39 protein-coding genes (2 of these 39 cut by a window edge) are annotated in these 57671 nt (G+C 47.9%); 11 read left to right on the forward strand and 28 right to left on the reverse strand.

Going from position 1 to position 57671, the window contains the following annotated elements:
• Together Q4579_RS07585 and Q4579_RS07590 are read right to left on the reverse strand one after the other, a co-directional pair.
• Positions 1–166, reverse strand: the start of a protein-coding gene (locus Q4579_RS07585) for a type VI secretion system Vgr family protein (RefSeq protein ID WP_303562955.1). It extends 2117 nt beyond the left edge of the window; the window shows 166 of its 2283 coding nt (coding positions 1–166); the start codon lies at positions 164–166; the stop codon falls past the left edge of the window.
• A 68-nt stretch (positions 167–234) separates the two neighbouring features.
• Positions 235–753: an Hcp family type VI secretion system effector gene (locus Q4579_RS07590; RefSeq protein ID WP_211650716.1), complete on the reverse strand. Its 519-nt coding sequence runs from the start codon at positions 751–753 to the stop codon at positions 235–237.
• Positions 754–1286: 533 nt separating this feature from the next.
• Between Q4579_RS07590 and tssH the strand changes: the two genes are divergently transcribed.
• Together tssH and Q4579_RS07600 are read left to right on the forward strand one after the other, a co-directional pair.
• A complete protein-coding gene (gene tssH, locus Q4579_RS07595; protein WP_303562958.1) occupies positions 1287–3950 on the forward strand; it encodes a type VI secretion system ATPase TssH in 2664 nt (887 codons plus the stop codon).
• Positions 3937–5541, forward strand: a complete 1605-nt coding sequence (locus tag Q4579_RS07600; RefSeq protein WP_303562960.1) for a sigma 54-interacting transcriptional regulator — start codon at positions 3937–3939, stop codon at positions 5539–5541. The genes tssH and Q4579_RS07600 overlap by 14 nt, the downstream gene beginning before the upstream one ends.
• Positions 5542–5605: 64 nt before the next feature.
• Here the strand turns inward: Q4579_RS07600 and Q4579_RS07605 are convergent, their stop codons facing one another.
• The 11 genes from Q4579_RS07605 to phhA all read right to left on the reverse strand — a co-directional run bounded on the left by Q4579_RS07605 (position 5606) and on the right by phhA (position 26655).
• Positions 5606–5842, reverse strand: a complete 237-nt coding sequence (locus Q4579_RS07605; protein ID WP_303562962.1) for a hypothetical protein — start codon at positions 5840–5842, stop codon at positions 5606–5608.
• 353 nt (positions 5843–6195) lie between these two features.
• Positions 6196–8877 (reverse strand): hypothetical protein, encoded by a 2682-nt coding sequence (locus Q4579_RS07610; protein ID WP_303562965.1) that lies wholly within the window; start codon positions 8875–8877, stop codon positions 6196–6198.
• Entirely contained in the window at positions 8874–10988 is a 2115-nt protein-coding gene (locus tag Q4579_RS07615; protein WP_303562966.1) for an OmpA family protein, read from the reverse strand. Before Q4579_RS07615 ends, Q4579_RS07610 begins: the two co-directional genes overlap by 4 nt.
• 3 nt (positions 10989–10991) lie before the next feature.
• Positions 10992–12191 (reverse strand): hypothetical protein, encoded by a 1200-nt coding sequence (locus tag Q4579_RS07620; protein WP_303562968.1) that lies wholly within the window; start codon positions 12189–12191, stop codon positions 10992–10994.
• Between the two features lie 14 nt (positions 12192–12205).
• Positions 12206–13549: a hypothetical protein gene (locus tag Q4579_RS07625; RefSeq protein ID WP_303562969.1), complete on the reverse strand. Its 1344-nt coding sequence runs from the start codon at positions 13547–13549 to the stop codon at positions 12206–12208.
• A gap of 714 nt (positions 13550–14263) precedes the next feature.
• Positions 14264–22003, reverse strand: coding sequence for a carboxypeptidase-like regulatory domain-containing protein (locus Q4579_RS07630; protein ID WP_303562971.1), 7740 nt, complete (start codon positions 22001–22003; stop codon positions 14264–14266).
• A 324-nt stretch (positions 22004–22327) separates the two neighbouring features.
• Positions 22328–22729: a hypothetical protein gene (locus Q4579_RS07635; RefSeq protein WP_303562972.1), complete on the reverse strand. Its 402-nt coding sequence runs from the start codon at positions 22727–22729 to the stop codon at positions 22328–22330.
• Positions 22730–22886: 157 nt separating this feature from the next.
• Complete coding sequence (locus Q4579_RS07640; RefSeq protein ID WP_303562973.1) at positions 22887–24083, reverse strand: cystathionine beta-lyase; 1197 nt, start codon at positions 24081–24083, stop codon at positions 22887–22889.
• Between the two features lie 163 nt (positions 24084–24246).
• Positions 24247–24984, reverse strand: a complete 738-nt coding sequence (locus Q4579_RS07645) for a hypothetical protein (protein WP_303562974.1) — start codon at positions 24982–24984, stop codon at positions 24247–24249.
• A gap of 458 nt (positions 24985–25442) precedes the next feature.
• Positions 25443–25784: a 4a-hydroxytetrahydrobiopterin dehydratase gene (locus tag Q4579_RS07650; protein ID WP_211650731.1), complete on the reverse strand. Its 342-nt coding sequence runs from the start codon at positions 25782–25784 to the stop codon at positions 25443–25445.
• Positions 25777–26655: a phenylalanine 4-monooxygenase gene (gene phhA / locus Q4579_RS07655; protein WP_303562976.1), complete on the reverse strand. Its 879-nt coding sequence runs from the start codon at positions 26653–26655 to the stop codon at positions 25777–25779. The genes Q4579_RS07650 and phhA overlap by 8 nt, the downstream gene beginning before the upstream one ends.
• Positions 26656–27111: 456 nt before the next feature.
• On the opposite strand from phhA, the gene Q4579_RS07660 reads away from it, so the two are divergent.
• From Q4579_RS07660 to Q4579_RS07675, 4 genes are all read left to right on the forward strand, one after another.
• Positions 27112–28242, forward strand: coding sequence for a homogentisate 1,2-dioxygenase (locus Q4579_RS07660; RefSeq protein WP_303562978.1), 1131 nt, complete (start codon positions 27112–27114; stop codon positions 28240–28242).
• A 55-nt stretch (positions 28243–28297) separates the two neighbouring features.
• Entirely contained in the window at positions 28298–29320 is a 1023-nt protein-coding gene (locus Q4579_RS07665) for a fumarylacetoacetate hydrolase family protein (RefSeq protein ID WP_303562980.1), read from the forward strand.
• A gap of 12 nt (positions 29321–29332) precedes the next feature.
• Positions 29333–29971: a maleylacetoacetate isomerase gene (gene maiA, locus Q4579_RS07670; protein WP_303562982.1), complete on the forward strand. Its 639-nt coding sequence runs from the start codon at positions 29333–29335 to the stop codon at positions 29969–29971.
• A gap of 62 nt (positions 29972–30033) precedes the next feature.
• The gene (locus Q4579_RS07675) at positions 30034–32049 is read left to right on the forward strand and encodes an acetoacetate--CoA ligase (RefSeq protein WP_303562984.1); all 2016 of its coding nucleotides are present in this window, start codon (positions 30034–30036) and stop codon (positions 32047–32049) included.
• A gap of 218 nt (positions 32050–32267) precedes the next feature.
• Here the strand turns inward: Q4579_RS07675 and Q4579_RS07680 are convergent, their stop codons facing one another.
• Together Q4579_RS07680 and Q4579_RS07685 are read right to left on the reverse strand one after the other, a co-directional pair.
• Entirely contained in the window at positions 32268–32741 is a 474-nt protein-coding gene (locus Q4579_RS07680) for an NYN domain-containing protein (RefSeq protein ID WP_303562986.1), read from the reverse strand.
• Between the two features lie 137 nt (positions 32742–32878).
• Positions 32879–33655, reverse strand: a complete 777-nt coding sequence (locus Q4579_RS07685) for a helix-turn-helix domain-containing protein (RefSeq protein ID WP_303562988.1) — start codon at positions 33653–33655, stop codon at positions 32879–32881.
• Between the two features lie 100 nt (positions 33656–33755).
• On the opposite strand from Q4579_RS07685, the gene Q4579_RS07690 reads away from it, so the two are divergent.
• Positions 33756–34952: an MFS transporter gene (locus Q4579_RS07690; RefSeq protein ID WP_303562989.1), complete on the forward strand. Its 1197-nt coding sequence runs from the start codon at positions 33756–33758 to the stop codon at positions 34950–34952.
• Between the two features lie 51 nt (positions 34953–35003).
• On the opposite strand, the gene fghA is transcribed toward Q4579_RS07690, so the two are convergent.
• Positions 35004–35867 (reverse strand): S-formylglutathione hydrolase, encoded by an 864-nt coding sequence (gene fghA / locus Q4579_RS07695; RefSeq protein WP_303562990.1) that lies wholly within the window; start codon positions 35865–35867, stop codon positions 35004–35006.
• A 73-nt stretch (positions 35868–35940) separates the two neighbouring features.
• Positions 35941–37089: an S-(hydroxymethyl)glutathione dehydrogenase/class III alcohol dehydrogenase gene (locus Q4579_RS07700; RefSeq protein ID WP_303562991.1), complete on the reverse strand. Its 1149-nt coding sequence runs from the start codon at positions 37087–37089 to the stop codon at positions 35941–35943.
• A gap of 142 nt (positions 37090–37231) precedes the next feature.
• Between Q4579_RS07700 and Q4579_RS07705 the strand changes: the two genes are divergently transcribed.
• Complete coding sequence (locus tag Q4579_RS07705; RefSeq protein ID WP_303562993.1) at positions 37232–38134, forward strand: LysR family transcriptional regulator; 903 nt, start codon at positions 37232–37234, stop codon at positions 38132–38134.
• Between the two features lie 30 nt (positions 38135–38164).
• Here Q4579_RS07705 and Q4579_RS07710 read toward each other — a convergent pair whose 3' ends face one another.
• Positions 38165–38938 (reverse strand): helix-turn-helix transcriptional regulator, encoded by a 774-nt coding sequence (locus Q4579_RS07710; protein ID WP_303562995.1) that lies wholly within the window; start codon positions 38936–38938, stop codon positions 38165–38167.
• A gap of 126 nt (positions 38939–39064) precedes the next feature.
• On the opposite strand from Q4579_RS07710, the gene Q4579_RS07715 reads away from it, so the two are divergent.
• Both Q4579_RS07715 and Q4579_RS07720 read left to right on the forward strand, forming a co-directional pair.
• Positions 39065–40327, forward strand: a complete 1263-nt coding sequence (locus Q4579_RS07715; RefSeq protein ID WP_303562997.1) for an MFS transporter — start codon at positions 39065–39067, stop codon at positions 40325–40327.
• 79 nt (positions 40328–40406) lie between these two features.
• Positions 40407–40847, forward strand: a complete 441-nt coding sequence (locus Q4579_RS07720; RefSeq protein WP_303562998.1) for a MerR family transcriptional regulator — start codon at positions 40407–40409, stop codon at positions 40845–40847.
• A 2-nt stretch (positions 40848–40849) separates the two neighbouring features.
• Here the strand turns inward: Q4579_RS07720 and Q4579_RS07725 are convergent, their stop codons facing one another.
• Positions 40850–41548, reverse strand: coding sequence for a type 1 glutamine amidotransferase domain-containing protein (locus Q4579_RS07725; RefSeq protein ID WP_303563000.1), 699 nt, complete (start codon positions 41546–41548; stop codon positions 40850–40852).
• 194 nt (positions 41549–41742) lie between these two features.
• Between Q4579_RS07725 and Q4579_RS07730 the strand changes: the two genes are divergently transcribed.
• The gene (locus Q4579_RS07730; RefSeq protein WP_303563001.1) at positions 41743–42684 is read left to right on the forward strand and encodes an NAD-dependent epimerase/dehydratase family protein; all 942 of its coding nucleotides are present in this window, start codon (positions 41743–41745) and stop codon (positions 42682–42684) included.
• Between the two features lie 104 nt (positions 42685–42788).
• Here the strand turns inward: Q4579_RS07730 and Q4579_RS07735 are convergent, their stop codons facing one another.
• From Q4579_RS07735 to Q4579_RS07775, 9 genes are all read right to left on the reverse strand, one after another.
• Entirely contained in the window at positions 42789–43778 is a 990-nt protein-coding gene (locus Q4579_RS07735) for a hypothetical protein (RefSeq protein WP_303563002.1), read from the reverse strand.
• A 355-nt stretch (positions 43779–44133) separates the two neighbouring features.
• On the reverse strand, positions 44134–44904 hold the full coding sequence (locus tag Q4579_RS07740) for an enoyl-CoA hydratase/isomerase (RefSeq protein WP_303563004.1): 771 nt from the start codon (positions 44902–44904) through the stop codon (positions 44134–44136).
• The gene (gene fabD, locus Q4579_RS07745; RefSeq protein ID WP_303563005.1) at positions 44897–46027 is read right to left on the reverse strand and encodes an ACP S-malonyltransferase; all 1131 of its coding nucleotides are present in this window, start codon (positions 46025–46027) and stop codon (positions 44897–44899) included. The genes Q4579_RS07740 and fabD overlap by 8 nt, the downstream gene beginning before the upstream one ends.
• A 2-nt stretch (positions 46028–46029) precedes the next feature.
• The gene (locus Q4579_RS07750; protein ID WP_303563007.1) at positions 46030–47334 is read right to left on the reverse strand and encodes a beta-ketoacyl synthase N-terminal-like domain-containing protein; all 1305 of its coding nucleotides are present in this window, start codon (positions 47332–47334) and stop codon (positions 46030–46032) included.
• An 11-nt stretch (positions 47335–47345) separates the two neighbouring features.
• Positions 47346–47597, reverse strand: a complete 252-nt coding sequence (locus Q4579_RS07755) for an acyl carrier protein (protein ID WP_303563008.1) — start codon at positions 47595–47597, stop codon at positions 47346–47348.
• A gap of 25 nt (positions 47598–47622) precedes the next feature.
• The gene (locus tag Q4579_RS07760) at positions 47623–48033 is read right to left on the reverse strand and encodes a thioesterase family protein (RefSeq protein ID WP_303563010.1); all 411 of its coding nucleotides are present in this window, start codon (positions 48031–48033) and stop codon (positions 47623–47625) included.
• A 23-nt stretch (positions 48034–48056) separates the two neighbouring features.
• The gene (locus Q4579_RS07765) at positions 48057–49286 is read right to left on the reverse strand and encodes a hydroxymethylglutaryl-CoA synthase family protein (protein WP_303563012.1); all 1230 of its coding nucleotides are present in this window, start codon (positions 49284–49286) and stop codon (positions 48057–48059) included.
• A 64-nt stretch (positions 49287–49350) separates the two neighbouring features.
• Positions 49351–56943 carry an alpha/beta fold hydrolase gene (locus tag Q4579_RS07770; RefSeq protein WP_303563013.1) on the reverse strand — a complete coding sequence of 2531 codons (7593 nt, stop codon included), beginning with the start codon at positions 56941–56943 and terminating at the stop codon, positions 49351–49353.
• A gap of 20 nt (positions 56944–56963) precedes the next feature.
• Positions 56964–57671: the end of a beta-ketoacyl synthase N-terminal-like domain-containing protein gene (locus tag Q4579_RS07775; RefSeq protein WP_303563015.1), read on the reverse strand. 5319 nt of this gene lie beyond the right edge of the window; 708 of the gene's 6027 nt are visible here — the last part of the coding sequence; its start codon lies beyond the right edge, outside the window — the gene reads right to left on this strand; it ends in the stop codon at positions 56964–56966.

Raw genomic sequence — 57671 nt, forward strand, 5'->3', positions numbered from 1 at the left:
CGGCTTTACGGACCAGATCATCCAATGCAATATCTGCATCACGTGAAAGCAATGACACTTTCACTTCGAATGGCTGAAACAGACGTTCTTCCACTTCAAAGCTTTCAACGCGGAAATCATGATCGGTTTCTTCGATTGAAAAGGAAAATTGAACCTGATGACTCATTACTTTTACCTGATGCAAAGATGACGAAGGGGCCAACTTTGGCCCCTTTCTATTTTTGGTTTACCGAATTATGCTTCGCGTGGTGCGCGCCAGTCGTCGTTACCCGCAGTACCACAAACTTCGTGGGTCACTTCAATTGCGCGGTAAGTGAACTTCAGCACTTCTTCAACAACGCGGTCAGATGTTGCTGCGTCCTGGCAGTGCGCCATACGCGTCTGAACATCCACCAGCAGCGCATCAATCAGTTTGATGGTGTAGTAATGCTCTTGCTTGCCTTGCGTGGAAGTGCGGTAGAAGTTGATGTAAGCTTCTGGCAGTTTCTCGCCGCTCACCAGGGCATTGAACAGCAGCGGAGACGTACGGTCTTGCTGCTTGGTGACGATGACCGGACGGTGAACACGCTGACCGGTTGGCTGGCCACTTTGCGGGTCACGAGGGACAGTCAGCACGTGATCCAGTTCCTGAACCAGGAATTCGTCAACGTGTGCTTCCTGCCAGGTGTTCCCCACAGAATCGGCAGTGTATGCATCTTTCGTAATGTGGCCCTGAGTTTCACCGTGAATTGACATATAAGCTGGAGTTGGCATATCGCTTTTCCTTATTCGTAATAAATTCAGTTATTTTGATGCGTCAGCGCAAATCGCGCTTCATCGTTGTGATGGTGAATACATTGCAACGACCATGCCAACTTTTAATATCGTTAAAAATCAACAGCTTAAATCTATTGATGGAAATAAGATTAAACCTGCCTTTCTCATTTTTCAGAAAATAATCTCATTTTTTAGAAAATCTTTATCAAAATTCAGATCAGGAAATGCTTTACTCTTTCCCACTTTTATTTAGGATCCAGTTTCGAAAATCCTGTGTAGCGCACGCTTATTTAGTGAATTCTGAAACCTCTGCCACACTTTTCGCATTCCGTGAAATTCACAGCCTTCACTGTCATTTTTCCTATAAAAAAGCTCACATCGAAACCTTCAGATGCAGGATCACTGAACGGATTGTCATATCCACATGAAATAGTCACTAATTCAGCCGCTTATCCCCCGCTCTGCCGCCGTCAGCAAATTTTGAATCTGCTTATAATCAGGGCTTTCCACGACTCGAATTTGATGGACCTATGATTAACGTAAATTTAGCTTCTCTGATTCAACGTCTGCATCCCATCGCAAAAGTTGCGCTGGAAGATGCAGCGGCACTTGCTGTTTCTGAGCGATCCACGGAAGTGGCAATTGAGCATTACCTGCTAAGCCTGCTCGAACGCCCGAACAGTGATTTTGATAAGATTCTGTCGAGTTTTGACTGCTCGGAAAATTTAATCCGCCAGTCGCTCAATGCGTCATTACAACGCAGCGACAAAGCGGCGGGAGGGAAACCTGTTTTTTCTGCACTGCTGATTGAATGGCTGCAGGAAACCTGGCTCATGTCGTCGATTGATTTAGGCCAGCAGCAAATCCGGACGGGTGCGCTGTTACTGACGCTGGTGAAAAATCCGATCCGTTACGGACAACACGACATCCAGGAGCTGTTTGAGCCGATCAACAGCGAAACCCTGAAACGAAACTTTGATCAATTCACCGCAGATTCGATTGAAGCACAGGTGGCCAATACAGAAAGCAGCGAACCGCGTCAGGAAGGTTCTGCGCTGAACAAGTTCACCATCGATTTCACTGGCAAAGCGCGGGAAGGCAAGATCGACCCAGTCTTCTGCCGGGATCGTGAAATCCGTCAGATCATCGATATTCTGGCCCGCCGCCGGAAAAACAACCCGATTGCCGTGGGTGAACCGGGTGTGGGTAAAACCGCCGTGGTTGAAGGTCTGGCACTGAAGATTGTCGAAGGGGATGTACCGGATATTCTCAAAGGCGTTGAACTCTTTGGGCTGGATATGGGTCTGCTGCAAGCTGGCGCCAGCGTCAAAGGTGAATTCGAAAAGCGCCTGAATGCTGTGCTGGAAGAGGTGAAAAACTCTCCGACACCCATCATTCTCTTCATTGATGAAGCCCATACGCTGGTTGGCGGGGGGGGTCAGGCAGGCGGCAGCGATGCAGCAAACCTGCTGAAACCGGCTCTGGCCCGGGGTGAAGTGAAGACCATTGCCGCGACCACCTGGTCTGAATACAAGAAGTATTTCGAAAAAGATCCGGCCCTGGCCCGTCGTTTCCAACTGGTGAAACTGGATGAGCCTTCACCGAAAGAAGCCGCACTGATCATTCGTGGTCTGCGTCCGGCCTACGAAAAAGCACACAATATTTATGTCCGTGACGATGCGATTGCGTGCGCTGCCGAAATGTCCTCCCGCTATATATCCGGGCGTCAGTTGCCGGATAAAGCCATTGATGTGCTGGATACAGCATGTGCCCGCGTGAATATCAGCCTGCGTTCTACTCCGGCAGCCGTCGAAAGCCTGCAACAGCAGATTGCTTCCTCTCAGCGCGAGCTGGATGGCCTGAAGCGTGATGAACTGCAACAGACCGGCGATAAGAAAAACGCCACGCTGATCCCGCAGATTGAAAGCCAGATCGAGACGCTGACAGCAGAACTGGCAGAACTCACTGCGCAGTGGGAGCAGGAAAAAAATCTGATTGATGAAATGATCAGCCTGCGCCAGAAGCTGCACATTGCAACCGGCGAAGCAGAAGCTGCGGATGAAGCGTCTGAAGACGACCCACATGCGGATCTGGCGGATATGGATGAGGCGTCAATTCGTGAAGCGATTCTGCGTTGTCAGCAGGCGCTTGAAGCGTGCCGTGGCGAAGAGGCGCTGGTTCACTTTGAAGTCGGCCCGGCTGAGATCAGTCAGGTGATTGCAGACTGGACGGGTGTCCCTGTCGGGAAAGTGCTGAAAGATGAGTCGGCTTCTGTCCTGACGCTGGGCGAATCACTTGCCGAAGTGATCAAAGGTCAGCCATTTGCCATTGACTCACTGAGTGAAGGGATCCGCGCTGCGAAAGCTGGCCTGATGAACCCGGATGCCCCGATGGGCGTTTTCCTGCTGGTGGGCCCGAGTGGTGTCGGTAAAACAGAAACGGCACGCGTGATTGCTGATCAGCTGTTTGGTGGTGAGCGCTTCATGACCACCATCAACATGTCTGAATTTCAGGAAAAGCACACCGTTTCCCGTCTGATTGGCTCACCTCCGGGTTATGTCGGCTACGGTGAAGGCGGCATGCTGACCGAAGCCGTTCGTCAGCGTCCTTACTCGGTTGTGCTGCTGGATGAAGTTGAAAAAGCCGATCCGGAAGTCCTGAATCTCTTTTATCAGGTATTTGATAAAGGCGTTCTGAACGACGGTGAAGGCCGTGCCATTGACTTCAAAAACACCCTGATCCTGATGACCAGTAACCTGGCCACACAGGAAATTGAATCACTGGCGCAGCAAAGCGACGACATCACAGCTCCGCAAATCGGCGATGCGATTCGTCCGGCGCTGAATCGTTATTTCAAACCGGCGCTGCTGGCCCGGATGAATGTGATTCCTTACCTGCCGCTGGCAGATGATGCCATGACCGACATCATCGGACATAAGCTGCGTAAACTGGGCGAGCGCCTGAAAACGCACCATGATCTGACACTGGCGTTTGAGCAGGATCTGATCGACTTCGTGCTGGGCCATTGCCGCCTGAGCGAAACCGGTGCGCGGAACATCGATGCGGTCATCAACCGTCAGCTTCTGCCTCAGCTGTCCACGGAACTCTTGTCGCATCAGGGTGAGGACAGCCCGCACACCACGCTGACTATTTCTGTCGATGAACAAGGATTGATCGAGTATGCCTTCAGCTAATACTGGAGAACTCAATAACCTGTTACTCGCGATCAGTCAGACACTGGCCGATCGCACCCAGCTGGCGTCCACCATGGACGCCATCCTGGGGGCGGCGCGTCAGCTGACACAGGCCCGGCACGGCATTATGTACGTGCTGGACCAGACCGGACAGGCATTGGTTCCCCTGAGTGTTCACAAACATGAACAACCTTTGCATGAGCATCCGTGGATGCCGTTGCAACTGGATTTACTGACCGACAATGATCCGTTCAGTTATGCTATAACAACCGGAGAAATTGTGCTGATCAATGAGTTGTATGCCTACTCCGGCTACAACTGCGACACCATTTATCAGCATGAAGCCGCGATGGATTTACGCAGTGCCAATCTGCTGGCCTGGCCGTTAAAAGATCATCAGAACCTGACGGTTGGCTTGCTGGTGCTGTTTGATCTCTGTCTGATTGACGACGAGCAGTCCTTGTCGGTGTTCACCAAACTGGCCGGGACCAGTATTCGTCAGGCCATGCTGCTGGATACGTACCACACCAGTCTGCGCAGTCTGGAAGCAGACAATGCAGCACTGAACCGGGAAAATCAGCAGCTCAAAGCCCGCAAGAAAGCCAATTACACTGGCCCCATTGCGGAAAGTGAGCCGATGCGGGACGTTCTGGGACGATTGCAGCGGATTCTGACCTTACCGGTCGATGTTCTCCTGCGGGGGGAAACCGGTGCAGGTAAAGAAGTGATTGCCCGCTATATTCACGACAACTCCGACCGCGTCGATCAGCCGTTCATTGCACAGAACTGTGCCGCGATCCCTGAGCAGTTACTGGAATCAGAATTGTTCGGCCACAAAAAAGGCGCGTTTACCGGGGCAGATAAAGACAAAAAAGGGCTGTTCGAAGCCGCGAATGGCGGCACACTGTTTCTGGATGAAATCGGCGATATGCCACTGTTATTACAGGCAAAATTACTGCGTGTTTTACAGGAGCGGAAAATCCGTCCTATCGGAGGAAGTGAAGAGCGAAGCATCGACGTTCGGGTCGTGGCGGCAACTCACTGTCATCTGATGGAAAAAATCCAGAAGAATGAATTCAGGGCCGACCTGTTTTATCGCCTGAATGTGTTCCCGATTACGCTGCCACCGCTGCGGGATCGGCCTGCAGATATTCTGCCGCTGGCAGAACATTTTGTGACACTCACCAGCCAGAAACTGGGACTGGACAGCGAACCTGTGCTGAGCAAAAAAGCACGCAAGCGCCTGATGGATTATGCGTTTCCCGGCAATGTGCGTGAACTGCGCAATATTATTGAACGGGCCGTCTTACTGTCGGATTTCGAAACCGTCGATACCGTCGAACTGGGCGATGAAGAAGCCTATATGCTGAGTGAACTACCGGCAGAGATCCCGGAAGAAAGTGTGTTCGACAGTGAATTGCCGGAAGTGGATATGGGATCGCTCAAAGATTCTGTGATTCAGTATGAACGGACCGTGATTATGAAAACCCTGGAGCGCTTCAACTGGCAAACCAAAAAAGCTGCGGAGTCGCTGGCCGTTCCGCTGAGCACACTCAGCCATAAAATTAAAAAATATGAAATTCTGCCCTAACCCTGAGCGCTCAGGTTTGACTTCGCCAACCACCCCGAATGTTCGTCGGGGAGGCTGGCGTGATTCAACCGCTTGAGCCAGGCGCTGGAATCAATCCTCTGAATGAAGAACCTGAAGCCGACCGTTGCGCGCCATATCCCCATACCGTAGCATAGTCACCAGTTGCCTCGGCATTCGATCCCCAGACTTTACTGTCTGTCCCTGTTGCAATCGGGTCAATTGCCCATTCGGACCCGTCATCAGCCAATGCACTGCCACTCAATGCGATCAGCACTGAAACGATGCGCGTTTCTTGTTTCATTTTTCCATCCCTTTGATCTCTGTGAACCACATATGTACGCAAGTGTATTACGCCATAGGCACTCAGTTGCTATAGCGCATATCCATTCAGCCTATTTTCATTGACTGAGGATCACTGGTGAGCTCTGGCAATGGCGAGAAATGATTCGGTGAGATTATGGAGAAAACAGTAAATCTGAGCAGAGAAAATGAATGGCTGATTAAGTGTAAATTGGCCTATCTTCAACAAGCCTAGTTATAAAACATTTAAACTGACATTTTAATCACTAGATAATTTAAAAGTCATCACTTTAATATATGATGACTTTAATTATTAAAATATTTTTTATAAGTCAGCCATTAAAGTTAAATGGGCTATTCTCCAGACCAAGTATCTAACAACTCTTCTCTTTTATCATTCATAACCCTTAATTTTCTTCTATCTGCATTGATCCATTCGATCAGATTATTATTATCATGTGGTGCTAACTTCAGCTCCTCAAGTCTCACTTTATTAATTCTGATTTTTTCATCTGATGATATATCATCTCTTTCGCTTGTTTTGATCTCTGCAATTGCATTCTTAATTATTTTATCATCAACTTTGAACCAATTATTGACAATAGGACGCCGATTGTTCACAGTCCTTGTGTTTTCAATATACAGCTCAGATGAAGACGAATTATTTAAATTTGTATTATCGACACTAGAGACGTCGACATTCAAAAAGAATGCATTAACTTGACTGGTTTTATGACCTAATAAAGGCTTCAGCCCGTAAACAGAAGTCCCAAACATATTAATGTACTTCAAATCAAATTCAACACCCCAAATGTCAGCGCCTTCATCTTCCATACCATCCAACCATGGCTCCAATTGCTGGTCGGATAAATTATCAAAATCATTCTGTATTGACTTGACAAATTTATGTTCAGAATCTTCAGAATAAATTTCAGAAGTAAATGAGTATTTGCGGCCTATTTTTTTCACCTGACCAACGCGATAAATAGATTTTACTTCGGTCAAATGCATAGAGGCACTCCCTTTCCACTGTTCCCGTACCATATTTAATTTAATTCTTACAGGAATGATGTTCTCTTCAATTAAGTTGTAATCTTTAAATATCTTTTTGTCAACTGAAGGTGTCCGAATAATTATACGGACTTTAGTTTTTGAATCCCAGTTAAAGTCTCTTGCAGTGTCAGATAACGCTTTTGTACCAAGGTACGGCTGCGGAGGCAGGAGTGGATTGAAATTTGAAAACGTCTCCCTAGTCCTACGGCCGGTCTTTAATTCATCCTGGATAATACTGAAATAAACTTTTTCTGAATCAAAAAGCTTCGGATATTTAACCTTATTACCCTTTGTCGGATTTTCATCCTCTAAAAACCCTTCTTCAATTAATAAGTGGTCGCCAATCACTCTTTTTCCATTAAAGTTATATTCTCTATTTGGAGAAAGAGACAGCTCAAAAAAATGCTCACTTTCATCATCAATCGATGATAAATGCTTAACTTCAGGGAAACTAACTGATTTATTTACTTTTCGATTTCCTTTTACATGGAGACTATAATGGTATTCAATTGTCCAATCAGTCCCAGAGAACAGATAATTTAAAAAATCATAACCCTTTCCAAACATGCTTTGCAAAACTGGATTATTATAATATGCAATGGGACGAGTACCCATGATTTGTTGAGCACCAAAGAAAAAACTCGGTTCAATAATAACGCCATACAGCTTATTCGGAACTCTGAAGTTCATCGCGCTTTTTTCGTGTTTCAGCAGCTCGCTAATTTGCAGCTCTCTGACATACTCTGTATTTTCTGAAGCAATTGTTTCAGTAAAATCACCGCTACCAAAATCAGCACCCGTCAAAATTCCTGTTGCCTTTGCTCTTGCTGTAATTGGTAAATGAAAAATGTTTTCCTCACCAAGCTCTTTTTGGATAATTGGATGATCAATATTTAAAATAGCAACAATTCTTATGCTATCAAAGGGAGAGATTTTTTGCTCTCTATCATTTAGATAAAAATCTCTGAAATATGTCCAATCCTTTTCTCCTGGTTTCTTCGCCGACATAATAACATGTTTAAAAATGTCATTATCTAAGTCTATTGGTAGTTTCACTGTCAATAGCTTGACAAAATCATCAATATTTTCACTCCCAATATAGTGAATCGGGAAAAATTTCTGATAATTACCATACTCTTTTTTGTAATTTGATATCTTTTTATCGCTGCCAATCAAGTTTCTGAATAAATTTTGGCCATTCGTGATGATATATCTTCCTTGCGCAATATTTGCATCTGTTGAATCTAAAACCCATTCGCCATCAGCTTTCATAGCTTCAAGCCAAAAATCATCCAAATTAACAGGTGAGAAAAAATTGAGTTTTAGATTCCAATCATCACTTAAAATAAAGCTCTTTATATAACCTACAATGTTGAATTCTTTCTTAATTTTATCCGAATGATTAGGCGCTAGATGAACCTCAAGTTGATACCTCTTCAACAATCGAATCAACCCATTCAGTGCCATTGATCGTTTTATATAACTTTTTGTAATTGGTGCATCTAAGTCCCCAAACTGAAAAGACTCAATCATTTTTAACGATTGAATGGCATCAACTTCACCTAAGTTCTTAATTGAATTTTTTAATTTATTCTCACCTTCATAGAAATAGTCATAGGTGATATCTGCAATACTAACTAGTCCTTTGGCTGTCTCAATTATCAATCCTGCAAGCGCTGCACCAACCGGAAATGCTACGCCAGCCATCAACATAATTGAGTCAAGTATACTGTTTGCTGAATTATAATTTGAATCATTATAACCCAACTCAGATTTAATTAATGATTTCCTTGCATTTTCTACTAACGACAAGCCGACTCGACTTGGTGGATAATCATATAAAGTGCTAAAGTTCAGTACTATTTCCACACGTCTGTTTTTGCTTCGATTCTCTTCAGTATCATTAGGAAACTTATTATGACTTTCACCATACCCTGTAGAAACAATGCTATTATTCCAAGCGGATTTACTTTTTTCTGTCATTTTTCAAGCAAATAATCTCTCACTGCATTTGCTCTTCGAATAGACAAATCGAGATTATACGCTTCAGTTCCTGTATTACATGTATATCCGGCCACATTAATCATTATTGTATCAGGAAGCTTGGAAAGCAGATCTGACAATTCAAGTAATCCTCTAACTACTTCTTTATCAGATAAAATGATTGTATCACTGTCAAAGTTAAATCTTGTACTGATTAGCTTTACAGAAAGTTCACTCGAACCCTCATCCGTCTCAAAATAATTTGAATCAGTCCCCAAGCCTCTAACACTATTGTTTATCTTGTCAATATTTTCTAAATGCTTATCGATTTTTTCGCTATTTATATCATTAATATCAGTGAGCTGATTTGTAGATGCAGATAGAACCTTATATATATACTCTTCAACTTTTAATTCAAGCGAGGAATTATTTTTCTTAACTTCATCTTGCTTCTTCAATGTATCGTTAAAGTTATAGATTGCAGTACCAATCGTCATGGACTTATCAACAACGCCATGTATAGCATTTGCACCATCTGCAGATTTTTTTAAGAATCCATTCGCTTTTGATAAAAAGGAATGCTCCCCGATCAGATACGGCTTCAATTTTTCAGGTACTGTAATATACCCTTTGACTTTTTCTCCTAATGGTTGAAACACATCTTTAAATTTATCTTTTACCACTAATGGTACGATCTGAGGATCATCTAATAGATGATGTATTTTTCTAACATGTAAGTAACTTGTATTTTTTAAATTCTCATTTTTAGCTGCATCAATAATTGAATGAATAGAATTACCAACACCAGCTATAGCGACCATCGAACGATACAAAGTATCATCTTCTGATTTCAACATTGATAAACTTGAAAAGACCAATTTAGACTTGATATTCCAGGCCGTTTGGCTGGTACAATTACCAATAATATTTTGATATTGGCCTTTATACGTACTCCAATGATTAAGAATTGACTTTGCTATATCACTATCTTGTGATTTTTTCACTTCGAGATCATCATTCAAGTCATTTTTATCATCGGTTAAACGAGAAATTAGCTCCTGGAAGTACTCCGGAACATGATTTAACAATGCCTCTTCAACACTGATTGGCTCACCATTTATCAATGCACTCTTCCCAAAAGCGGTTCTGATTGGTAAGTCAAACACTTTCTCTTTAATGGAATACCCTTTCCTTATATCCAATCCTTTATTAGACAGTGTACGCCTTAATTCAGGACTAAATGATTCATTAAAGGAAATGTCAAAACGTGCGTATTTATCAAAAACCTCATCAGGATCAAATTCATTTTCTATCCAAAATGTAGCAGTACAAATTCTTCGTGAATCATTATTTTTTGAGGTATTCAACACTTTTACTTGGCTAACAGGTCTAGAAGACTGTCCAGTTTTGCTTCCAGATATTTTCATAAATGATGGAAAATCTGAAATTTGAACTAATGCACCATCAAAATATTCACTTCCAAATGTTAAAACAATTGTGTAAAATTTTGGAATTTCTACAACTTTAATACTACCAGTGATTTCTTGATCATACCAATCATTATATGCCTTTTCATATCCAAAGTCTGCATTAATGAATTTACCAATAAGCTGAGATTTACCCTCTGGTAATCTTATCCGTTTAGGTAAGATGTTTATCTCATGAGACTCATCTAGAACACTTAATTTACCTGAAAGATGAGATAACCAGTCCTGTCCGTAACTTAATAAGTACAATGGTACAAGCTGACTCGGAAAAAATTTCATTTTAGAAAATCGTTCCGAAGAATACTTTTGACTTGATGTCGGTAGAGATATCAGCGAAACATTTTCATTGATATTGTCGGATGAAAAAAATAAAACCCTTCCAACTTCATCCGTTGTTGCAATTGAATTCTTATCTTTTACACGATAGATAGCATTTCCTTTTCCATTATATGAGTTTTCTTTCACCGCATTCTGCCGCACTCCGTCTTTATCATTTTTGTTTGGTAAAAACAATGTCTGGAATGGCAAAGGAGCAAACTTTGCATTTTTACACACTTCCCCTTGATGATCATATAAACGACTCATGAGATATACACTAGGATCATCATACTTATTAATAGCCATTAATTATTCCTTACTACCAAATTTTATATTATTATATGTATTTCTATAATCTTCCTCGGTTGGTAACTTCGGGAAATAACCTGATAAGTTTTCTTTATCATAATCAATAAAATTATTTTTTGATAAGTAGATATCTGAAAAGACTGTTATTTCATAATCATCACCAGCATCATAATAATATATAATTGAATTGAATGCGCTGTTTTCATTTTTCCCTACTTTTCTATATAGCCTTTGGTCCTGAAATGCCCATCGCCCTGGCTGAATCACCCAGAAACCAAAACTTTTACCGACAGCATCAAATGGTTTTACAATTTGATACACAGTATAATCTTTATCATTCTCATTATAGTTGCAAGTAAAATACTTCCTGTCAGCACTATAATAACCACCACCGCTACATTCATCCGGTAAAAAACCACCTCTCAAAGGATTTTTAAAGCCGGGCATTTCATAAACAACTTGCTTGCCTTTACCTTCTATTTTTTTTGTATATTCATTCTCTTCTGTTATTCTGGAAAATACTTGGCTTCCATTTTCCACAGTAAATAATCGACCATGCCCTTTCTCGAAATCATCACCATATGTGTTCTTAAAAAAAGTGATTTCCTTTGAGTCCACATCCAAATAACCACTTCTGCCTGAATTATTGATTAAAGCTTTCTTACTATCGGTACTCCAATAATCGACTCTGCAGTCATATGGTGCGAGCTTAGTGCTTTTTCTCTTATGAATATCATACAAAGTACACCAAAACCCTTTATTAAAAGATGTTGTAACTATATACCTGCCATTCGGTGATCGACTTGGTTTGTTGATCCCACGTCTTGGCCAGAATGCACCTCCGAATTCCTCATGACTTGCGATTAATTTAACATCGGTTCCATTCAGGTTCATCGAGTAAACGTGGTTGTAATCTTCACTTTTATTTCTAGCCGTAAATAAAACCCTGGGTAAATTATAATCTTCATCCCATTGCTCATATTTTATATATTCTGGGATGTTAACTTTTAACTTCCAAACTGCAGGAGATAACTTTGATGTCCATTTTTTTATTTCATTTGACTCTACTATCAAACTTAGCTGGTAATTAAAATCTTTCTCTTCTTCATACTTCTTCTGAAGATATAAAAACAAATAATATGATGATGCACCAATAAAAATTGAACCAACCATAAGCCAAAATATTTTCTTACTTTTCATTGCTACCCTTTTCATTAATTTCTTGCTGCGTTCAGCCAAAGATTTCTGAGTTCTTCAATTTTCTTTGCTTCTTCGAAGGACTCTTCAACCATTTCAGCATGTTCAATTTCTTCACATTCGTCTTGATCGTTTGCCAGTTCTTCAAACGGAATGTCTGTAAAAATAAATTCAGCACCGTGTGGATCTTTGGGATTCGCAATAAATAACGTAAAACGCCCGTCTGTTGGTAAGCCCGTAAATAAAGCCTGACGCCAGCGAGAGTCTTCCCCATCATCGCTCGCTTCCATCAGAATTGATTGCTTCCATTCACTATTTTCGTCTTTCAAAACTGCGTATATCGGCGGAATTTTACCGAAAACAGAAGAAGCCAGACCCACTTCAACTTTGACAAGAAAACCGTCATTTTTACCATCCACATACACCACTGGCGTATTCGACTCAGCGTATTTGTCTTTCAACACACACTGTTCGGTGAGCCAGGACATATCCTCTTCGGTGACTTGATGCAGCTTGGCCGACTGAATGTCCGACGTGTGCTCCTGCGGTTCGAATGCTTTCCCTTGAGAGTAAATCGATAATTCATCCAATGGCGTCGCTGCAGCGCTCAGTTTTGCCGAGTCACTTTCCAGCGCCTCAATTTGCGTGTAGGTTTTCTGATCGGGTGAGAACATCAGTTGAATACCGCTCTCCCCTGCCTGAACTTCACCCGCAACTTTATAAGGCACCCAAAACTGAGGCAGGTCGAACCCGCTCGCCTCGCGATGTTCAATCACGGGCTGCGCTTTCTGCCGTTCGTACTGATCTCTGACACGGTAATATTCCGTATCAATATCTTTGTAATAACCCGCTTCGGTGATCTGAAGTTCGCGCCACAGTCTCCCTTTCCAGAACACATACAAATAGCCGCCTTTCAGTTCAGCTGCTTTTTCTTTGTCTTTGCTCTCGTCCAGATAAGCCAGCGCACGAACCGGAATCATCACCGTTTCCCACTCATCCATTTCCGTTTCGTTTTCTACCGGCATCAGATTTTCAGCCAGTAAAAAGGTCAGCGGATTTGGCAGCCCCTGCAATGGCACAACCAGATAAAGGTTCTTGGCTTCATTTTCCAAACCTTTAAATGTTGCCAGGGTACGATGTCCCGTTTTCATATCTGCAACGGCACGTGCAAGCTTCTGTGCCTGCACATCGGTTTTCGCCAGTTGAAAATAGGCGCGGTTCGACCCCCACTGCCCGGCCAGTTCCACTACCAGCTTGTGGTCGGGAACAGGTTCGATGGGTTGGTTCACCACGTTGCGGGGCAGCGGGGTGGTGTCTTCAAGGGGCTGATAATGTGCCTTGACGTATCTCACTTTTTCCATGGTTGTATTCTCATTTCTTATCGCACGGGCGAAGCTGATTCATGCGGGTTGAAGAGACGGGTCGCCAGAAAAGCAACCGCGAACTTCAGCATGAAGAAAACATAAGGGAAGCGCCTGAAGAAGGATCGTCAGACACAGATGATTCAGACGTGGGAAAAGCATGAAATGGAAAATTAAGTGATTCAGCACAGGTAAAGGGTACATCATGATGACGGTCTCCGAATCTGGGTCTGGCACCTGCTGGCTGAAAAGTGATGATTCAGGACAACAATGCATCTGCCGGGTTCTTTTTTATTGTCAGTTCAGGGAATGAATAAAGAAGTACGGTCATCAAGACGTACAGCGAAAACCCTAACAGATTGAATCACTTAATCAACTCATTTAATATCCTGCCGGTCTTCAATGCGTCAGCTTGAGACATTGAGTCAACAATCAGGATTCCTTTTCTCTCGCGCAGTTGAATCATGACGCAGTCCCAGTCGATGGCACTGTTAACGTCAGTGTCAGCATGGCCCGAGGGTGAATTGGGTGAATACGGATGAATGACAACTTATCTAAGAAGGCGACGGTTCTGTGCAATCAGTTAAATATCAGCGATAGGTGAACAAGATAACTCCTCACTGGATAAGGATTGGTCTTCATTGGGCGATAATTTTTCAAGAGGATTACCGGGGGAGATAAAAAATCACCGCCGAATGGCGGTGATTTAATTCATCAATTAATCACTTCAACGCTAATAGTTGCATCTGGTCCAGTTTTTCCATATTTATCATAATATTCACCAATACCGATCTGATACGTTCCAATAGACTTAGCATAATAATCTAATATTGCAACTGTATCATTTGACTCCCAGTCTTTACGAGTAAAACTCCCACCAGAACTGATATAATTCACAGAACCATGAATGGTCCTACTAAAAGTAATTTTTATAGTGACCATATTGTATTGTGAAACTTTATTACTTCCAGAAATATATTCAATACTTTTAATCAATGGAGAATCAAACACACTTAAACTCACAGTACTACCTTTACCAGGCATGCCATCATCTTTAGCAATATAACTGCCATCTTTCAGTTGAATCATTACTTCAGTATCTACGCCGGTTGGCGAAATATAATCTACTTCCCATGTGTTGTAATATCCCTCACGAACATTTTCAAAGTATCCGTGATTCCCTCCAACAGTTGCTGTTGCGATAAAGTCGTCAACAGACAAGTCAGTAATCTCTTCAGAGAAATTTATTTCCAGAGTCGTTCGCTTCGCCCCACCAATAACCTTATCATTAGCTACAAAGCTAGTAACCTCAGGCACTGTCCACGGCTCCACAACAAAATCAGTGTACGGCGTGCTGACTTCATTGCCTGCATAGTCAGTGGCCTTAATCATCAGATCATGTGTGCCTACGGCTGCCTTAAAGTCGAAGGTGTACACGCCGCTCGCTTCCGCCGGCTTGGTATAATCAGACGGGTTCGTGCCACCGTTCAGTGTTGCCACCACCTTGGTACTGTTCAGGTTCGCATCCTGAATATTGGCTGTTAAGCGAATGGTGTATTTGCCATCCACAGTCGGCATGACAGCCTGTTGCACTACCTGAACATTCAGAATATTCGGTCTTGCCATATCAACAATCAGTGGCGAGATGGTCACCGGAGAGCTTTCCCCCTTCAGGGTATAGCTTGGCAGTGAACGGCCCAGATTATCCAGAATCGACAGTTTCAGGTGATACGGCCCCTGCATACTTTCTGTCAGCGTCGCAATCTCAGTCGCCGTTGTCAGACCATTGAATGTGCCGGTCAGCGTAATTGGGCTCAGGCCCTCAGCCTGTGGATCCAGTGTCACCACGTAGCCTTTCACTTCTGCACGTGAATTCGGATCTGTCACTGTGCTGATGTTGAATGTCTGCGTATTGTTCGCCAGCACTATATTCGAATCTTTCTTCTGCGCACCCAGCAGTTCCAGCGTCGCTTGCGGTTTGAGGATATTGACAGTGAATTCTGTCTTATCATCCATACCAACATTATCTTCCGCTTCGATATACACCCTGAAACTATTCTTACTCCCAAGCTTTGCAGACTCAAATGCCAGTTGATGGATATCATCATCTGTGGAAGATTTCTCAATCGTGAAACTGTCACCCAAATCTTTCACGATATATTTAACGCTATTCAGGCCACTCGCTTCATCTGAGATATCGAAGTTCATCAGCACATTGCCATTTCCGTCAGATCCAATGCTATATACATCTGCGATGACTGGTGGGGCCTGATCAATACCCAACTCAATTTCAAATTTATCACTCACGTTTTCCCAATCATCTTCGACCCATGTTTTCACTGTCACACTATTTTTCAGATAGTCTGCATCCAGTACCCCATTAAAAGTTACGCAGCGATAAACAGGATCATCCTGACATTCTCCATAGTTTTCAAACTCACCGCTTTTTGCATTGAAATCATAGCGAGTATCACCCAATTCAACATAGATGTTTCCAAGGCTAGCCTCCTGACCCAAGCTTAATTTGATATTGAAAACGACTTGTTTACTATCGATGTAATCCCCATTTTTATTACGGTCTGTAATTTCAATCGTCGGCTTTGCCTTAGGGACCAGTAACTGAATCGTAGAATCTGCATCCAGTATTGTATTTCCGGCCAGATCTTTCAGTCCATTGAGTTTCACAAAGTGCTCAACAGCACCTTCACGAACTAAATCATCATATTTACCGGTAAATGTGTATGTAATCGTCTTATTACCGTTACTCCGCTGAATAGCCGTCGGTTCGTACTCTTTCAGGCCTTTCAAAAGCTTCACAGATGCTGTGTCATCCATGCCTGATAAAGCATCCGTGACAGAAAGTCTCAATGAAAGCATTTTCACACCCTCAACCGTATCCACCGCTTCTTTCTTCAGGATGAAGTTGTCTTTATTCGCGATCACTGGTGCATCAATATCCACCATGTTGAACGAGAAGATCTGGTCAACTTCAGCACCATTGCTTGCGGTTGTTCGGGTGATCAGCACCGGATTATTCGCCATATTACGGTCGATATTGTCGAACTGACACACAGGCGAGGCGGTGTTGGTGTACACCTTGTAGTAGCCTGACGTATCGTTATTCGGCGCGCCGTCACCGGTGTAATCTTCGCGCAGCCAGCATTCGAGTTTATTCAGAACCGCGCCTTCTGCATTCTGAATACCGAATTCAGCTCGCAGGCTCTGGCCAAAAGTGAATGTCCCGAAGTTCGCCGGGTTCAGAACGGTCAGACTGTAACCTTCACGCTGAACCGTCAGCGGACGGACGATGGTGTTTATCTGGCGTTCGCTATTTTTGTTCACCTTGGTTTTATTGAAAGCTTTCACCACCAGATTATATTTACCGTCGTTCGCAATCTGAGTATTCAGGCTGGCTTTGCGCTGGGATTCGTTGCCCGTAACCGGACTGAAGACAATGGTTTCCCCCTGTTCTGTTCCCACGCGGAACAGGGTTGCTTCCACTTTATCAATGCCGCTTTGCGGATCAGTCGCATCCAGATAGAGATCAACCGTCCCGGGTTCGGTAATCGTCTGGGCCGGCGAAATTTCTTTATTATCGCTCTGATAACGCGCCGTCAGCGATGCATCCGGCGGTGTGGTATCCACCTGAATAGCAAAGGTTGCTTTATCCTGCAGATTGCCACGGATATCCTCGGCATTGATTTTCAGAGTGAAATCCTGCTGCATATTGGTTGCAATTTCGTTCGGGTTGGTTGGTTGTGTCCCAGCTACGCCCGGCGGTGGGGTTGTGCCGGTATAAGTCCAGTAAACCACTGAACCCGGTTTGATCGGATCTGTGCCCTCGTCCTGAACGGAGATATTGAACACATAGCCTGGCTCAACATAATCATTCTCTACATCAAAGTTATTCAGGGTGATGGCCGGGCCTTCATTATCGAAATAAGTGGAGACCGCATTTGAGCGGCTCTCGAAACCATATTTATCAGTCGCTTTGACAAAGACTTTGATCTGATGGCCTTCACTGGTATTGATCAGCGACGTATTCGCCTTTTGCAGATCAATATTAATGTTGGTCAGCCCCTCCGGCTTGAACGGCTCCACCAGTTTGACTTCACTGGCACTCAGTTCCTGCCAGAAGCTGATATTTTCAACACTGGAGTCATCCGTCATGCTGGCAATATTGGCAATGAATTTGGTGCCCATAATATTGCCGGATAACTCCGGGGCGGTGCCGTCTTTCAGGGTTGGGGTCGCAATCACCGGGCCCATTTTATCAATCTTGAATGCGAAGGTGCCTTCCCCTTCATTCGGTGGATAAGCCGTATCCCGCGCTGTGATGTAGAGGGTGTAGGTTTTCCCATGCTCCAGGTTCGCCGCGACCAGCTGCATTTTGGTGTTGGCTTTATCGCCCAGCAGATACGCCGGGACTGTTGAGCAATCCGGGCCGCATGGCGCCAGATCAATCAGTCCTGCACCGGTATGCAGTTTCAGTTCAATCTCGCCCAGCGCACTGACATTCCCGATCCCGTTGTTCAGCACCGCGAGTGGCGACCACTGGCTGTTACCGCCCAGCAGTTCCACGTCAGAATCCAGCACTTCCGGTGCCTGAAAATCGACATTCACCCGGAAACGACCGACATTCGGATCGGTGGCAGGAATGAAATTCCCCAGTTTATCCGCACCTTCGGTGATCAGCGTCCATGAACCGGCATCCAGATGCACCGGTTTCGGAATTTCCAGATCATCGGCACACTGCGTATCCAGACACAGATACAGCGTGACGATGTTACTCTCGGATTTGGATTCCTCCTGCGTCACCACACGTTCTTTGGTGCCATTGCGGAAAATGAAACGACGCTTGGCCGGATCCTCACCGACACGCTCATCCACCTCAAATTTCAACGTTTGTTTGAAGTTGGTGTTGATATACGTGGTATCCGGCAGATTGTCGGCTTTAAATGGCGGAATGAAAGTATATTTCGGCGGATCGTTATCAATAATAAAGATGGTCGCTTTTTTGGTCTGGCCGTTATAACCATGGCTGTTTCCTTCACGGTCCGTTGCACTCAACAACAGATCCAAACGGGCAATACCCGGATAGTCGTTGGCCGTATCTAAGCCAAACTGATGCTTCTCTGCATAGGCATCGTTATCGATTTTATTGGCCGTGATCCCTGTCGGCGTGGCTGCATTGCTCTCGGTATCCACACCCCAGAACAATTCCAGCTTGGTCGGCTGCGCACTTTTATCCAGGCCGGACGGGTCGGTCACATTCACAATTGCGCTCAGATCACCACTCACATACCACTTGTTGAACAACTGAATAGCATTGCTGGCCAGCGGATCCAGACTGACCGCTGGTGGCTCCTGATCGACCGCTTCCGCAGGCGTTTGAAAGACCTTCTGGCTTTGCAGCGTCGGATCTGATTTCGCAAAGCGGTTGGCGTAATACATCGCCACTTTGTCATCGACTTTGCCGGTAAACTTTGTTTTCACAAAGTCGTAGAAATGCTCGCCCAGTTTCTCGCGGTAATAATTTTCACCCAGCGGATCATTGGCAAAATAGAGCTGCTGACCGGCGGCATTTTTCCCATCCGGCTTCCCGTCGCCAACGATATCGGTGTAATACAGTTTTGCCAGATCCGTACTGTTCTGAACCGCACTCGCATTGGCAATATCCCCCATGGCTTCCAGCAGGAAGCGGTACAGATATTTACTGGACGGCGGGTTCGGAATCGCCAGCAACTCATCATTATTCGCGTAATAGGTGGTGGTCGGGTTGAAGCCAAAGAACTGGCTGGTCTGCTCCCCGAACATGGCATTCACATCCGAGAGAATACCCTGCGCTGTGCCTTGTGTTTTATTCGATTGATCAAACAGGTAATCAAAGAATCCGGACTGGAAGACCGACAGTTCCGTGATGATAAACTCACGATCACCAGATTCACCGCCCACAATGCCGTAGCTGCGCAGGCCGTGTTCTTCGGTCAGGTCAAATTCAGTCAGTGCATTCTGACTCCATTTGTAGAACTGGGTTGATCCCGTCACCGTCACCCGGTGGATCTCACCGGCAAACTGAGAATGGGTCTGACAGCTGGCCGTGTCTTTCAGCGTGCCGCCGCCTGTTTTCGACGGTACAGCAAGCATCTTACATGATGCAATCGACGCCCACTGGCCGGAGGCATTTAGACGCTCAATGGTTGCACTCGCGTCAATATAAGGCGATGTCACCTTGATTGAAGGCAGGTTAAACGTAGATTTGAACTGAAACTTATAAGGGACAGATAAGTTGCCTGAACCATCCTCGGTCACAATGGTGATGGTTTGCGCGTAGCTTTCGTCCACCCGGGTGAAGTCTGCCCCGAAAATCTCCCGGACAAAAGGAATGAAATAACGCGCTTCGCTGATGTAGCCTTCGCTGTCAGGTGCCGGGAACACTTCATGAGGCAGCTGGCCCAGATTACTTTTCACTGTCCGGGTGATCGCGACCGGTTCACCGATTTTCCCTGCCTCATAAGTGACAATGACATTGAGTTCCTCAGCCGAAGAACTGGTCACTTCAGAACTGCCTGTGGCGTCTGAAACACTCAGAGTCAGATAAGGCACCTGGTTCTGATCGAGCACCAGGGTGGTAAAGTCTGCAAAATCGACTTCCGGGTGAACGCCTTTCAGCCCTTGCAGGGCATAAGCATAATTCAGGTTCAGGTACTGTTTCCCGTACAGATCCTGAAAATATTCTTGCGTCAGGTTGTCCTGATACTCGCCGGTATCTGCATCGAAGAACTTCATCGCAACTTCCGGAAACGCGACGCTTTGCGTCGGTGCTGTGGTATCCGACAGGATCAGATGCTGTGCCTGACTTTTGTTGCCGTTGCCATCCGTTGCGGTGAGGAAGAAGGTGGTCTGCCCGCCAATGAACAGACCCCGGTCGAAGTTCTGGGTAAACGCACACACTTCTTCCTGAGTCTCAGGATCGGTTTGCATAGTACAGTTCAGCACGTCCGGCGCACCGGCGTTCACCGCAATGGTTGCGCTGTCAATGACTGAACCGGCATCTTTGATGGTTCCGGTCAGAGTATAGAATGCCTTGTTGACCGGGTTAAAAGTCTTCGGCGACGTCACATTGATCACTGGCGCGAGGTTATCCCACCGGAAAGCAACGGATTGTGCATCATCGGCATTTCCGAGCACATCAGCCACTTTCAGAACCAGCCTTGCCTCAACGGGTTCAGCCGATAGCTTATCGATTTCCAGCGTATTGACCTTGGTGACCACCAGCGTTTCGCGCACGCCACTGTCAAAAGCCTCAGACTGCACACGACAGAGAGAAGAAATACCGTTTTTACAGTTTTCCAGTTCGCCCCAGCCGCTTTCTGCGGTTTTGGTCTGCAAGAAGACTTCTGCGTACTCAATCCCGATAAAGTCAGTGACTTTGACGGAAACCAGTCCGGAGCCAGACAAGGTTTCATTCCCGAAACGCACCACTTCCGGCGCATCTTCATCAATGGAAACCGGGGCACGCGGGGCATAAATCCCGCCAGAAGCATTGTTCAGACGATTCACCAGCGGGGTGTAATCACTGGCAGGTGTCGAAGAAATATTAATGTCCGGGTTGTTCACCACCCGGAGCAAATGCTGGGCTAATGTATTGGTGTAATACTCAACATTCAGTTTTTGCAGACCAAACGACAGCGCCACCGGCAAAGCCGAAACTTCATCCAGTGACCAGCCATCCAATTGTCCGGTTGCCTGAATATCACGATATTGCAGATCAGCCAGATTGTAAGAGGTATAAATGAGCTTTTCTTTGTCACTGCCGCCTGATTTTTCCAGCAGCTCATAAGCTGCTGAAGAGTATGCCAGCAAGAATGCGCCATACTGATGACCTTGTGTGGCGACAGCGCTGTAGTTACCAACAGAAATATCCAGCGGCTGAACCGCAAAGACGTCAAATCCATACTGGCTGTTCACGGCTGCGTTTGCGGATTCGATGGCTGCCGCAGTCTGTTGACCTAAACGCTGAAAATTATATTCAGCCAGACCCGCGGCAATATTGGTCAGAGGTGTCAGCATGACATTCCGGTTCTGACCTTCCACAAAATTGACATAAGCCCGGAATTTCAGCGGGCCTCTGTCATTCACGGTTACAACATTTTTCGAATGCGGATCCAGGTATCCGCCACCGTTAGCTTCAAGGTACAACGGCGTGGTCCCGGCCGTGAGCGCGATAGAAAAACGCCCATCCGGGTTGGTGTTGGTGGCGGCTAATAAACGACCTGCTTTACCGTTGTTGAATTCGTAAACACTGACTCTTGCATTAGAAACCGCGGCATCAAAAACAACACCGGAGAGAATGCCTTGCTGGCGATCTTTCGGATATTCCGGATAAGTTTCTTCGCTGCCACATGCAGATAGAAAAACAACAATGAAAAATAAAACAATTCGTCTGAACACAATAGCCACACTGAATAATAGGTCAATAACCTGATATTATATTCAGTGTAAATGACATGACAATCCAGTAAAAACAACAACTTATATATACAGATTCACTGGTTCAACTTGCGAAATAACAGGCAGAGCCGTCATAATTTCAGGCACTTTTGATTGATTCATTTCCGAATTGACACTCCGTAAGGCCCGCAGGCAACAGAAAATCATCGATTCAATCTTCAGATTTGTGACCTGCCCACCAAGCTGGCAGTTTGACTGCCTGAGATGTGAAAATGACAGCAAATAAAATCACCCTGGGTGTGGCAGACTCACGCGCTCATCATGTCAGTAGATTGATTGTGCCGGTGGCTGAGAAGACTCAGACTCAGGCTGTTGATTGTAAGGTTGACGCAACGGCTGATCGGACACTTCCAGACGACTGGTGACCATAATCCGGCGCAGACCATCTTCACAGGCGTTTTTTCCGTCTTCCCAGCCTTCGTTATACCGGGTATCCGAATCTTTGAGCGCGATATCTTTCATGTAAGCGGTATCAATGACACCTTTCAGGCTCAATGAACTTTCACATCCCTGATTATAGCCGTAATGATAAATGCTGTCGTAAGGCTCATCATTCACATAGGCTTTGGGAAATAGCGTGTACTCACCCACGCCGTACGCTGAATCCATACCGGAACAGCCAGCCAGTATGACGCTACCGAAACACAATCCCAGAACTTTCCACATAGCCCTTCTCCCAGACAAGAACGCACAATGCATTGTGCTGTTGCTTGAATTCTAGACTATTTTTTTGAAATTCTGGGGCGGGTTCTTGTGCGGGGCGCAGTGGAAACGAAACAGGCCGCGATTCACGCGGCCTGTGCATTTCATCGCAATGGGCGAATCATGACTTGGCTTGCAGCACAGCATTCAACCGTTCAAAGCCTTCTTCTAAATCGCGGATCAAATCGTCTGCGTCTTCTAGGCCAATATGCAGCCGCAGGATCGGACCGGCAAATACTTTCTTTGTTGCCGTACGCAGACTGTTGATATTTTCATTCGCCAGAATCAGACTTTCAAATCCGCCCCAGGAATACCCCATGCTGAAGTGCGCCATACCATCCAGTAAAGCCGTGAGCGCCTCCGTATTGCCGCGGTTCAGCACCACAGAGAACAGGCCGTTACAACCTTTAAAGTCACGGAGATAAAACTCATGCCCCTCACAGCTCGGCAAGGCCGGATGACGAACATGATCCACTTCCGGACGCTCAGCCAGCCAGCGGGCAACTTTCAGGCTGTTTTCCTCGTGCTGACGCAAGCGCACGCCCAGAGTACGCAACCCCCGCATCGCCAGATAAACATCATCCGGGGAGGTGCACTGCCCCATCAGATAACTGTGTTCACGCAGTTGGTCCCAGCAGCGTTCATTCGCAGTTGCCGTGCCCAGCATGACATCGGAATGCCCGACAATATATTTGGTGGCCGCCTGAATGGAGATATCTACGCCATGCTCAAAAGGCTGAAAGTTGATCGGCGATGCCCAGGTGTTGTCCAGCATCACCACGATGTCGTGCTCATGCGCAATTTTAGCCAGCGTCGGGACATCCTGCACTTCCATCGTGATTGAGCACGGTGATTCGAGGAACAAAACGGTCGTATTCGGACGAATGAGATCGCGGATCCCTTCCCCGATCATCGGGTCGTAATACGTGGTTTCCACACCCATTTTCGCGAGGACTTTATCGCAGAAATCACGGGTCGGCTCATAAGCGCCTTCGACCATCAGGAGATGATCGCCGGTTTTCACAAAGGACAGAATGGCATTGGAAATCGCGGCTGTACCACACGGATACAGGGCACAGCCGACGCCACCTTCCAATTCAACCATCGCATCCTGAAATGCAAAATGGGTGTTGGTGCCGCGTCGTCCGTAAAAGAGTGCTTGATTCGCCCGATTGGCTGTTGCGTGTTTCATCTCCGCGACTGAATCAAACACCACGGTTGAGGCGCGGCTGACCGGCGGGTTTACAAGATGCTGCGTCCATTTTTTTGAACGGCCAGCGGTGATAATTTTAGTATCAAGTGCTTTTTTGTTTGCCATGCTGTTCCCAAATCTGTCTTTGATCCATCAAAGTAAAACCCTGCCGAGGCGTGCGAAACCACACTCAGCAGGGAGAAAACGACGGTGCAATGCATTTGCTGTCAATGTTCCTGACGTTAACACACTTCAAGGACTTTTGGGTACAGCCCGGCAGCGCTGGTCATTATCTTATTGCTGCATAAGATATATCGTTATTGGCGGCCTGAGTTTCTGCAGCCATCACTTCAGGCTGCACAGTTTCAGGCTGCTTGACCTTCTGCGGTTTGACCTGAGGCATCCTGACCGCCTGGGGATCAACCATTTCCAGGTGTGCCCGGTAATTCAGACACTCACGCATGACTTCCATTTCACTGGCAACTTTTGCGGTCAGAACGGTCAGCAGCACAGCCTTATAGGCAAAGTGGCGGTGCAATTCAATGACCAGACTCGGCGAGCAGGGTTTATCCCCGACCGGACGGAGCACCTGTAATGCTTGCCGTTTGGGGTAAAGCTGGAAAACATTCTTGTTGATTCCGCTGGCTTCCCGGATCTGGCTGCGAATTTCACAGCGAGACACCGGGCTGTAGTAATCCTGATTTCCATCGCCGGCAATCCGCTTCAGATAAGCTTCGTGCAGATGCGTCATCCGGCCTTCCAGCGCGGGCAGACTCAGAAAAATGATGTCCTCATAGTCTTCACCTAAGGTCTGGAAAATACCCCGTGTTTGCGGAATAAACCCATGATTCAGTAAGCAGGAAATAGATTTCAATCCGGCCATATATTGCGCCAGAACAGCCAGAATTGCGGTATAAAGTTCTGGCGGCTCCGTGACCCGCTCCTGTACATTTTCTTGCAATGCCTGAATTTTATACTCCAGAAACTGGACGATTTGATGGTTCAGCTTCATCTCTGTGTCATACATAGTGCTGCCCCCTAAATGGACTGAACCCAAGCGGTTCAATCGGTCATGCTTTATTATCTCTGCTGCCGTCAGCCCGCTGGCCGACCCATTCTGCAAGGCAGAATGTGATCTAAATCATGCAATTTCAATGCCGGAGGTAAGTGAATGATCTGTCGCTGGTCCACTCGGTGAATGACGGTTTTTTCGTGACATGCTTCGCATTTTGCATGTCAGAATGCAAATTAGAAAACGCTAAAATTCGTTTTGCAATCATCCACTAAACGCTGATTTGAATGCCAGACAGGCACTTTTATCCGGCCTGCAGTTGTCATCTGCAGCGGCTTTCGCTCCGTCACTGTCAAAAAAGCTGACAGCTTGGTGACTACCTCAGGAATCCCAGCCATGAAAAAAGCGCTGAAATTCAGCGCTTTTCGTCAATCATCCGGGTTTTCACCGGCCAAATGCGTCAGAAATAGTGTTTAATTTTCTGACAGCCGGTCTGTTTTCGCGGCACAGATGAAGTCATTTTTATGCAGCCCTTTGATGGAGTGGCTCCACCAGTTGACCGTCACTTTCCCCCATTCCAGCGTGATGGTTGGATGGTGAAACTCTTCTTCAGCCATTTCAGCCACTTTATCCGCGAAGGCCCAGGCTTGTTTGAAGTTCTTAAATTTGTAGGCTCTTTCTAACTGTTTAATGCCGTTCACATCTAAAACTTGCCACGCTGGGATGGCTTGGGTGAGTTCCGTCATTTCACTTTCCGTGACCATCGGGGCATCAATTTGACAGGCTTCGCACTTCAGTTCAGTTAAATCAGACATATTCCCCAACTTGCTCCTTGTTTTTCGGTGGGTATAGCGGTGCATGCAGGCCCATAGACTGTGCCTGATGCACCAGACTCATGATGTCCTGATGAGCCAGCTCATAAAGTTGCTGGATATCATCAATCTCAAAATAGATAGGCTGCATGATGTCGATACGATACGGGGTTCGCAACACATCAATCGGCTCAAATGGCTTGTAAACCGGTTTCTCGCTGGTCATGGCATATTCCGTTTCACCCGGTGAAGACAGAATGCCCCCGCCATAGATGCGGCGCTGACCGCCCTGACGCATCAGCCCGAATTCGACGGTAAACCAGTATAAACGCGCTAAATACACCCGTTCTTCTTTGGATGCATCCATCCCCAGACGGCCATAAGTGTTCGTAAACTCTGCAAACGCAGGATTGGTCAGCATGGCACAGTGGCCAAACACTTCATGGAAAAAATCCGGCTCCTGCAGATAATCAAACTCTTCCCGGCTGCGCAAAAAGGTGGCCACAGGAAACTCTTTGTTCGATAACAGTTTGAAAAAACGGTCAAAGTTAATCAATGCCGGAACTTCGACACAACGCCAACCCGTTGTTTTTTTCAGTACCGTGTTGATTTCAGAAAGCTGAGGCACACGATCGATGGGCAGATTCAGCAGCTCCAGACCATGAAGGTATTCATCACAGGCTTTGCCCTGAATACAACGCAGCTGTCTGGTCACCAGATCATGCCAGATCTGATGCTCTTCCTCTGTCCAGTGAATCAAGCCGTTTTCATCCGGCTCTTTCGATACGTACTTTGTCGCTTTACCCATAAAACAACCTTCTCTTTTTTGCTGCCTGACCTTGGCAATTGTCCGTCCAATCGTAACCTCAACCATTCAATCCAAAGTGAACGGTGAAATTACCCTAGAAAAACCTGAGTGTGTTCCCTGCTTGATTTAAGGGTAGGCGTTTTGGGGATCGCAATGGAACCATCCGGGACGAATCGTAAAAACGCTTCACTGTAACAATAATTTTACAACACCCCAGCAAATCCGCAGCCACACTGCCCGGAAGAAAGACCATTCCTGGCTTCAACTTAGAGCATCAATAAGAACATACAGTTATGTAAAAAAATCAACACACCTATCAAAAGTGAATATGACGGCAGGGGTTGCTTGTTCATTCGGACTCAACCAGAGTTAAAGCATCAAGTTAATACGATGTTAAACCAGCACCCCCGGGCTTTCGCAGCCGCCTTCAAAACAGGGTTGTTCCCCGGGCCTGGCCAACAAGGATAAGCACCGTCTGATCCAGATTTACTTCAGGCGGTGATCGTCAATGAGGACCGAAAGATGCGTCAATGGTTTCAGTTTCCAATCATCGAAGGCAAAGCTTCCCGTCAGGCTCACTGTGATTTGCCGGACGGTACGTATGAGCGTGAATGTGGCAAGGAAGGATTCTTTGGTCCGGCCAGCCACATGTATCATGCCAACCCGCCCACTGGCTGGGTCGAATGGGAAGGGCCGCTGCGTCCGCGGGCCATTGACACCACCCGTCTGGAACAACAGGGACACTCCCCCTGGGATGCCTCTCTGGTCTTGTTCAACAATCAACTGAAAATGCGGGTCTGGAACACGAACGAGTCGATGGACCATCTGGTCCGCAACGGGGATGGCGACGAAGTGCTGTTTGTCCATGAAGGCAGCGGCCACCTGTACTGCGACTACGGACATTTACCCTTCCGTGACGGTGACTACATTACAATTCCCCGCGCCACCAGCTGGCGGATTGAAGTGGATGACCCCGTCTCCCTGCTACTGATTGAAGCCACAAACAGTGGTTATCAGATGCCGGATCGCGGCATCGTCGGACAGCATGCCGTTTATGACCCGGCGGTCCTGGAATACGCCAAGATTGATGATGCGTTCCTGGCCCAGCAAAACAACGATCAGCGCTGGCAGGTCAAACTGAAAGCCCGCGATCAGATGAACACCATCACCTACCCTTACAACCCGCTTGATGCTCAGGGCTGGAAAGGGAATCTGACGGTCTTCAAGCTGAACTGGCGCGATATTCGCCCGCTGATGAGTCACCGATACCATCTGCCGCCTTCAGCACATACGACTTTCGTTGCGAATGGCTTTGTCATCTGCACCTTCGTCCCCCGTCCGATTGAGTCTGATCCGGGCGCACTCAAAGTGCCGTTCTATCACAACAACGACGACTATGATGAAGTGCTTTTCTATCATCGCGGGAACTTCTTCAGCCGGGACAACATTGAAGCCGGGATGATCACCCATCACCCTTGTGGTTTCTCGCATGGCCCGCACCCGAAAGCACTCGCTGCCAGCCAGGCACAACCGAAAAAAGAAACCGATGAAGTAGCCGTGATGATCGACACCCGCTATCCGCTGGAAGTCGCAGAACTGCCGGAAGGCGTTGAAAATAAAGATTATGTGTATTCCTGGATCAATCGGAAATGATCCTCAGGTCAAAAAATAAGCATTAGATTTACATTGTAAAGTGAAGGAGTAAAACGTGAAATTAGCCTCTTTGAACCATGGCCGTGACGGACAACTGATTATCGTTTCACGTGATCTCACCCAAGCCGTACATGCACATGACATCGCCCCGACGCTGCAGTTTGCTTTAGATAACTGGGATCAGGTCGAGACCGATTTGCAACACCTTTACCGTAACCTGAACGATGGCATTGCCAACGATGTCTTCCCGTTCAACCCAGCATTATGCGCCTCACCATTGCCCCGCGCTTACCAGTGGGCTGATGGCAGTGCCTACGTCAATCATGTCGAGCTGGTGCGCAAAGCCCGGGGAGCTGAAATGCCAGAAAGTTTCTGGACGGATCCCCTGATGTATCAGGGCATGTCTGACGGCTTTCTGGGACCACGCCAGCCCATTGAAATGGCTGACGAAAGCTGGGGGATCGATTTTGAAGGCGAAATCGCGGTCATTACCAACGATGTCCCGATGGGAACGCGCACCGAAGAAGTTCACGGGCACATTAAGCTGCTAATGCTGGTGAATGATGTTTCTCTGCGTAACCTGATTCCTGCTGAACTGAGCAAAGGCTTTGGCTTTTTCCAGTCCAAACCGGCCTCTGCGTTTTCACCGGTTGCAGTCACGCCGGATGAGCTGGGCAGCAGCTGGCACGATTACAAGGTTCACCATCGTCTGACGGTTCACCTCAACAAGGAACTCTTTGGCGAACCGAATGCCGGTGTCGATATGACCTTCAACTTTGCCGAGCTGGTGCAGCATGTGGCCAAGTCCCGGCATGTCAGTGCAGGCACCATCATTGGCTCCGGCACCGTCTCCAATATTGACCGCTCGAGTGGCTCCTGCTGTCTGGCAGAGCGCCGCATGCTGGAAATCATCGATCAGGGTCAGGCCGTGACGCCGTTTATGAAGTTTGGAGATACCGTCAAAATTGAAATGTTCGATGATCAGGGTGATTCCATTTTCGGCGCGATTGAGCAAACCGTGGTGAAGTATGAACATCAGTACGATTCGGCAGATCTGAATCACCACAAACCAGACTAAACAGGAGGCTGGATGACGCTTTACGATTATTTTCGCTCATCCGCCGCCTATCGGGTGCGCATCGCACTCAACCTGAAAGGGTTGCGGTACGATAGCCACCCGGTTTCTCTGGTGGATAAAGCACAACAATCTCCGGCCTATCAGGCCATTAATCCCGCTCAGCTTGTTCCGACACTGGAAACCGAGCAGGGATATCTGAGTCAGTCGCTCGCAATCATTGAATATCTGGATGAATGCTATCCCGAAACCGCATTGCTGCCTTCTGACCCCTGGCAAAAAGCGCAATGTCGTGCGCTGGCGCTGACCGTGGCCTGTGACATCCATCCGGTGAATAATCTGCGGGTTCTGAATTATCTGACCGGTGAACTGGGCGTAAGTCAGGAAGACAAGCTGATTTGGTATCACCATTGGCTGAAAGCCGGTCTGGCCGCACTGGAAACTCAACTGACTGCTCGCCATCAGCAACACAGCACCACGTTCTGCTGTGGCGATACCCCCATGCTGGCTGATCTCTGTCTGGTGCCACAACTCTATAACGCCCGTCGTTTTGAACTTGACTTGTCTCCATATCCAGCGTTAACTCGCATTGAGCAAGCTTGTCAACAACTCAAAGCTTTCAAAAACGCACATCCTGAAAATCAAACCACTTAAGACAAACAAAAGAAGCATAAAAATTACATAGGACGCCAGCCATCATAAGAAGGACGATAACGATGAGCATGCATGATCAGCATCTGGAAGACGATCAAGCGCCAATCTTATGGCAACCCACAAAAGACAAGATTCATGACAGCCTGATTTACCAGTTTATGGTGGCCTTAAGCGAGCAGGAAGACACGCTGTTTCATGATTATCAGCAGCTCCATCACTGGTCTGTGCGTCACAGCGATCATTTCTGGGACAGGCTTTGGGATTTCTGTGGCGTGATCGGCGAAAAAGGTGCGCGTATCACCGATTGCCCGCCCAACAGTAAAGAACCGGCAAAGGATACCCGCTGGTTTCCGGATGCCCGGCTGAACTTTGCAGAAAACCTGCTGGCTTATGGTCGGCAACACCCGGACAATGATGCCATTGTGTTCCACTGTGAAGGGAACCCAGCGCGACGTCAGAAACTGAGCTGGCGCGAACTGGAGCAACAAGTCTCTTCGCTCAGTCAGTTCCTGCGTGAGCAAGGCATCAGCGCTGGCGATGTCGTTGCGGGCTATCTGCCGAATTTGCCACAGACAATCATTGCCATGCTGGCCACCAGTGCCGTTGGAGCGATCTGGACCTCAACCTCACCGGATTTCGGCGTCGACAGTGTGGTCGAGCGTTTTGGACAAACTTGTCCGAAGATTCTGTTTGCCGCCGATGGCTATTTTTACAACGGAAAAAGCCACAGCTGCCTTGAAAAAGTCAATGCCATGCTGACGGAACTGCACAGTGTTGAAACCGTCGTGCTGATTCCATTTGCCGATCTGCCCGCCCCTGTGACACCGCCACTGGCAGACAAGTACCGGGGCTGGAACGACATACTGAATCAGTATCAGGCGGGTCCGATCGAGTTTGAACACGTCGAATTCAACCATCCGCTGTATATCCTTTACTCGTCTGGCACGACCGGAAAACCCAAATGTATCGTGCACAGTGTCGGTGGCATGCTGCTGAATCATCTGAAAGAGCATCTGCTGCACAGCAATGTGAACAAAGGGGATCGCCTGTTCTATTTCACCACCTGCGGCTGGATGATGTGGAACTGGATGGCCAGCGGACTGGCCGCGGGCGCAACGCTGATTCTTTACGAAGGGTCGCCTTTCTACCCCGATGGCAATGTGCTTTGGGATTTGGCCGATGCAGAAGACGTCACCTTATTCGGCACCTCAGCCAAATATCTGGAAGCGCTGGAGAAAAAAGGGTTTCATCCGAATCAGACACACACACTGTCCCGCCTCAGAACCTTATGTTCCACGGGTTCCGTTCTGGCACCAGAGCAGTTTGACTATGTGTATCAGTCCATCAAAGCTGATTTGCAACTGGCATCCATTTCCGGCGGAACAGACATTTGCGGTTGCTTTGCCATCGGGAATCCTATCAGTCCGGTCTATCGGGGTGAATGTCAGGGCCGGGCGCTGGGGATGGATGTTCAGGTGTTTGATGATCAGGGCCATCCGCTCACCGAAGCTCAGGGAGAACTGGTCTGTCGTAACAGCTTCCCGAACCAGCCCGTTGGCTTCTGGAATGACGAAGGCGATCAACGCTACCACAGTGCTTACTGGGACGTGTTCCCCAACACCTGGCATCACGGTGACTTTGTTCAGCTGACCCGGCATGGCGGATTGATCTTCTTTGGTCGTTCCGATGCTGTCTTAAATCCGGGCGGCGTTCGGATTGGCACGGCTGAAATCTATCGTCAGGTCAATCCGATGGATGAAATCATCGATTCGATTGTAATTGGTCAGAACTGGCAAAACGATGTGCGCGTCGTGCTCTTTGTCCAGCTTGCAGAGGGCCAGTCACTGGATGAGACGCTCCAGGCCCGGATACGGCAGCGCATTAAAGCGCATTGCTCACCACGTCATGTTCCGGCGGTAATTCTGGCCGTCACGGACATTCCGCGCACCAAATCCGGCAAACTGGTCGAGCTGGCGGTGCGGCATGTGGTGCACCAGCAGCCGGTGAAAAACGTCGGCGCGCTGGCCAACCCGGAGGCGCTGGAACAATACAAAGACAGACCCGAACTCCAGGCCTAAACAGCCTGAAGGGAATGTCTGATAATGAAAACGCCCTGATTTCGGGGCGTTTCAGTTATACCAATTAAAGTAAGTCAGTGATCAAAAATAGCGCAGGAAAAATGTTTGATAACAAGGCCAATTTTTTAGATCTGTAGTGATTCTACAATCAAAAAATCTAACGCAGTGATCGAACATTTGAACAAGCTAGGATGACCAGTGATTGACTGCGATTGGTATTACAGCAACAACGCATCATCAATCGGAATATACACACTGGCTTCGTTCACCAGCGAGGCTGCGGTCAGGTCGGGCACACCATACAGCTCCACCTGTTTGCCTTTATCGACTCGCAGTTTATTCAGCAACAGGTCAAAATCACCATCGCCGGAAACCAGTACGACGACATCGGCCTCAGCTGAATGTTCCAGCGCATCAATGGTGATGCCGACATCCCAGTCCCCTTTTGCTGAACCGTCTGAACGCTGAATAAATGGTTTCAGTTTGACCTCAAACCCGATGGCCCGCAGGATGTTCTGAAACTCCTGCTGCTTGCGATCGCCCCGATCGATGGCATAAGCAAACGCAGCCAACACTTCCCGATCTTTCGTCACACTGGCCCAAAACGCATTATAATCAAAGTTGCGCTGATACTGCTGCCTGGATGTGTAATATACGTTTTGCACATCGACGAAAATGGCTACTTTTTCCATTGAATCTATCCTGGTTATTGAAGCTTTGGGATTCACGAACTCTTGTCAGGCGATTCGCAAAGCGAGATAAAATAATGTGGCTCTTTGATTCTCAACAGCGACGTCAATGAATGATTCCAAGCTGCTGAAGCTGTACTTCATCTGCGGGACAGGTACTGCTTTGGAGATTGGCCCAGTGTTTTCTTGAAAAAGGTGATAAAAGCACTGACCGACTCGTAACCGAGATTTTCCGCCACCCGCTGGACCGGCACCTGCGAATTCAATTGTTGCAACGCGACAACAATATGTAATTGTCCGCGCCATTTTCCGAATGTCATGCCCACATGTTTCTCTACCAGCCGGGACAGGGTTCGCTCACTCATTGCGTAAGCTGCTGCCCACTGACCAATCGTTCTCCTGTCGGCTGGATCTGCAACCATCGCCTTGGCTATCTGGTGCAACTTCGGCTCTTCCGGAATCGCGAAATCAAAGCGTTCGATCGGCATTAATGACAATTGATACAACAACACCTCAGCCAGTTTATCGGTCTCACTCCCCGCCTGATATTGCTGTTCCAATGAAGCCAGATGAAGAATCATTTCTCTGAGCATCGGAGAAATGGACACTGTACACACATCATCCGGCATCGCAATGACTGAGGGCTGAATAAACAACATACAACCTTCGCCATTCACCGAAATCCGGTTACTGTGCGAAACATTTCCCGGAATCCACACCGCTGTCTGAGGGGGCACCATCCAAATTGCAGCCTGAATATGACTCGTTACATATCCGACCGTTGGCATCACTAACTGCCCTTTTTCATGCTGGTGGCAGGGCGATTCTCTGCTGGCGTCTTTGCCGACTTTCAGCGCCACTGCCCTTTGCGGGAAAATTGCGCTGTCGTATAAAGCCTCACTGACAGGTTCTAACATGACGGTTTTTAGCAATAAATTGTCAAATTCCCTCAATTAAACATGATCCCGACTGATTAAACTAGTTTTACTTTTTAACTGTTGTCTTGAAAAACACACCATGAAATATCATACCAGTCATATCCTGTTTCTGACTTCCCTCACCCTGACGGCCTTGATGCTGCGGTCACCCTTGACCAGTGTGTCGCCAATCCTGGAAGATATCAGCCAGGCTCTGTCCTTATCGTCACAGAGCGCTGGATTACTCACAACGATACCTTTACTCGCTTTTGCTTTTTTCTCTCCACTTGCTGCTCTCACTGCATCAAAGATAGGGGTCGAAAAGGGCATTTTTCTGGGACTGATTGCAGTGGCGCTGGGCATCGGCTTACGGGGCGCTGGCAATACCCCATTGCTTTTTGGCGGCACGGTTCTCATTGGTCTGGGGATTGCTTTCTGTAACGTGTTACTGCCCGCCTTTCTGAAACGCCGACATCCGGAATCCGCGGCAACCTATACGTCTTTCTATATTCTGATCATGGGGATTGGGGCGGCCGCATCGGCTGCCCTCGTGGTGCCTGTAACGACACTTGGCGGTGGGAGCAACTGGCCATTGGCACTCATGGCCTGCCTGCCAATCGCTGTACTGGCTAACCTGACCTGGCTGTCGCAACTGCGCCACACCACCCAAACAGCAGCAGATTCAAGCAACCAGACTGTCTGGCGTTCTGCTGCAGCCTGGAAGCTCACAGCCTATATGGCCATGAATTCGCTCATAAACTATGTTTTCGTCGCATGGTATGCGGTGATCGTGCAAAACATGGGTTACAGCGCAGAGGATTCAGGTCTGTATCACGGGATCGCCTTCCTATCCGCGATGATTCCCAGCCTGCTTTTGCTCCCCCTGCTCAGTCAACTGAAAACCCCGCTGTACCCTTGTCTCGCTGCCGTTTGTTTCACGCTGACAGGCATTGCACTTCTGCTGTTCAATCAGGAAGCAGCACTGCTCGCTGGTGTACTGATGGGGATGGGCACCAGTCTGGGATTCATCATGGGGATGTCTATGCTGAATTGGTGCTCAACAGATGCCAACCACGCCTCAGCGCTTTCCGGCATGGTTCAAGCGGTCAGCTACCTGGTCGCAGCAATCGGACCCGTTGTATTCGGCTATCTCCACGACCTGAGTGGCGACTGGCACTTCAGTCTGACAATCCTGCTGGCATGTTGTGTTGCCTGGGGAGGATGTACTGTTCTTATGTCACGTCAAAAAATGAGGACTGAATCCGAGCTTCCATCAATTCAGCAAGAGCATCATTAACCTTCTCGACGCAATGTTTGAGGGCACGAGATGACGTGCCCTCAATATCCTTTAGCCCTGTTCAGCCAACAAATACCGGGCATGAAAACGCAGGTGATCGTCAATGAAGCTGGCGATGAAGTAATAGCTGTGGTCGTAACCGGACTGCATGCGCAGTTCGAGCGGCGAATCATGCTGCTCGGCGGCGGCCTTTAGCAGTTCAGGTTTGAGCTGCTCATTCAGGAAGTTATCGGCGTCGCCCTGATCCACCAGCATAGGCAATGTGGCTTTGCCTTGCTTCAGCAATTCACAGGCATCGTACTGACGCCATGTTTCTTTTTCACTCCCCAGATAGGCCGCAAAGGCTTTTTGTCCCCACGGACACATCATCGGATGCGTAATCGGGCTGAACGCAGAAATGGAACGATACAATTCCGGGTGTTTCAGCCCAATCGTCAGGGCGCCATGTCCGCCCATACTGTGCCCGGCAATCGACTTCACATCAGACACCGGAAAATGGGATTCAATGAGGCCAGGCAGTTCATGCACCACGTAATCATACATCCGGTAATGCGTGTTCCAGGGCGGCTGGGTCGCGTTCAGATAAAAGCCTGCGCCCTGCCCCTGATCGTAACTGTCGTAATCTGCCACATCATCGCCGCGCGGGCTGGTGTCCGGCATGATCAGCGCGATCCCCAGCGACTCAGCCACACGAAAAGCACCGGCTTTTTGTGAGAAATTTTCGTCAGTACAGGTCAGACCCGACAACCAGTACACCGCTGGCACCGGATGCTCCGCTGTGGCCGCAGAAGGCAGGAAAACTGAGAAACGCATGGTACAGTTCAGCGATTCTGACGCATGGGTATATTGTTTCAGCCAGCCGCCAAACGTTTTGTTCTGGCTGACATGCTGCAGGTTTTGGGATTCAGAAGTCATCACATCATCCTTTGAAATCGAACCACACAGCCTGTGGCTGTATGGTTCATGCTTGATTGGGTTCAGTTTGGCTTTATTTGTCCATGTGGACAACACTGCGGATGCTCTTACCTTCATGCATCAGATCAAACGCCTCATTGATCTCATCCAGACCCATGGTATGCGTGATGAACTCCTGCAGGCCAAACTCACCGGCCAGATACTGTTCAACAATGCCCGGCAGCTGAGAGCGGCCTTTCACACCGCCAAAGGCAGAACCACGCCAGACCCGACCGGTCACCAACTGGAACGGACGCGTGGAGATCTCCTGCCCGGCACCGGCCACACCGATAATCACCGACTCACCCCAGCCCTTGTGGCAGCATTCCAGCGCCGAACGCATCACATTCACGTTGCCGATACACTCGAACGAGAAATCCACACCGCCGTCAGTCATTTCAACAATCACTTCCTGAATCGGCTTGTCGAAATGCTGCGGGTTAATGACATCGGTCGCACCCAGTTGCTGCGCCAGCGCGAACTTACTTTCATTGATATCAATCCCAATGATACGGCTGGCACCCGCCATACGCGCACCGATAATGGCCGATAAGCCAATGCCGCCCAGACCAAAAATCGCAACCGTATCACCGGATTTCACTTTCGCTGTATTGAGCACAGCGCCCATACCCGTCGTGACACCACAACCCAGCAGGCAAACTTCTTCCAGTGGTGCCGCTTTGTTCACTTTCGCCAGAGAAATCTCTGGCAGCACTGTGTATTCCGAGAACGTTGAGCAGCCCATATAGTGATAAATCGGCTCGCCATTGATTGAGAATCGCGTGGTGCCGTCCGGCATCAGACCTTTGCCCTGGGTTTCACGCACGGCCTGACACAGGTTGGTTTTGCCCGAGGTACAGAATTTACACTCACCACACTCCGCGGTGTAAAGCGGGATCACATGATCGCCCACTTCGACGCTGGTCACGCCTTCACCCACCATTTCAACAATACCGCCGCCTTCGTGGCCCAGAATTGCCGGGAATATTCCTTCCGGATCATCGCCTGATAACGTAAAAGCATCCGTGTGACAAACACCCGTCGCCACAATACGCACCAGCACTTCACCGGCTTTCGGCAGCTGAACGTCGACTTCTTCCATTTTCAGCGGTTCACCCGCCGCCCAGGCGACAGCCGCTTTTGATTTGATCGAGGTTTGACCGGGTTTCAGTTCCAGCGTCATGAAATCTTCCTTATTGTTGAATGAGATACACAGCTTTCATTCAGTATATCTCTGAATATCCCAGAAATAATTACCGATTCCGGCAAATCATTTTTACGGCTGTGTAATAATCAATGCTTCAGAATCAAACACGGAACACACCATGGCAAACTGGGAAGGCGTCAGTGAATTCGTCGCTGTGGCAGAATCAAGCAGTTTCACACTGGCCGCCAAAAAACTGTCCACCTCGGTGGCTCAGGTCAGCCGCCGCGTCGCAGCGCTGGAAGACAGGCTCGCCGTCAAACTGCTCAACCGCACCACACGGAAAGTCACGCTGACGGAAGCCGGCATGCTGTATTTTCAGCAATGCAAACATCTGGTGGACGGACTGGAACAGGCGGAACTCGCCGTCACGCAGATGCAGACCACCCCAAAAGGATTGGTGCGCGTGACCGCCCCCGTGACCTACGGCGAGATGCACCTGGCGCCCCTGATCAATCAGTTTTTAGAACAATACCCGCAGGTCGACGTCGAGTTAGTGCTCACCAACCAGAAACTCGATCTCATTGAGTCCGGTGTTGATCTGGCCATACGTTTAGGTCGGCTGGAAGATTCCACCCTGCTGGCCCGCAGGCTGTCGACCCGGCAATCTTATGTCTGTGCCAGCCGGGATTATCTCGACAGGCACGGCGAACCCCATACCCTGTCAGAGCTGAGTAAACATCAGTGTTTAGTTGGCTCAGTAGATGTCTGGCGGTTCAAAGACCAACAGCAAAGCCGATCCATTCGCATCTCTGGCCGGCTCAAATGCAACAGTGGTTTTGCCCTGCGTGATGCCGCAAAACGGGGTTTGGGCTTAATTCAGTTGCCCGATTATTACATTCAGCAAGATCTGGAATCCGGCGAGCTGATTGAAGTGCTGGCCCAGTACCGCGACGACAAAGAAGGCATCTGGGCGTTATTTCCATCCAGTGTCCGGCTGTCTCCGAAAGTAAGGCTGTTGGTGGAATTCTTGGTGGATAGCTTGGCGGCGGGTTTAAGCGATAATAGCCTTCCACAACGCTAAAGCTGGGTGACGCGGCGTCTGACAACTGCATCATTGAACTGCATCAGTCAGATTGGGAATGTCTGGCAACTTGTCATGAAAAGCGCCCTGAGCCGCCATAAAACCAAAAGTATAAGGGGCAACATTCAGGCCTTCCCGTGCTCTGACATCCTGACTTTCACGCAGCAAGTTGAACATCCAGTCATCTAACTTGTGCATGACTTCCAAAAACTCCTCATGCGTCAGCTCTGCTTTTAACGTCATCAGAAAGGCCTGATTATCTTCAGCAGAAAGATCAATCACCCGCCCCTGAAGACGGTTCAGCACTGTTCGGGTGAAATAAATGGGGAACCGGGCCCCTTTTTCAAAAGACGTGTGGCTCGGGACCAATAACTGACAGGTTCGATTCGCTTTGATCTCAATCAGCTGAATAGATTCAAGTTTTCTCAGATACAAATGGATTGAGGGCTCGTTCAGGCCATAGCGGTCAGCAATCTCACTCACTGTCCGGTGTTCTGTTAACTCAGACCAGAAGGTAAAAAGCGGCGGACAGTCAAAAAAGGCCTGATCCTGCGCTGGCGTGAAAACAGGAATGGTGTAGATATTTTTTTCTGCTTCTTCAAGCAGCTTCGACAATGGGAAGTTCAGCAAACAACTGATACGAATCAGCCGCTGCATCGACAGGGGCTGCGCGTGATTCAGCAGTCGCTTCACACTCACTTCAGAAATTTCCAATGCATCTGCCAAGTGCTGATAGGATATTTTCCTTTTCCTGAGCTCCTTTTTCAGCAGGGTACACACTTCTTGCGACAACCTGTCATCCATTTCGCGTTCTCCGAATCACATCCCGACACCCAAAGAATCATAATACGATCCTTAAGGATAATAAATTGAAAAAGTGAATCATTATGAGATTCTTTTGTGACCTTCAGCATCACAGAGAGCATCACCATGAGCCAAAAAGGACTGACATGCCGATTCGGGATTCAACAATGCCTCCACTGGACGATTGTGGGCATCATGATTCCGGTCCTGATACTGATTTTCCAGTCGAGAGGACTCAGCCTGATGGACATCGGGATTGTCATGGCGGTCTGGATCGGCAGCACCGCCCTGCTTGAAATCCCTCTGGGCGGCGTCGCAGATACCTACGGGCGCAGGAAGACTTACCTTATCTCGCTGCTGGTCAACATTCTGGGTTGTATCGTGCTGTACTTTGCAGACGGCCTGCCTCTCATACTGATTGCAGCCATGCTGCTGGGAACGGCAAAAGCCGTCTATTCCGGCACGCTTGACGCTTGGTTTTACGACAGCTTCCGTCGCCAACCCGGCCAGCAGTCTTTTCATTCCGCCATTGCAACTATCAATGTGTTCGTCACGCTCGGGCTGGCGGCTGGCTCCCTGATCGGTGGCTGGCTGCCCGACTTCAGCACCCGCTCATTACTGCCATCATCAACCCTCTCCGGGTTAAACATGTATGATCTGAATATCGCGCTGGTTGCCATCGCCAGTCTGGTTCTGATATTGATTACACGGGGATTGATTCATGAAGTAAGACAACCTGCACTATCACCTGAACATCAGTATCCTGCCAATGCTTTCAAGACAAGTTTGCAAGCCATCAAAACCGCTTTCCGCCATGCGATACTAAGCCGGCTGATGCAGACCACGTTGGTGTTTGGTATGGTCTTGAGCGGGATTGAAAACTACTGGCAGCCTTATCTGGCTGAACTCATCCATGGTACAGATTATGGAGTCACCTTTTTCGGAGTCCTCTCTGCCCTTTATTTTCTGATGTCTGCCGGTTCGTCAATTTTGTCCGTCCGATTACTCAAAATTCTGAAAGGATCCCACAAAACCCTGATGTTCTCGACCCGCGTCACCGCGGGCATCGCGTTCATTGCCCTGGCCAATACCTCGCAGCCCATCAGCTTCGCCCTGTGTTACCTGCTGTTCTTCTTCCTGTTCACTGCTGGCAATAATTCCGAACGTGTTTTGCTTCATGAACATACGGAAACGCGTGTCCGATCGACCATGTTGTCCATCAGCGCTTTTATGATCACTTGTGGCGGCGTGTTTGCATCGCTTTTATTCGGTTTGATTTCAGAGCATTACGGCATTTCTGTCAGTTGGACCCTTGGTGGCCTGCTGCTTGTCGCATCTTCTGTGCTGTTGCTCTTGATGCCGGAGAGACTGGCGGCTGAAGCGACATGAGGCCTGCACCCTTCCGTCAGTGCGATTGAGGCACAAGCGTGCTAAGGTTTCTCCATTCCAGATTGCAGTGGTACTCAAAATGAACATCGGAGAACTGTCCCGAAAGACAGGATTGGCAACATCACGCATTCGCTTCTATGAAAAGATCGGCCTGCTGAAAACGGTCAGACGAAAAGCAAACGGCTATCGCAGTTATCCGCCGGAAGCCGTGATGGTTTTAGACATGATCACCACCGGGCAGCAGGCCGGATTCACGCTTGATGAGCTGCGATTACTTTTGCCTGCAGATTTGTCGCAGTGGGATCATCACCACTTGCTCACCACGCTAAAACAAAAAGTCAGAGACTTAGAAGACATTGAGCGCAAGATTGCCGAAAATAAAGCCCGATTGCTGGCTGTGTTGCAAGAAATCGAAGCCAAACCCGACGACATGGATTGCGCCACCAATGCCGAACGGGTGATGACTCAGTTTGGCTGGCACCTGTTACCACACCGTGAAACCGGTCAGGATGATTCCTGATTTCACCCTCCGTGCTTCCTGAGCAACTGAACCACCTGTCTGGCGGTTGCTTTGGCCGATTGCGGATTCTGACCGGTGACAAGCTGACCATCGGTGACGACATACGGCAGAAATGGCAGCAGGGCTTTCTGGTAACGTGCCCCCCGCTGTCGCATCTCCTGTTCGGCGTTGTAAGGCATCTTCTTTGCAACCCCGGCCAGTATTTCTTCGGTCCAGGAAAACCCGGTCACCTTGCGGTCGCTGACCAGCAATTCACCCGATGACAGGCGAGTATTCAGCAATCCGCAATACCCGTGGCAGACTGCACCGACAATGCCACCCTGCTCGACAATCGAACGGGTCAGCATTTGCAAACCTTCACTGTCCGGGAAGTCCCACATCACGGCATGCCCACCGGTAAAATAGATTGCATCAAACGCGCTGGGATCGACGGCCTCGGGGCGCAATGTATTGTTCAGCAACGCCATGCGTTGCGGATCGGCCTGCCATGCTTTTGCACTCCCATCCAGATTGGGCCATTTCAGGGAGCGGGGTTCTAACGGACACGGTCCGCCCTGCGGGCTGACAATGACCTGCTGGTATCCCTGCCGTTCAAACTCATCATAGGCATGGGACAGTTCCGACAGCCATAGTCCCGTGGGTGTGGTGGTATCTGCATAGTGATCAACATTACTGACAACAAGCAGGATCTTTGGAGTCATCTGCGCTTTCCTTTCTAACATGAGTAGAACGATGCCTTCAGGCATCTTTTTTATTGCTGACCGAATCAGCCTATGTTTAAACCTTACTTGAAGGTCAAATGGAATCGCATCAGCATTGCCGGTTGACTTTAAACTTAACTTCAAGCTTATGATGCGGCTTCACCAAGACAACAGTGAATGTGGAGAAGTAGACGATGCAAACCATCCTGGGTGCAAACGGACAAATTGGACGCGAACTGGCAGTAAGCCTGAACCGTGATTTTACAAAAGACATTCGTTTGGTCAGCCGCCGTCCGCAGAAGGTGAATGAGACCGACACCTTGTTTCAGGCCGATCTGCTGGACCCGGAGCAAACCCGGCGTGCCGTCCAAGGGTCTGAGATTGTTTACCTGACAGCAGGTTTACCGATGGATACGCAGCTCTGGATCGCGCAGTGGCCAGTCATCATGCGCAATGTCATTGCCGCCTGCGAGATTCACGGCGCAAAACTGGTGTACTTCGATAACACCTATAAGTACCCGCAAACCAGTGAACCACAACGTGAAGATGCGCCATTTGTACCGAATGGTGGAAAAGGTCAGGTTCGCGCTCAAATCACAACCCTGCTGCTCGAAGCCATGGCGAAAGGAACCATTGACGCGGTGATTAGCCGGGCACCGGAATTTTACGGGCCGGGCAAAACCCAGAGCATCACGAATTCGACCATTCTCGACAAACTTCTGGCTGGAGAAACCGCCCGCGTTTTTCTTCGTGACGATGTCAAACGCAGCCTGATTTACACCCCGGATGCCAGCCGGGCGATGGCCCTGATCGGCAATACACCGGATGCCTACGGCCAGACCTGGCACTTACCCTGTGATGATAACCGGCTGACCTACCGTGAGTTGATCACGCTTGCCGCGGCCATTTTCGGGACTCAGCCCAACTACCGCATTCTGAAACGCTGGCAGTTATGGCTGGCGGGTCGATTCAGTCTAAAGGTTCGCGATGCCGCCGAACTGCTGCCGCGTTATGAGTCAGACAATATTTTTGTCTCGGACAAATTTAAAGCGCGTTTTCCTGACTTCAAAATCACCGCTTTTGAAGAAGGATTAGAGACCATTTGGCAGGAAAGAGAACAGGCGAAGGCGAAATAACCAGAGTGCGTCGTGGATTCATCGAACAGGGAAATTCAAGACGAATCTACGACAGCACTCGACCCGCCAAAATAGCGGGTTGAGTGCTTTCAGCATGCGTCCGTTTACTTCCCGAGCAATGATTCCAGCGGCTCAGGCGCATAAAGCGCACCCTGAAAATCCGGCACATATTCATATTTCAGCATGGCACCGATATCCAGCGACCTGATGAAAGCTGACAGGCTGCCATTCCCCAGCGTCAGGCGAACCGCTTGATCATCAGTCGTACTGGCATATTGCATCTGCCGCGACACGGCATAACCGTAAGTCAGTTCACCCCGCTGGTTCATGTTTGTGAAACTGTTCTTCACCAGCGCGCCATCCTGAGATAAATCTGTAAGCTTATCGGCTTGAAAGACCAGATCCGGTTGGCCGGTGTGTTGATCACTGATGGTGTAAGTGACTGAGGTGTCATCTTGATGATAGTCGATCGACGTCAGCCACTTCGGCAGGTTATACCCCACCACACCCCGGACTCTTGCCAGTTCTGTATTGACCGGCAACTTGAGGACGTATCCCCAGTAATCGTCCGACATGGACTGCCCAATCAGAGTGAATGGGCCCCAATTTGATGAACCGGGTTTGTTCGTGACGATCGACAACGCAATTTCATTGTAAGCATCATTGTCGCAATAGTGATAAGCATAAGCTGTCAGCACCACCAAACCACGACCCGGCCAAATCTGAATCGGTTGGACCTGCGCCAGCACCTCCGCCGGAATCTGTGCCTTTAATCGCTCGAGATCTGCCGTAAAAACCGCCGTAATGCGCTCATTCTGGTAATAAAAGTTGGGCGAGTAAGATGCAAACCCCATCTCCACTTTGTTTTTCTTCAGGGTTTGAAACCAGCTCAGATCCGTATCCGGCGATTCCTGCGCAATCACGGACAACGGCGGATTGGATCGAAAGCGGTCATACAGCCCGCCGGCCTGAACGGGCACCGGATAACCGGCAATATTGATTTCCGTTGTGTCGGTTGGTACGACCGATTGCGCCAGCACAGGAAGGCTTGCAGCCAGCCAAAAGGCAGACCCGACGATAGAATGCATGTTCATTGAAGTTCCTCAAATAATCTTTCGATGATGATTCGCATCGGACAGCGCTACTGCAGATCCAGCAGCAGCGTCAGTCCGATGTTGGAACTCTAAGGTTGAATCAAGGTTTAAGGTCAAGGGAGGTGTGGATGATTGTCGGTTTTCGGTGGTCTTTCGCGCTATTTTGGTGAATCAAGCACTTGCTCAGAAAATGCGATATTTGAAACGTGTTTGGCTACAGCGCCAATGAAGTGCTTCTTCAGAAGTCTAAAAGCCGAATAGAACACAGTAACCTGACTCCCAATCATTCTGATCGGTGATATTAGGAATACTCTAAAACTGTGGCCAATTTTAGTTGACCACGTCAACCTTTACATTACTCCCATGGAAATTGGCCGGTTTGCAGGTAGCGCCTGATATGTTGAATCGTTTCCTGATCACTAAAGACTTCTTTGTTGGCTTTTAAGGCCAGAGGTTTCGCAGACTGAATATTATCAGTCAAATCGCTGATATATCGTTTATAACGACTGATGGCGATCTTGTTCATTTTTTTAAAACGAGAAAGATACTGTTGTAACATCCGCAAACTATCCGATTCACATTCATCAACCAGACCCCACTGCTTAGCCAGCTCTGCTGAAATCGGTTTCGTCATCAGAGTAAGGTGATGTGCTTTCTGGAAAGAGGTTCGTCTTGTCAGAAATGGGAAAACACAGGCGGGCATCAGTCCAAAAAGAAGCTCAGATAAACTGAACTGAGCCCCAGAATCAGAAATAACAATATCGCAACACGCAACGAAACCGATTCCGCCCGCGTTCACCCGACCACACACATGAGCGATGGTAATGAACGGGCCTGTCGCCATTAATGTCCATAAATCATAGAGCTGTTCCGGCATTGATTCATGAAGTCTTCTTTCTTCGTCCGATCCGGTTATGGAATCCAGATCGCCACCGAGACAAAAAACTTCCGGCAATCCCTCAAGCACAATAACGGTAATACTTCGTTCAAGACAAAGCGCCAGCACCTCGTAACATTCATGAATCATCTTGTGATTAATCGTGTTGTGAGCGTCAGGGCGATACAACTGGAGATAGCATACAGAACCTTCAGATCGAACTCTTATTGTTTGATACGCTTCAACCATTGGTGACCTCTGGCGTCACATCCGTCAGAGAAAAATACCCTTTGTAACCTTCCATATAGACGACGGCCCTGATCCCAAACAGTAGTCTGGCGATACTGCGGGTCACAAATATGTCGTCATAACCAGCAACACGCACTCTGGTCCCAATCGGATGTCGATGATTCCATGCTTCAACAGCTTTATTCGGCGTCAAAGCCTCTGAATTGAGAGCAACTGACTCTGGCTCCCGTTTTTGTATTATGTCCGGGATAACTCTGTTACGCCTCCGCCTCGGCTTTTCGTCACCGGCCTGTATTGCCTTCACCATTTTGGTCAAAATGTCTCCGCCACCAATTTCAATCAATTCCGTCTCTCCTTGATCCAGAAGATACCGAATACTTTGTGTCCACTTGACGGGATGAGTGATCTGATCGGCCAGCGACTGATGTATATTTTCCGGCTTTTGCGGTTGTGCAGAAACATTGGAAACAACTGGGATTTCAGGCGCAGAAAATTTAAATTGATTGAGAAAGTCGAAGAACTCAGCTCTGGCATTGCCCATATAGCGTGAATGGAATGCGCCACTGGTGTTGAGGGGAATAAACATTGCCCCTGCCTTTTCAAATATAGGTTGTGCGACCTCCAGATCGGCGTTCAATCCCGACAACACTGTCTGCATCGGGCTGTTATAGTTTGCGATATCAATATCAGTCAGGTTGTTTTCAATCAGGCACCGTTCAACTTCATCTGCGCCCAGCCGAATAATAGCGGCCATTGCTCCGCCAACGGATTTACTCATCAACTCCCCTCTTCTTTTAACCAGGGAAAGTCCGTCAGAAAAGCTCATCACTCCGGCAGCCTGAAGGGCGTTATATTCTCCCAGGCTGTGTCCAGCAAGAAAGTCCGGTTCCCTCCCCCCTTGTTGCAGATGTTGCCGGTATAGTAAAGCGTTGACCACATATAAAGCTGGCTGAGTATATTGGGTATTATTCAGTTGATTGTCCGGGTCTTCAAGACACAGCTTCTTAATGGAATAACCGAGAATCTCATCGGCTTGCGCAACCAGGTCCGGAAAATCATCAAAAGCGTTTTTTCCCATTCCTTTGCTTTGCGAGCCCTGACCGGGAAATAAGTATGTGGTCATCGTCAGATTCCTTTTCCTAATGTAGATGATAGCGTTCCGTTAACTTCAGGCCCGGCAAAAATCACAGATGTGTTGATACCGCCGAATCCAAAAGAGTTGCTCAATGAATAATGAATTTGAGCCGGTTCAGATTGAGGGCCTGCCAGCATGCAGTCGCCATCTACTGGGTTAACTAAGTTAAGATTTGGATGAATAAACCCGTTCTGCATCTGCAGGATTGTGCTGATGGCCTCCACAACTCCCGCGCTATACAGGCAGTGTCCCGTCAGCCCTTTGGTGGAATTGATCCATGGACTTTCGTCGCCTGAACCAAAGATAGCTTTAATTGAACACAGCTCCGTTTTGTCGCCAAGCGGAGTGGAAGTGCCGTGGGCATTAATATAGTTAACCTTCCGTGCGTCTATTCCAGCCCAACGCAGTGTCTCTTTCATGACACGGATCTGGCCTTCCATCGACGGATTTGCCTGTCGGTTGGCGTCAAGGCAGATTTTGCCCATCAGCATGACCGCCAATGGCGCTATTCCCCGAGCCTGAGCGCTTTGCCGGCTTTCAAGAATAAGACAAGCGCTGCTCTGCCCCGGTATAAAACCGTCATGTCCGCTGTCAAAAGGCCGGCAGGCAAGTGCCGGATTTCCGATATCACCAGTTCCACCCAATGCGGCGATCTTTTCGAAACCCTGAAAGAGCATCGGGGATAGTTCCGATACCGGACCTACCACTAATGCGACATCTGACTCCCCTGACAGAATGAGTTGAAACGCCTTAATGAGTGCTACGTTGCCACTGGCCGAGGCTCCACCTGTCGTCAGTCCTTCACCCTTAATTGAAAAAACTTCGCTTAAAGTCCCGACCTGATCAGTATCCATTGAATGAAGGATGAAGCGTGGCGGCAGGTATTCAGGGGAATCTTCATAGGTTTGATGCAATTCGGCTATGTAGTCGTTAGTCAAATTGTTCCCAGCAACAACAACACTCACCCTGTCTGCTTCTACGACATGCTCCGATAACCCAGCCTGCAACCAAGCATCCATTGCTGACAAAATGGATGCTTGAATGGCGGTTGGAGCCCTCCGGCCGACATTGAACGCTTTCTCTTTCAATGCGGCTGGAATCGACTCCCGAGAACTCAGTTGCTCTTTGAAGTCAAAATCTTGCAAAAAAGAACCGACGACTTGCATGTGTTCGGATCCGTAAACAACCGTCTTAGTGGAAAAGTTTGTGCGGCCTGATTTTAGCGCCGCCAAGAAATCTGTAATGTTGGGGGCAATACTGGAAAATATCCCCATTCCTGTTACCACAACAGACATCTTTCATCTCCTTAGGCTGATTCGTGCAAATGCTTGTGAAACAGATCTACCAAGCCAGCAAGATTGTCGATTTTGGCTAATGATTGCAGAGGGACCTTGATTCCAAGATCTTCCATTGAAAAAGTAACAACTTCCATCCGGTCGATAGAGTTGGCGCCAAGCTCTACAAGACTGCCATCCAAGCGAATCTGTTCGCGGGGAATTTGCGGAAAAATCTCTTCAATATTGTTTATGATGACATCAAAAATTGCGCTCTTATCCATGTGAATTCCTTTTTACTGTGATCTATTAAATTCGTGGTGACTTCAACGATAGAATATGTGCTTCGAGTTGTTGGCGTATGGTCTCGGGTATGGGTCCTGGTTTCTTTGTCTTGTAATCAAAATGAACAATGGTCGTCTGGCCAATTGCACACAGCACATCGTTTTGTACTAGCCTCTGTACAACTGTGAGAGATGAATTTCCAATCTTCTTGATGCCTGTCGAAATCTGCACATCATTTTCATAACGTATCTCATTGCTAAACTCGATCTCATATTTCACTGTAATCAAATTAGCCTTGGATAATTCTCGCCCTGGCATAAACAATTCAAATATCGGATCCCTGGCCTTCTCAAACCACACAGGAAGAACCGTGTTATTAATATGCCCCATGGCATCGGTTTCCGAATATCTCGGGGATAAATCGTAGTAATACATCACCGTAATCCTTCAACGTGGGTTCAAGTCCACTGGTATTTGCGATGGTAGTCTTCAATACCAACAAGGGCTAACAGGCCTTTGCCCGCCATCGTTTTCTCATAAATTTTCTTAAACGGTGTAAGATCAACGAATCGATCTTTGATACCAAACGTCCATTCCGAATTCAGTTTCAGCAATAACTCATATTCTTCCGTACTCAGGGGGTATCGCTGCTCAAGACGTTCCTTTATTTTCATTTCAGCGAGTTTTTCCTTTGCAAAAGGTAGGATAACTCCACTAAAAAACTCCGAAGAACATCCCGAGCCGTATGAAAACATGCCGACGCGTTTTTCATCGTCAAAGTCAGCATTATCGATGATGCCACATAAGGCAAAATACAAAGTGGCGGAATAGACATTACCGACATCCTGGCAATAGGTCAGTGAAGGTTTGACCCGTTCCATAAAGTCAATGTCTATCTCATTGGGTTTGGTACGATAGAGGGAACGCATCACTTTCCGATGAGCGCCTTTGACCATCCCGCAAAATGGTGTATGAAAAGCCAAATAGTCAAAGGTATGGCGAAAATCAGAATTTTCGACTTTCTCTTCATATCGTTTGTAACAATTTTCCAGACAATCAAGATAAGAAAGTAAAGACAAGTCAGGATTTCCCGTTTCCAGTTCCGTCTCCGGCCGACATGTATCCATGACTTCATAGCTGTGCTGGCCTATTGCACCAAAATCTATTTCCAGTATTTGCGGATTATCGCTTACCAGCATAGCAACAGCACCGATCGATTGTGTCGGCTCCGCGTAGTTCAGGTTTGCATGGCGTGCGATATCGGTTGCAATCACCAACACCTTACCACCGGGTGACACTCCGGACGCCACATAGTTAACGGCTTGCTGCAGTGCGGCCGTCCCTCCATAACAGGCTTGCTTTACTTCAAATACCCGGCAAGCATTATTCAGATTGAGATAGTCATGGATGTACGTACTGATTGATTTCCCAAAATCAACGCCGGATTCAGTCGAGGTAATGACCATCTCGATCCGGTCCTTCTCTGCATCCGACATATTTCTAATCAGTTTTATAGCGGCATTCACGCCACAGGTGACCGCATCTTCATTCGGCAAGCCAACTGATTTCTTATTCATCATGAGATTGTCAAATCGATCGATTTGCAGATCTCTCTGTTTAAAAATCGTTAAAACGTCCATGCAGGTGACACCAGCATAGAGATTGATTGCCTCAATACCTACTCTCATTCCATCTTCCTTATTTGGCTTTGTTTTATTCAATTTTGATTGATCAGTCGCGTGGAATTAAAAGTTAATCCACATTCTCATGCGCCAATTCTCCAAACGGTATCTCTTTACGGCGAGAGATGAAGCGATGAAGTGTCTCATTGAATTCTCGGTGATGAGTAACACAGGCAAAATGCCCGGCACCTTCTATGCTGTACAACTGGCTTCCAGACACTAAATCGTGCATGGTGTTGTTCACTTCCCGGGTACTCAGCCTGTCTCCGGCTCCGCTAATCATCAGCGTGGGAACTTTGATGTCTTTCAATATTTCCCGAGTGGAGGTTTTGGTAAAGCTATCGATATAAATTAAGGCGTCAACTGAATTCAGGCTGATACTGTCTTTAATGAACAAGTAGTCCTTGTGAAGCTTCTCATTTTCTTTCATGGACTGTTCATTGAATTCCAGCCACAGCTCACCTCCGAACGATATGATACCTCCAGCAATTGGGTCTGTCGGGCTGAACCTGTCTTTGAGCTCATAAAAGCCGTTAGCGATTGTCAGCGTGTTCACCATTGCGCTGTGCCTGGCCGTCAGGCATTGGGCAATCTGACTTCCATAGGATGTCCCTACCACATCAACAGGCTCATGGATATTCATTGCTTTTAGCACCTGAACGAAGTATTGCGCAATTTTTGAGGGAGAAACATCATCACTAGCGTCACTTTTACCGTGGGCAGGTGGATGAATAATAATAATGCGGTGGTGAGCAACAAAATATTCTAATTGGCGAAGCCACAATTGAGCCGTCATGCCAAACCCGGGGATGAACAATAATGGACTGCCCTGTCCCATAGTGATGACTTCCAGCTTTATCTCAGGGGAGACCGAAATATTCTGAATTTGACTTTTCACCGGGAGCCTCTGTAGGAGCATCGCTAGCGTGGCCCGCCCTTCTTCGGCCGGTGACGAGTTATTTGGCACCTGTCTGGAAGATTCGTTGAATCGACGGCTTAACATAGAGCCGAGATTACCGCGATATTTCTCGCACAAATAACTTGCCACCGCATCGATTGTTGGATGTTCAAAAAACAATGTCCCCGGGAGGTCATTGAAGTCATTTTCCAGCGAACGGGTGAGTTCCATCACCATCATCGAGTCCATACCATAGGAAGATAAATGCTTCGTTGTATCTATGGAATCTGTAGGGATCCGAGACTTTTCAGCGAAAAGTTGTAATAGCGTTTCCCGGACGGACTGAAATGTGTCAGGAGTGAAACTGCCGCTGACCTGCAATGATGCCTGAGGCACTTCTTCCAAAGCCTGCAGATTAAATTGATTGATCAATTTGTGCTTGTGCCCATAGAGCACAACCAAACGACTGAGACCGCTCATTAATCCATAATTCAACGCCTTCAAGCCTTCAGAAGCAGGCATCGGTAACAATCCCAAGTTCTGTTCAATCCACTCCAATTGGGCTGCCGCCAATGTCATTCCGCCATCTCGCCATAGTGGCCAGTTGATGGATAAAGTGGCGCCAGAGCGCTTACCCCCTTCGACTTGTGAATTTCGATATGTGGCAAAGCTATCCAAAAAACCATTGGCATAGGCATAGTCGGTTTGGCCGGCATTTCCCACTACACTGGCAAGCGAAGAGGACATAACAAAGAAATCCAATGCATGATCCGCGGTGAGCTCATCAAGTAGCACTGCACCTACCGCTTTGGGATTGATCACACTGGCAGTGGTTGTCAACGGCTTATTGATCAGATAGTTATCGTCGGTGCGACCCGCACAATGAAATATGCCATTGAGCTGACCGAAGCACTCTTGCACTGCAGACAGCATTTGACTGACACTATCCCGATGACTGAAATCGGTTCTGAAGTATCTGGCGCTCCCCCCCTTGCTCTCTAATTCATGAATCACTTTGAGCTTATCTTCATCTATCGGAGAGCTTCCCGCCAAAACCAGACGAACATCACCGTGGGCAGCGAGATAACGAGCTAAAATCACGCCCAACTTTCCCATGCCACCGGTAATGAGATAAACGCCTCCGTGTTTGATGGGTGAATTGTCGTATGAATCAGGCTGCTGACAAATCACACTATCGGTGACTACATCGAATTGCCTCAAATATTCCTGTTTGCGGCACCCCGCTTCAATGCATATATCGTCTGTATCTGACCTGGAAAATTCGGCCAGGATTGTCTCTATAGCAAGAGAGTTTTCGGTAACCCCTTGAAAATGCACATATCGGCATTGCAGCAGAAGAGATTCCTTGGACAAAGACCTGAGTAAAGACAAGATCGCCTTACTCCATGGGCTAATGGTCTTGTTCATGTCGACACAAATAATCTGTGTTTCCTTGCCGACCTTGGATACCAACCCCTTGAATAACCTGAACACTCTTTCAAATATCCATCCACCAGGATTTTCAGAAGTCGCGGGCATCGTCAATAAAATACATGAAGGTAAAGTCTTCTCTGCCAGAAGTTCTTCAATACACGAGTGAATCTCATCGCTATCCTTGAAGCTGAATTGTGCTGCCGTGATACGATCCTGGATTATTCCTTCTCCCATTTGCCAATGAAGAACGTGAGGGGAGCCGTTATTTTCGGGAGGCAATCTTCCGGATATCACGCTGTACTGACCAATATCAATAGCCAGAACAGATGGAACATGATCAAAGGAGCCTCCTATCGATTCTAACGAATCACTCACGACCGGCTGACTGACACTTTGGGCAAGGATCAACTCTGCCGTCGTCTGTTCGCCCCCCTTCAGCTCTCCCTGCTCTGGTGTTTCATGCCATAACCGGACGCAGAACTCCGTTAATTCGGCCAATATTCGCCCATCACCCGCGATAAGCGTGATATTAAACTGCAAGAGGCTATCATCCTGAGCAGCAAAGCTCTGAATACGTTCGCTCAGGGCGTAACATGGCTCGTTCACCGGTGCATAAATGCAGATCTGACCGAGCGAAAATGGAAGATAGAGACGGTTGGATAAGTCGCCCGACACGAGTGAAGTTATTGTCTGTAAAGCGCCATCCATGATTGAAGGATGCAGGTAGAAACCTTTGGATGAAGAATGGATTCCAGAAGGGATATCCAGTTGTCCGAGAGCTTGTTCACTGCTAAACCAGACTTTACGCAAAGGACGGAAAGCGGGCCCCAAGTGTAGTCCTCGAAGTCCAAATTGATGATAGATGGCATCATGTTCAAGCACCTGATTGAAGCTTTCTAGCAGCGTCTCCAGCCTGATGAGATTCGGAGTTGAATTTGAACTCTCGGTATGAAGAACAGTCCCTTTGCAATAGAAGCTCTCTCCTGAATGCAACTCAAAATAGTGGGATTGTGCTGCCTCGTCTTTGACTCGAATTGAGCAGTCTACCGCCAGATTTTGATCACGAATCACGATCGGCTGTCCCCACATGATATTTTTCATCACAGAGACATTCAGTCCGGCATCTTCGGCGGAACAACGCGCCATTTCAAGGTGAGCAACCCCAGGCAGAATCTTATCCTCCCCTACCCGGTGATCGGCAAAAAAGAACTCGCTCCCGGTAAATTCAATCTTGTATTGAGGCTGAGCTCCTGTAGCGCAATGATGACCAAGCATGGGATTTCGGGAAGCTTCAGTATATTCTTCGATATTTACTGGCCAATAAATTGTCCGATCGAAGTCAGGGCATGGCAAAGGCGTTCGGCAGCCGTTAGGTTCTAATTGATGGCGTTGCCAGTCAATGATATTTCCCGCGTGCCAGAATGCTGCCAATGTCAGGAGTTTTTCATCCCTCGATAAATCTTCTAATATGGGCTGGCCATCTTCACTGACTGGAATCGATTTTAAATCAATCGACTTTATTTCAGAGACCTGCCCCTCCCTCAGGTAATGATCTATCTTTCCAATAAGTTCGGCCTTTGATGACACAATAAAGTGTAGGCGAGATGGTAACTGTGGGCGGCCACACAATAAGGTGAATGCCAGATCGGCAAGCGTGGATTCAGCGCCATAAATGGCGACTTCAGAATTTGTCAGATATTCCCTGATGTTTTTCAGATACTGCGTTAGTTGATTTTTGGTACCCGCCGAAAGCACGATCAGGCTACGCTCTGAACGATGGTTTGAAGGTGGTGCCGGTCGGCTATATTCCTGAAGAACCAAATGAACATTGACACCACCGTATCCAAAGTTATGCAGACTGGCCACAGTGGGATGACTCGTCGACGACTTCCAAGGGTGTGTCTGGGATGGAAAGTAAAACGGTCCCTTATCCATTGAAAAATAGGGTCGGCATTCACTTGCGTGCAACATGGGCGGTATCTGTTGATTCTTCATCGCGAGCAAAACCTTAATCATGGCAACCACTCCGGAAGCTGTTTCCAGATGCCCGATATTCCCTTTGATGCTTCCTATGCCGATTGATTTCCCTGGAGCCTCGTTCGAATCAAACACTTCGTGATAGGCACTTAGCTCTGCTGAATCTCCCATCACATTACCTGCGCCCTGAGCTTCAATATACGAGGCTTGCGAGGGCGATATGCCAGCATCGGCGTAGGCGTCGCGAATCACCTGTGCCTGCATCTTGGGATTCGGGGTTGTCAGTGAGGCTCCGTGTCCGCCATGCCGGACAGCGCTGCCTTTGATCACAGCGTACACAAAGTCGCCGTCTGCCAGGGCTCGAGAAAGTGGTTTTAACAGAACCGCTCCGGCACCTTCACCACTCAGGTAGCCGCTAGCCGTCTGGTCAAAGGAACGAACGGTACTTTCGTTACTGAGAAGCCCCATTTTTCTATTTGATATAAATGTGGTCGGACTGAGAATCAGATTCACGCCACCTGCCACCGCCTGGTCACATTCGCCCGATGAAATGGCTTTCACTGCCTTATGAATCGCCAGAGACGAACTTGAACATGCGGAATCAATGGCCAGGCTTTCCCCCGTCCAGCCGTAGATGTAGGAAACTCGATTCGCTAAAATCGCATGCGTATTTCCGGTATTGGCATAACCATGTGTTCGGTCGTTGCTGTCTGCAATGAGATTGGCGTAATCAAACCGAGCAACCCCCACATAAACACCGGTATGACTACCGTTCATTGCATCTCGACTGTATCCGGCATTTTGCAGACACTGCTCAACGACTTCGAGAAAGATCCGCTGTTGGGGATCCATCAGTCTGGCTTCGCTGGGAGAAATATTAAAATACAGAGGATCAAATAGCGCAGCCCCCCTGATAAACCCCCCGTGGTTACAATCGGTATTGTCGCTATGGGTCAAGGGGTCTCCGTAGATTTTCCTCCAGTCCCATCGCTCCTTCGGCACCAGACTGATCATGCTTTGACCTTCTTTCAATTGGTGCCAAAAATCGACAATGCTTTTGCTACCCGGAAAACGACCGGCGAGACCTATTATGGCAATCTCGTCAGTCTTTCTATTCAGGTTTTCTCTTTTCTGCTGTAGATTCGTCTGCCCAGCCTTCCAATTTTCCCGGTTGTCTTGCTGGGTATGCACCACATCTTGTGCTAACTCTTTTGCTAAATATGCAGACAGAGCGGAAACGGTTGGATACTCAATAAATATTGAAGGGGCAACGGCCAGATCCTTGTATCGCCGGTTAATATCGTTCGCCAGACGGGTCAGCGAAATGGAGTCAAAGCCAAGCGCCACAAAAGGTGTATTCAGGTTTTCCTGAGTGATATCGACCTTGAGAAGCTCATAGATCGTATTGCTCAGCCACGACACAAGAGCCGGATTATTCTCAATATTCGTTTCGCTTACTTCCACCGGACCTTCTGTATTTTTTGAGTCTGTCGACGGTAAACCTTGGTCAAATGTCGGCTTTTGATGCTTTGCAACGATTTCTACGGCCAGTTTGTCAAGCGTGGTGTGCTGCAAAAACGCTGCTGGGCTTAATTTAACGCTAGGAAAGCGTTGATTGATCCGATTAGCCAGCCTGGTCAATGTGATGGAATCGAAGCCCAGAGCTAACCAGGGCTGCTGCGTGCTTAAAGTGCCTGGGTCAATTTTCAAAATATCGAAGACTAGCTCTTTTAAGACTGATTTTACGTCTTCATCGATATCGCCATCTCGCCCCCCTTCGGCTACGTGTTGTTGTTCCCCATTGATTACAGAAAGAGCAAGATTCAGCTCATTTGAATCAATCTGATGCGTATTGTGTAAATGCATCAGAGACGACTGACCCAGCCTGCTCAGCAAGACATATTTGTATTTCTCAATCTCAGGCGTAATAAAGTTCGGAGGACAGGTTCTTGCCTTCACATCATCAATATATTGCCTTGCTTGAGGCCATGGGTTTGGGCCCTGTAACCTGAATAGGGAGGGATAAGAAGGTATATTGAGAAGCTCCCAGTAGAGAGACCAGTTTTCATGGGGATCAGGAAATGCACCGAATTTTTCAGCAAGGGATATCGGGTAAAGTTCGTCGATATTGACGCCCTCCCAACGTTCCAGAGCGCTCAACATCACATCCCGCGTGGGCGGCTCCACCTCTCCACTGAGTATATGGCTGAACCATCTGGACTGTAATTCAGTGACAGGGAAGATATTGGTTGTCGCTCTTCTGACCGGCTTGCAGACATTGCCGATGTAAGCCAATTTAGGAAAATCTGGGTGAAAGACGCCTTCATACAAGCCCTCTTCAATAGCGAGTTCTGGAAGGAAATCAGGTGAAGAAAAACGGTAGCCCGTACAAAAAACAATTGCATCGACGATCTGGCTTGATCCATCAACGTAGTAAACCGTGTCGCCTTCAATGCGACTCAGTGCGGGCTTGATATCAATGTCTCCCTTTGCAACCTTACTGACGACATTATCATTGATATGCAGCACACTATTCTGATGTGAGTGATCCGGCATCAATCCACTCTCTTCAAAATCCCTCATGAAATCAGGCATACTGGCACGCCATTTTTTCAGGACTTCATCTCGTGGAACCTTGCTGAGTACAGCCCTGCGAATAGGGCTAACGGTGCAATCATTGGGTATGAAACCGACGATACGGGGCATAATCCAGTTTTTCCTGCGCAAGCTCCAACTGACTTGCTCAGAGGTCTCGGCTGCTTCAGCGACAATATCCATACCGCTGACACCGTTTCCAACAATAAGAACACGCTTTCCTTTGAGGATGTTTGTATCGTGATAATTGCTGGAGTGGATGATCTCACCGGTAAAGCGCTCTAAACCACTGACACCAGGTAACAAGGGGGACCAGTAACAACCAGAACAAATGGCAACTGCATCATACTTCTCTTTTAATTCCGAATTAAAATCCGAGCTAAATACGACGTCCCACCGGGAGCCATCGTAAGTCAGTCGTTTCACTTCATGGCGATATCGTATCAATGGTTTCAATGTAAAAGCCTCTGCATAACGATGGAGGTAGCGATTCACATCTTTGACCGTTGGAAACGTATCAGCCTCCTCCTCAAACGGAAAATCCGAGAAGTGGCTAGTAAATTTGGAGCTTTGAAAACGCGTACTTTTGTAGGCACCGCCAGCATGGCCAGGGCGAAAAACCCAAATACCTCCAAGTTCATCCGTCTTTTCGAAAACTGTCACCCGATGTCCATTTTCGGTAAGGCATTTAGCGGCTGCCAAACCCGCAGGGCCCGCGCCAATGACCAATACGCTGCATGATTGTCTGTTTGATTCCATGATGACTCACTCCCTTTGAACTACAGATCAGCCAGCAATGCGGCAGTTGTTATCGATTTTTCGGATGAAACAGATTGAAGCACTTGATTGTTTACCGTCGCTGATGGCTGACGCACTTCTGGTTGTGCCACCCGATCCTGATGTGCTGACGGCCAGAGTTCTCTGGTGTTAAACGGATATGTTGGCAGAGGTATCCTATGACATTGCTCACTGCCATATAAAACTGACCACTGAGGCAAATGCCCGCTGAGGTAATGATTTACAAATCCTTCAATGCTTCCGGCATGATCTGCTGTCTCCAGTCCCGACGGTAAAGTACGGGGTTGCTGTGGCTTGGCGTTTGTTTCCGTGGCGCCAGTCCGGCCGTCATTGATCATGAAAAGGAGCGATTCTTTGAGTTCATCCAGACTGCTTACAACCAGCACTCGTCGAAGGGCAAAGTGGCTACGACCAATCTGCAGCGTGTAGGCAATGTCCTCCAGGTTGGTTTCTGCAGGGGCTTGACTAAGCCAGTGAAGCAGATCTTTCACTTTTTGCATTAAAGCGGTTTCGTTCCTGGCTGAAAGGGGAATAATTTGCCCCCTTCCCTGTCTGGGTTTTAGTGGCCTTTGGGACGGGAACTCTTCAATAACTAGATGTGAATTGGTTCCGCTAAAGCCAAATGAACTGATAGCTGCCCGGCGCTTGTGCTCATTTTTCGCTGGCCAGTCCTTCAAGGTCTTGTTGAT

Origin of the sequence: Photobacterium sp. 1_MG-2023, assembly GCF_030547945.1 — a bacterium.
GTDB lineage: Bacteria > Pseudomonadota > Gammaproteobacteria > Enterobacterales > Vibrionaceae > Photobacterium.

Excerpts from the sequence above, each read along its gene's own strand:
- Q4579_RS07590 (WP_211650716.1), bottom strand. The coding sequence starts at position 753 with ATGCCAACTCCAGCTTATATGTCAATTCACGGTGAAACTCAGGGCCAC.
- tssH (WP_303562958.1), top strand. The coding sequence starts at position 1,287 with ATGATTAACGTAAATTTAGCTTCTCTGATTCAACGTCTGCATCCCATC.
- Q4579_RS07600 (WP_303562960.1), top strand. The coding sequence starts at position 3,937 with ATGCCTTCAGCTAATACTGGAGAACTCAATAACCTGTTACTCGCGATC.
- Q4579_RS07605 (WP_303562962.1), bottom strand. The coding sequence starts at position 5,842 with ATGAAACAAGAAACGCGCATCGTTTCAGTGCTGATCGCATTGAGTGGC.
- Q4579_RS07610 (WP_303562965.1), bottom strand. The coding sequence starts at position 8,877 with ATGACAGAAAAAAGTAAATCCGCTTGGAATAATAGCATTGTTTCTACA.
- Q4579_RS07615 (WP_303562966.1), bottom strand. The coding sequence starts at position 10,988 with ATGGCTATTAATAAGTATGATGATCCTAGTGTATATCTCATGAGTCGT.
- Q4579_RS07620 (WP_303562968.1), bottom strand. The coding sequence starts at position 12,191 with ATGAAAAGTAAGAAAATATTTTGGCTTATGGTTGGTTCAATTTTTATT.
- Q4579_RS07625 (WP_303562969.1), bottom strand. The coding sequence starts at position 13,549 with ATGGAAAAAGTGAGATACGTCAAGGCACATTATCAGCCCCTTGAAGAC.
- Q4579_RS07635 (WP_303562972.1), bottom strand. The coding sequence starts at position 22,729 with ATGTGGAAAGTTCTGGGATTGTGTTTCGGTAGCGTCATACTGGCTGGC.
- Q4579_RS07640 (WP_303562973.1), bottom strand. The coding sequence starts at position 24,083 with ATGGCAAACAAAAAAGCACTTGATACTAAAATTATCACCGCTGGCCGT.
- Q4579_RS07645 (WP_303562974.1), bottom strand. The coding sequence starts at position 24,984 with ATGTATGACACAGAGATGAAGCTGAACCATCAAATCGTCCAGTTTCTG.
- Q4579_RS07650 (WP_211650731.1), bottom strand. The coding sequence starts at position 25,784 with ATGTCTGATTTAACTGAACTGAAGTGCGAAGCCTGTCAAATTGATGCC.
- phhA (WP_303562976.1), bottom strand. The coding sequence starts at position 26,655 with ATGGTTGAGGTTACGATTGGACGGACAATTGCCAAGGTCAGGCAGCAA.
- Q4579_RS07660 (WP_303562978.1), top strand. The coding sequence starts at position 27,112 with ATGCGTCAATGGTTTCAGTTTCCAATCATCGAAGGCAAAGCTTCCCGT.
- maiA (WP_303562982.1), top strand. The coding sequence starts at position 29,333 with ATGACGCTTTACGATTATTTTCGCTCATCCGCCGCCTATCGGGTGCGC.
- Q4579_RS07675 (WP_303562984.1), top strand. The coding sequence starts at position 30,034 with ATGAGCATGCATGATCAGCATCTGGAAGACGATCAAGCGCCAATCTTA.
- Q4579_RS07680 (WP_303562986.1), bottom strand. The coding sequence starts at position 32,741 with ATGGAAAAAGTAGCCATTTTCGTCGATGTGCAAAACGTATATTACACA.
- Q4579_RS07685 (WP_303562988.1), bottom strand. The coding sequence starts at position 33,655 with ATGTTAGAACCTGTCAGTGAGGCTTTATACGACAGCGCAATTTTCCCG.
- Q4579_RS07690 (WP_303562989.1), top strand. The coding sequence starts at position 33,756 with ATGAAATATCATACCAGTCATATCCTGTTTCTGACTTCCCTCACCCTG.
- fghA (WP_303562990.1), bottom strand. The coding sequence starts at position 35,867 with ATGACTTCTGAATCCCAAAACCTGCAGCATGTCAGCCAGAACAAAACG.
- Q4579_RS07700 (WP_303562991.1), bottom strand. The coding sequence starts at position 37,089 with ATGACGCTGGAACTGAAACCCGGTCAAACCTCGATCAAATCAAAAGCG.
- Q4579_RS07705 (WP_303562993.1), top strand. The coding sequence starts at position 37,232 with ATGGCAAACTGGGAAGGCGTCAGTGAATTCGTCGCTGTGGCAGAATCA.
- Q4579_RS07710 (WP_303562995.1), bottom strand. The coding sequence starts at position 38,938 with ATGGATGACAGGTTGTCGCAAGAAGTGTGTACCCTGCTGAAAAAGGAG.
- Q4579_RS07715 (WP_303562997.1), top strand. The coding sequence starts at position 39,065 with ATGAGCCAAAAAGGACTGACATGCCGATTCGGGATTCAACAATGCCTC.
- Q4579_RS07720 (WP_303562998.1), top strand. The coding sequence starts at position 40,407 with ATGAACATCGGAGAACTGTCCCGAAAGACAGGATTGGCAACATCACGC.
- Q4579_RS07725 (WP_303563000.1), bottom strand. The coding sequence starts at position 41,548 with ATGACTCCAAAGATCCTGCTTGTTGTCAGTAATGTTGATCACTATGCA.
- Q4579_RS07730 (WP_303563001.1), top strand. The coding sequence starts at position 41,743 with ATGCAAACCATCCTGGGTGCAAACGGACAAATTGGACGCGAACTGGCA.
- Q4579_RS07735 (WP_303563002.1), bottom strand. The coding sequence starts at position 43,778 with ATGAACATGCATTCTATCGTCGGGTCTGCCTTTTGGCTGGCTGCAAGC.
- Q4579_RS07740 (WP_303563004.1), bottom strand. The coding sequence starts at position 44,904 with ATGGTTGAAGCGTATCAAACAATAAGAGTTCGATCTGAAGGTTCTGTA.
- fabD (WP_303563005.1), bottom strand. The coding sequence starts at position 46,027 with ATGACCACATACTTATTTCCCGGTCAGGGCTCGCAAAGCAAAGGAATG.
- Q4579_RS07750 (WP_303563007.1), bottom strand. The coding sequence starts at position 47,334 with ATGTCTGTTGTGGTAACAGGAATGGGGATATTTTCCAGTATTGCCCCC.
- Q4579_RS07755 (WP_303563008.1), bottom strand. The coding sequence starts at position 47,597 with ATGGATAAGAGCGCAATTTTTGATGTCATCATAAACAATATTGAAGAG.
- Q4579_RS07760 (WP_303563010.1), bottom strand. The coding sequence starts at position 48,033 with ATGTATTACTACGATTTATCCCCGAGATATTCGGAAACCGATGCCATG.
- Q4579_RS07765 (WP_303563012.1), bottom strand. The coding sequence starts at position 49,286 with ATGAGAGTAGGTATTGAGGCAATCAATCTCTATGCTGGTGTCACCTGC.
- Q4579_RS07770 (WP_303563013.1), bottom strand. The coding sequence starts at position 56,943 with ATGGAATCAAACAGACAATCATGCAGCGTATTGGTCATTGGCGCGGGC.